Genomic DNA, 57,671 nt, shown 5'->3' with positions numbered 1-57,671 from the left:
AAGGGGGCCTTGGATTTGCTTCGTACCCACTTGAGCTCCTCATCTGAAAAGGAAAATTCACGCTGTAAATCAGCTCTTGAATATGACTTTGACAGAGTGGGGTACGCCGTGCGCTCTACTGAAGCCATAGGACCTCCTTTCTAGGGGAGTCAGAAAAGATAGCCCAAGCACAGGGGTGGAGCTGGAAATATTAAAAGGCAATTAAAAACATAATGTTACGATCGAAGTGAGTGAATTTTCCCTTTATCTCGGCATGACCCCAACACCCAATATGAAAGGTCGCTTCACTGGCGCATGGATCGAATGCCTGGCTGCGACTCAAGGCGACAGCAATGCTATCGAGCGCTGGCGTCAGGTTGGAAAATATTTCTTCGGCACGTGCAGTTGGCTCCATCACGCGCCCCGAGCGTATGAACAACGGGTCATTGAACATCAACCGCAAACGCCCCAGGGCGCCGCTGATGGTGGGTTGGCTAAGGAACAACTTTTCGCCGACACGACCAACATTTCGCTCATGCATCATGGTTTCGAATACAACCAGCAGATTGATGTCAGCACGACGCAGGTCATTTCTGTTCATCATTTTCGCCACCCAGGCACGAGGCCGTTTAGGTCAGTGGATTTGAACGACGCCTCACCCATTCCATCAAGCCGGAGCGGCGGTGCGCGGTATGTGAACAGGTTATGTACGCGGTCGTGGGACTTCACTCCTACCTCGGGACAGCGCATTAATGCCTTGGCTGTGCTCCTTCATACTTCGGTATGGAAATGTAGGAAACACCCGATGCAGGCCATGGCTCGGCCTCAGCCCTGAGCCGTTGGAAAACGCCAATCAGGACTACGGAATTCACTCCGACGTGTTCCCGTCCTTGCTCAAACCGTTTTTTACCATCAAGGAAAATGGCCTGGCACGAGGCCGCGTTTTTGTCAGCAGCGAGTCGGGCTGAATTCATGCGATACCAAAGTATGGAGCAGGCAAACCCACTGACTAGACGGACGTCCGGAGGTAGGAGTGTCACATGCCCAGCGTGCGCTTAATGTGGTCCTCATCGAAAGGAACACATCGTTGCGCTGCTGCGCGCCCATGAGGACGGTTGCCATGAATCCCCGACAAGTACCGCTCGCCGCCAATCATACGTTTCGTGTCAGCCACTATGGCGCCCACACATCACTGTTCATGGCCGATCGGATCGAATTGGTCGATCTGCTGCAGAATCACCTCTCCACCGCGCTCGATATCCTGGCCCAAGTCAAGCTAGGCCAACAGAAGTTGCGCAATGTCAGCTTCATATCGGTCCAGCAACTGTTCCACCGTATCGCCGGCGCCAACCTCGACTATGCCGAGTTCATCACCCGGCGGATTCGCGACCTCGGTGGTTTCAGTGAGCCCGCGGCGCTGATGAGCGCTCTCTACAGCGACAACGATACTCAGAATTCGCAGCGTTTTGGCTCTTGCATTCAGAGCATTCACCAAGGTGCAAGTCAACTGTGCGCACTGGGTGCAAGACTCAGTTTTTACCGCGACCGCGCCATTGGCGGCAAGGACGACGCCAGTACCCGTTTCATTGAAGAATGTTCGCGGCGTACCGCCCGCTTTACCTCACTGATTCAGGACAACCTTCCCTCGGGGAACACCCCATAAAGAAACACCATCCCTTGTATAGAACCTCCGCCTCAGATGGTGAAAGCCTTTATGGTTGGCATGTAGTTCTCCTGATAGGTTAGAGCAGCGCGGACAGTGGGTCGCCATTGATCGACGATTTGCTTAGCTTTAGGGAGACGCTGATTTATTCAAAAGCCCAGATGTTGACCTCTGACAGATCAAGGCTTTCAGAGCGTTGCTGGGACGAAAAACCGAATAAATCAGCGCCTCCTTAGCGTAGTCCCGAACCAAGCGCGCCCAAACTAACTGCAATGGTCACGCGTCAGGGACTATTGTTTCAGTTACCTGGGCGAGCGAATCACCCACGATGAACTGGCCGCATTATGCGGGCTGGGCCGGTTCCTGTTCCTGTTCCTGTTCCTGTTCCTGTTCCTGTTCCTGTTCCTCAAGCAGTTCAAGCGAACCATCGGGCTTGTGCCTACAAAGACACCCAACCCCGTTCCAGTAACGGCTTGTCCCAATCGGGTTCCTCACTGAATTTTTCCACCAAAAACTCAATCAGCGTGCGCACTTTCAATGCGCGACGCTGGGTGGCCGGGAACACAGCAGAGAAGTTGAAGGACGACAGGACGTACTCCGGTAGCACCGGAATCAACCGCCCCTCCAGCAAATCATCGCTGGCCACCAGTGTTGGCAGACAGACAATACAAACGCCTGTCGAAGCGTAATCGCGCAGAAGATGCACCGAGTTAGAGCGTACATGGCCCGGAAGCGTCAACTCCATCTGCTCACCAGCGCGGGTAAAAACCCAGCGGTTGCGCGATGGATACCCCGCGTACAAGGCAATCTTGTGTTGCTGCAATTGCGCAGGATGCTGCGGCACGCCGAATCTGGAGGCGTATTGCGGCGACATGCAGAATATTCGGCGCATAGAAAACAACTTGCGTTCGATCAGGGTTTCAGCCATGGGTGGAAACATCTGGAACGCCACATCGAAACCTTCTTCGATGAGATCGACAATCCGGTCGTTGACGACTACGTCGATCTCAATATCCGGGTAAAGCTGATTGAACTCGGCCAGTATTTTTCCGAAATGACCAATGGCAAACCCGGGCAACATCTGAATGCGCAACTTACCAGTGGGTTTGGCTCGCAATTCACACATGTGATCGGTCAACGAGTTAAAACTCGCGACCATATCCGAACACTCCTTATAGTAAGTCTCACCAACCTCGGATAACCGCACGTGCCGCATACTGCGGTGGAACAGTGGCGCATTGATCAGCTTTTCCAACTGTTGAATGCGATGGGTAATCACTGATCGCGTTACCCCTAACTGCATGGCCGCTTTCGCGAAATTGCAGGTTTCGGCGACCCTCACAAAAGCTTCGATACTGAGTAGACGATCCATGGGGCTATTCTCTGGATTGCTTTTTTGCCACCTGACTATTCGAGTGAAATTTCTCGAAAAGACCGCTTGAGAGAAGACTTGAGCCGCTGTAACGAAGCCCCGGAGAAACGTGATATCGATTTAACCGTGTGGAGTAAACGCTGTTTCAACACGTCCCTTACGAGACTGATCCATGATGTTATTGATCGAGATCGTCGGCCATTGAGCTTTTCGAACTCCAGCAGAAACTGACGCATGACGGAGCGATCCGTGACCGCGTTTTCCAACATTGCAAGGTCACGCGTTCGTTGAATCCGGCCGTTTTCTTTCATCCAGGTAAAATAGGGCGTTGACGCTTTGGAGGTGAACGCCAGAAAGGCGTTTTTACGGCTGAGCGAGTATTTATCAAGAACACTCGGCCCAGCGCTTTCATTGATGATGGCAATCAACGCTTCACCCAGTTGCAAGGCGTCCTGCACACCGCCAGACAAACCCAAACCACCCATGGGATTGGTGACGTGAGCTGCATCGCCAGCCAGCACAACTCGCCCGCGACGCAATTGCGCGACACAACGCTGGCTAACCTGGAACAGCTCCAGGCGTTCGACGCGATACTGGTCGGGCGTGGGTGCACCGGGAAGCAGCCGTTCGAGTCGCTCCGGCAGGCGCTGACGAATCTCGACGTCCGACAACGCCGAATGTTCTTCGTAGCAGACACGCCACAGGCCAGACTGATCAAGTTGAACAATGAACGCCCAATCGACCGGATCGTGAATGAAATTGACCCGCGAGTAACCCTGCAATGCGAAGTCGTAGAACACGTTGACCGCTACCATTCGCTCCGGCCAACGGCTGCCAGCAAGCTTGAGGCCGACTTTTTCGCGCACCGAGCTTTGCGCTCCATCAGCGCCCGCGACCCACCGCGAACGTAGCTGCGTCAGGCCACCAGGACCGCGGGTCTGGAGCGTGGCGTAGGACGCATCCTGAGCAACGTCCTCGACCCGATGATTCCAGCGGATCTCGACATTAGGCAGCGCGCGAAGATGCTGCACGATGATATTGGACAAATGGTTTTGCCCAAGCAGCAGCATGTAGGGGTAATCGGTGTCCTGGGTCAGGACGTCCCAGTCCATCTTCGCGATCAGCGTACCGTCACCGTGACGATAGGCTACGTCCGGACACATGACCGCGCGCTTGCGAACATCGTCGAGCAATCCCATTTCATCAAGAGCGGCGACAGTCGTCGGCATATAGGCTACGGCGTGCGTCGACGATGAGACACCTGACTCGGCTTCGAGCACCACGACCCGAACACCGGCCTTGCCCAGTTTCAATGCCGTGAGGAGCCCAACGCTGCCTCCGCCGACTACAACCACACCCTCTACGGTTTCCATGTGTGCCCTCTGAGTAACGCTTTTATTGTTGTTATGGGTAGTCATGCAGCTCAAATCTGTGGAGGACGGCGCACTCGAATGTAGGAGCGACACTGGGTTGAGGCTTCATGAGTAACCAGGCGACTGATTCCAGCCTAACCAGACTGATTTCGGCAGGCAATGCGTACCCGGTTTGCCAAATGCGAACACACCGATTGCGCGATCATCGCTTGCTTTTCACGAACGCATTGTTCGCGAATCAGCAACCATGAGGGCGTTGTTTTATTGCTAGGAGCTACTCATGCTGGAGAGGGCAGACGGTACGTTCAGTCGCCAAGGCAACCAGACGTGGTATTTTTCAGGTATCTCTCGCTGGCCCGTTGCTCGCGCAGCCTGTAGCTGGAAAGAGCAAACGCTTGATCGCCAAACCGCTAGAACAATAAAAGACAGAGGCGCTGGGATGGATATTTATCTGAGTATTGAAGCATTCGTACGTGCCGCCGAAGCGGGTAACTTTGCCAACGCGGCAAAACAGATTGGCGTCGCCAAATCCGTTATCACCACTCGAGTGCAACAACTGGAAGAGCATCTGGGTGTATCGCTCTTCCATCGTTCCAGCCGGGCGGTAAAACTGTCTGAAGTGGGCACCTCCTACTATTCCGATTGCCACAGTCTTATCGATCAGATGCAAGCACTGTCCCAGCGATCACGGGATACTTCCACGGCCGTCTCGGGCGTCCTGCGCATCGCTGCATTGAATGGCTTCGCGTTACAGCATCTGCCGGGGGTCATCGAGACATTCCGCAAGGGCCATCCCAGTGTCGACTTTGATATTTTCGCCAACGACCAGGTCGTGGACCCTGTGCAGGAAGGCTACGATATCGTGCTGCAGATCTTTCCACCGGCCTCCGATTCATTGATCGAACGCAAACTCTTCCTGATGCGCGGCGTCTTCGTGGCGACGCCAGAATATCTGGCTGGCAGCCCGCCGATCCTGAGCCCGGACGATCTTTGTCTCCACGACTTCGCCTGCTACCGCTACTACCCGTGGCGTCGTTGGTCGTTGAACAATGATTCGCAGCACAATGAGGTGACGCTGGTTCCCGCGCTGCGCTCCAACAGCGTTCATCTGGTCCAGGAGTTTGCACGCCGCGGAATGGGCATCGCCTATTTGCCAACGATGGTCGCTTGCGATGATCTTCTGGATGGGCGACTGGTGCGTATCCTTCCAGGCTACGAAACGGACATTCCCTATTTTTCCGCGGTATACCCGACGTCCCATCGCGGGACAGCCAAAGTGAAGCTATTCCTGGATCTACTGTCAGCCACGTTTTCCAAGGAACCTGAATGGGATCGACGGCTAGGTTTGGCGCAAGCCGATTCAGCCGAGTAAGCAGCTTTTTTTGCACACCCAATCTCGTTCGGCCGGCCCTCGTAGGAGCGGGCTTGCCAGCGAAGATCCCGAGAACAATACGCTTAACCCATCAATACGCGTAATCGTCAGCGACCATCGCTGGCAAGCCCGCTCCTACAATGGCATTAAGGGATGGCTACCCTGCCCGGGCGAAAAAGGAAGTACGCCAACGCCGGAAGCAGGATCAATGCCCCGAGCATGTTCCACACGAACATGAACGCGAGCAGGATGCCCATATCGGCCTGAAACTTGATCGGTGAGAAGTACCAGGTAGCCACTGCGATCCCCAGCGTCGCCCCAGTCAAGACTACGATCTTGCCGGTGAACACCAGCGCCCGGTAATAGGCTTCGGAAAGGCTCACGCCCTCGCGCAGGTAACGCAGCATCACGGTCATGATGTACAACGCATAATCCACGCCGATCCCCACCCCCAGCGCAATGACCGGCAATGTCGCGACCTTGACGCCGATGTTCAGCCATACCATCAGTGCTTCGCATAACACCGACGTCAGCATCAGGGGTAGCACCGCGCAGACGACGGCCCGCCATGAGCGGAATGTCACCACGCTGATGAGGATCACGGCCGCATAGACAAGAAACAGCATCTTGCGGTTGGCTTCCTTGACCACGATGTTGGTGGCGGCTTCGATACCTGCGTTACCCGCTGCATTGAGAAAGCGGTAGCCAGGAGAATTGTTGCGCCGGGCAAAGTCTTCGACGACATTGACCACACCCGTCAAGGTGTCTGCCTTGTGATCACGCAGGTAGACGTAAACACTGAGCAGATCGCAGTTCTGGTTGAACATCTCACGGGGCGCGCGGGTAATGATGGCGTTTAGCATGTCCTGGTTACGCGGGATCTCGTACCACTTCAGGCTGCCTTCGCTCATGCCGGTGGCTGCAACCTTGGCCATACCTGCCAGGGACTTGGTGCCCTCCACGCCTGGTAACTGCGACAACTCGAGCTCCAGATGATCGACCGTTCGCACAGTGTCATAAAGCGCACAGGCAAACTGGGGGGTCTTGACCATCACAACGTACACATCACTGCTCGCCGAATAATGGCGGACCATGAAGGTGTTATCGAGGTTGTAGCGCGAATCGACACGCAGCTCGGGGGCACCGGGGTTGGTATCGCCGATCTTCAATTGAGTGCTGAAGCCCACACCCAATAACGCCAGCGCGACGGCTCCCAACAGCGCAAAACCTGCCCAGCGACGTTGGGTGAAATGGTCGAGAAAGGCCCAGGTTGGATGCTTGATGTGATGAACATCGATGACCTCGGCCGCAGTGCTGGTGGCCGCCCGGCGAGCAGCACTGCGGCTGACACCGATGAAGGACAACAGGACCGGAAGTAACATCAGGTTGGTCACGATCAGGATAGTCACACCGATGCTCGCGCAGATGGCCAGGTCCTTGATGACCGGAATATCGATCACCATCAACACCGCAAAACCCACGACATCACACACCAGCGCCGAGAGCCCGACCAGGAACAAGCGGCGGAATGTCAGGCGGGCAGCCATGAGGCGGTCGACGCCTCGACCGATGTCCTGGGTTATGCCATTCATTTTCTGCGCGCCGTGGCTCAGCCCCACGGCGAATACCAGAAAAGGCACCAGCACCAGATAAGGATCCAGGATGAACCCGAGGCTGGCCAGCAGGCCCAGCAACCACACCACCGCCACCAACGAACAGCTCAGCACCACCAGCGCACTGCGAATGCAGCGGGTGTACCAGAACAGAATCGCCAGGCAGATCACCGCAGCTACCAGGAAAAACACCATGACCTGGCGCATCCCGGCAATCAGGTCGCCAACCAACTTGGCGAAACCGGTGACGTGAATGTCGATCCGCGCCGAACTGTAGGTGCCTCGCAATGCTTCCAAGCGTTGCGACAAGTCTTGGTAGTCAATGGGCGGCGCCCCGCTCGCCCGCTGTTCCTGCAAAGGAACGAGGATAATGCTGGACTTGTAATCATCGGCCACCAGTTGGCCGATTTCACCGGAACGTTCGATGTTTTGTCTGACCTGCGCCACGCTTTGCGCCGAACCGTCATAGTTGTCGGGAATGACCGGGCCGCCGTCAAGCCCATCTTCGGTCACGGCGGTCCAGCGCACGGCGGGAGTCCACAGCGACTTCATGTAGGGCCGGTCCACCGCGGGTAGCAGGAACAACTCGTCGGTGATTTTCTTCACCGTTTCCAGATATTCCGCGTCGAAGATAGTCCCCGTCCTGGCCTCCACAGCAATGCGCAACGTGTTGCCCGCGCCAGCCAGTTGCGAGCGATTTTCCAGGTAGTTGACGATATAGGGATGCCCGCTGGGGAGCATTTTCTCGAATGCCGCATTAAGCTCCAGGCCCGTAGCCTTGTAGCCAAACCAGCAGGTCGCCAACAGGCACAGAAACACGAAAAGCGAGCGTTGGCCGAACAGCAGACGCTCCATCCATGATCCGCGCTGAGCCATCAGCTCGGCGTCATCAGTGACAAATACATGATGTGCGTTCATTGGGCGTTCCTGTCATTGAGGGTCGTCGTATTCAGGCGTTTGATGCCGCGCGCGCCGGTCAACACCAGTGCGCCATCAGCTGCTTGCGTCACATCGGTAATGGCCGAGCCATCCAGTCCGACAACTGTCAGGGTTTGGAAATGCCGTCCCTGATCGTGACTGTGCAGTAACCGCCCTCCCTCGCTGACCATCACCAGACTGTCATCTGCGAGCTTTTTACCTGCGGTAAAACTGGCATGCTCCTCAGTCTCTACAGGCTGCCATTGGTTGGCTTGCTCCAGACGAAAAGCATTGCCCTTGAGCCCGAAGATCAGATCGCGGCCGGGTCCCGCGCGCACGGCGCCAAACCAGGTGCCGTGATAAGGGCTTTGAATCCGTGAAAACGGCTGACCCAGCGCAGAGCCACGCAGAAGCGTTCCTTGCTCACCCGCGATCATCACATCCTGTGAGTCGCCAAGGATCGCGTACAGATGCATGCCGCCAGGGTTATCCAGCTCACTACCTACCGACCGCCAATGGACGCCGGCATCGTCGGTCAACATCGCCAGTCCATAGGCGCCGACGACCAGGCCATGCTGCGGGTCGGCGAAGTACACCCCGAGAAAAGGCTTGTCTGCGCCATCGGCTACCAACTGCTGCGCCGCGTTCAATCGCCTCTGCTCGCCTTGGGGGGCGCTTGCCAACTGCGCTTGTGCAGCTCGGAACTCAAGTTGCGCGGCGAGCGTGCCGTCCAGTTGTTTATGCCAGGTTTCGCCACCATCCTTGCTGTGCAGGACCACGCCGCCATGCCCTACCGCCCATCCATCCTCGACACCTGCAAAGCTGACGGCGGTCAGGGCCACGCTGCTGGGGACCGAGCGCGACTGGCGCCAGCTCACGCCGTTGTCGTCGGACAGCAACACAATGCCGCGCTCGCCCACCGCCACCAGTCGATCACCGGCCCGGGTAATCGCCATCAGGACTGCGTGTTCGGCGCGTTGATCCGCAGCCGCTGGGATATCGAGCAGATCCCGCGAAGCGCTCTGCGCGACAGCGGGAACGGCCCCCCCTAGCACGCCGGACAGCCAAACCACGCACAGCAGCCAGCGCATGCCATGAAAATTCAAATAGCTCATCGCAAGATTCCTTTATTGATCGGCCCGCTCAGCGGGCCGACACCCGCGTTGGTCAGCGCACGCCTTCGGCGGCCACTGCATCACCAGTGAAATAGGACTCAGGCTTGAGCGGCACAACCCGGAAGTTTTCACCGTTGAACGCTTGAACATTACTGACCGTTCCTGCCTGCAGGTTGAACACCGCTACGGGCTTGACCAGTACGGCGGGCACCGATGGCACCACGAACGGCAACACCTGTGAGGTACGCCACAGCTTGCCTTCGGCGTCATAGCCGTCCAGCAAGGTCAGCAGCCAGCTGTCTTCATCAAAATAGAACGTCCGCTTGGGCACGGCATGACGTTTGCCACTGGCCACTGTCGCCTCGACTACCCAGGTGCGATGCAGCTCCCAACGCAGCGTGTCGGGGTTCAAATGGTGGGGAACAAAAGCTTTGTCCAGCGGTGCCGTCACCTGGCCGTTGGTGTTGTAAGGTACGTAGGTCTCTTTCTTGCCGACGATCTTCCAGTCGTATCGATCTGGCATGCCGAAGAAGCCTTGCACTTCATCGAAATAGTTGGCGCCGGAAGCGACAAAGTCCGGGGTGTCATAGGCGACCGTTGGCGCTCGCCTTACGCGCCGCTGACCAACCAGATATTGCCAGGCCTGCCTGGACTGCTGTGGATCGACGCTGTCGCGAATCACTAGGGTCTCGCCGGCCTTGAAAGGCGGCGCCGTGGTACTGAAGCGCTGAAGGAAATACTCCTTGGTCCAGTTCAGCACCGACCCCTTCTGATAGTAATAAGGATACTGCCAGGCATTGTCGTTGCGCGTTGCCAGGGTCTGGCCGCCGTCGCTGGTCAGCACCACGTTCTTGAAGCCGAACTCTTCCGCCTCTGGCTCAACCCGCAGCAGGAAGTTCCAGATCACTTCTTGCCCGTTCTTGGGTACGGGAAATGGAATGCCGCCAAAGCAGCCGTCCACCGATTGGCCGTTTTGCGTTAGTTTGCAATTCACCGCGTTGAGTGCGGTGTTCTTGTAGACATAGTCCGGAGCTGAGGCCGTGCGCCGCGTCGGGTAGACATCCAGGCGGAAACTGTCAGGGTATTTCTGCAACAGCGTTCGGGTGCCTTCCGACAGTTTGTCGGTGTACTTGGCCATGTTTGCCGCTGTGATTTTCAGTACCGGTTTGTCCGCACTGAACAGGTCGCCGGGGATGTGGTTGCCGCTACTGGCAGGCGCCTGTTTGGTGCCACCGGTCCAGGCCGGAATGCTGCCATCGGCGTTTGCGGCTTTGTCACCACCCAACGGGGTCAGCGTCGTGCCAAGGGCCGCAGCCTCTTGCGGGCTGACTGCCGCGCTGACCGGTAGCGCGCCAATCAGGCCGGTGAGGAACGTGAAGCCGAGGAGAGTTTTGCTGATCATTGTTATGTTCCTTTCTGGCTAGAACGTGCGTTGCAGGGAGATGGAAACGAAATCGCGGTCGGCATAGACCTGATCCCCAGAGAGGGCCCCGGTCGAGTCGACGACACCACCGGCACTGCCGTAGTAGTGGGTGAAACTGATGCCGCCACGCCAGGTCTTGCGGTAGTCGAACTGCAGACCCAGGCTCACGTCTCCTCCACCCTCAGGCGAGAAGCCGGTGCCCAACACGGCGGTGTTGCCACTGATGCCGTAACCGATACCCAGGGGCACGGTCATGTCCACGCCAGGAAACACCTGGAAATATTCGGGGGTGAACAGCATGCGCATCGAGCTGGCATTACGGGTGACATTGGGGTCCAGTTGATCGCTGTTTTTGTCGACGCTGGTTATCCGGTTGTAGGCCACCTCACCGAGCAAGGTCGCGCCATCCCACAAACCATCGCCGGCCAGCACCGAGATCGCCGACATCTGGGCATGGAAGGTATTGCCAACCGGATACAGCGGATTGTGGTCACCGTCACCGGTTCCCGTGACATCGACCACGACGTTGCCGGTCGCGGCCAGCGGTGTATTGCGGCGTATCGAGGTCTCGGCGGCAACGTTCGTTTCACCAATCAAAGTGCTGATACTGGCGCCGAAGGTCCGGATTCCTTCGCCGTACACCAGTACGTAATCACCCTCCCCCGGCCGCAGGTAGAACTGTGGAAATTTGTCGTGGTAACGCGCGGCGTACAGGCCGTACTCGAACTCGCCGAACTTCATCTTCATCTGAAAACCGTACTGCCCGGAGTTCGATGGATCGATGTCCTTGCCGCGTCTCAAGGCCCGGCCCGGTCCGATAATGAACGTCTCGCCACCTTCGTCGAGAAAGTCCGCGTAACTGAAGTAGCTGCCCGCTGCAGGCAGCACCGCTTCCTCCCATCGATACTGGTAATACGCACCCAGGGTCACGTTCTGATTGACCAGCAGGCTGCCACCCACCTGACCAATCGGGCGAATGATTTCCTTGAACGTGGAACTGGGAACCGAGAGCAATTTGTTGATGTCGACGGGCGATTGCGCGACAGCGATGCCATTGCCACCGAAGAACAGACTTTCACCGTAGACCTGGCTATAGCGGCCCCCCCTGAGCGACAGCGACATATCCCCCAGATCGAACTTGCCATAACCGAACGCATCCAGAAGCTCGCTATCACGACCTTGCAAACGCCGAGTATCAGCGGTGAATTGGTCGTTGCGCACAGACACGCTGTTGACGGTATCGCTATGGTTGTCGTTGCCACGGTTGTATACATCGTCGTACCAGGCCGCCCCGCTGACGCGCACGCCATAACGCCGCTGATAACTCATGTCGAGTTCCGACAACAGGTCCAGGCGATCGGATATCAAGCCACGATTGAAGTTATTGTCGCCGTCATCGAGGTTGGGGTTGTAGGCAGGGCGAACGGTGTTGTCTTGATTCTCGACCCGCCAAGCGGCGCTGTATTTGACTGTGTTGTCAAAGGCGACCGTGTAATCGGGGTTACCCGTATCGATCTGGAATGCCTCCACGTCAGGAACACCTTGTGAACCCAGCAATGCGGCAGCCATGGCTACCTGCAGGTGGCGCACCGACGGTTTCATCGGTGCAAGGCTGAAGCTCGCTTTCGCTTTCATGTCATGAACCCTGTCTTGTTTTTATTATTTCGGGACACCTGGCACGCATTCATTTAAATGAAAGTCGTGGGCAGACCTATGTCTTTGCTTTCAATTGCGCTGAGTCTTCTAAGAAAATCGGCCACGAGAAAGGCTGCAGCCCAAGAGCTCCAACGCTCTCAGGCCGTTTTCACGCCAATAAATCAGGCGGCTTGCAGTTTTCTTTTTATGACGCGTCGGCCATTGAGTTTTTCGAAGTCGAGAAGGAATTGGCGCATGACCGAACGATCCGTACCGGCGTGTTCGAACATGGCGACATCACGAGCGCGTTGCGCCGGATCGCTTTCCTTCATCCAAGTGAAGTTGGCGGTTGCCGTTGGCGAGGTGAATTCGAGGAACACTTTGCGACGGTCGATTGAGTATTCGTCCAGCGTCTTGGTCGACGCGCCATTCTTGATGACGGCGATCAAGGCTTCTGCCAGGTGTTCCGCATCCAGCACCCCACCGGACAGACCAAGGCCGCCCATCGGGTTGGTGGCATGGGCAGCATCGCCCGCCAGCACTACCCGCCCGCGACGAAATTCCGCGGCGCAGCGTTGGTGAACGCGATACGGGTTAAGGTGATCGACACGATACTGATCAGGCGTCGGCGCACCCGGCAGCAAGCGTTTGAAGCGTTCCGGCAGCCGCTGGCGGACCTCGGCGTCCGACAATGATGCGTCTTCGCCATAACAGACGCGCCACAGGCCGGTCTTGTCGAGTTGCACGACCACGGCCCAGTCGACTGGGTCGTGAACGAAGTTGGCGCGCGAATAGCCATGCAGGGAGAAATCATAGAAGACGTTGGTAGCAACCAGTCGCTCGGCCCAGGTGTTGCCGTCGAAGGTCAGGCCGACTTTCTGCCGTACAGTGCTTCGAGCACCATCGGTCGCGGCGACCCAGCGCGCACGCAAGCGTGAAGTACCACCGGGGCTGCTGGTCTGGACGGTGACGTAGGCATCGTCCTGGTCAACCTCCTCGACCCGATGGTTCCAGCGGATCTCGACGTTGGGCAGCGCACGCAGGTGCTGGGCAATGACATTGGACACATGATTTTGCCCAAGCAGCAGCATGTATGGATATTGGGTGTCCTGGGCCAGGACGCTCCAGTCCATCTTCGCGATCAGTTCGCCGTCGCCGTGGCGATAGGCGAAATCCGGGCACCACACAGCGCGTTTGCGAATATCGTCGAGCAGGCCGAACCGATCCAGGGCCGCGGCGGTCGGTGGCATATAAGCAACGGCCCGTGGTGAAGGCGAAACACCTGATTCCGCTTCGAGCACCACCACTTTAATACCAGCTTTACCGAGTTTCAGTGCGGTAAGAAGTCCAACCGGACCTCCGCCGACTACAATTACACCTTCTAGCGTTTCCATTTTATTTTTCCTATCGAAAACCGCTTGCAGCGAAAGCCCGCCACTTGGAAGCTTATCCAAGAGTGCGCAGGCGACTGAACTCAGCCTAACCATCCGGATTTATCCAGGCAATGCAAAGTAGTTTGCTTTTGGCGAACTAGATGATTGCGATTTTGATCGTTTTATTTTGCCAATCGGAACGTTTGCAATTCCTGAACGTTGAGAGTGTTGTGTTGTTTGCCACACCTACTCATGCTGCAACAAGCAAACGCCATTCTCTGGATGCCATTCACTCATCCAGTCGAAAAAAAAGGTGTTTGGACCAGGCTTAGTGGAGCCATTACATAAGCCGCAAGTGATCATGATAAAAATCAATTCAGGAAACCGACATGCCTACAAAAATTCAGATCGTTTTCTACAGCTCTTATGGCCACATCTACAAAATGGCCGAAGCTATAGCCGCCGGTGCGCGCGAAGTCGGTGATGTAGAAGTTATGTTATTGCAGGTTCCGGAGCTTATGCCCGAAGAAGTTCAGGTCAAGAGCGGTATCAAAGGCTACCGCGCTGCCTTCGGAAGTATTCCGTATGCAACACCAGAGGTTCTGGCCGAAGCAGACGCAATCATTTTCGGCACACCGACACGCTTCGGCAACATGTGCAGCCAAATGCGCAACTTCCTGGACCAGACCGGCGGGCTGTGGATGTCGGGTGGGTTGATCGGCAAAGTGGGTAGCGTTTTCTCCAGCTCGGCCTCGCAACACGGCGGCCAGGAAACCACCATCACCAGCTTCCATACCACGCTCCTGCACCACGGCATGGTGATAGTCGGCGTCCCGTACTCCGAACCAGGCCTTACCAACATGACCGAGATCTCCGGCGGCACGCCGTACGGCGCATCGACGCTGGCCGGTGCCGATGGTTCGCGTCAGCCAAGTGAAAATGAGCTGCAGATTGCCAGGTTCCAGGGCAAGCATGTGGCAACCATCGCCAAGCGTTTGGCGAACAATAAATAAAAGGTTTCAACGCTGCCCTGGTCAGGTAGCGATACGGATAAACCCCTGAAAGTATGAGCTTTCAGGGGTTTATTTGTTTCAGGTCGACTCAGTGCCCTCGAATGTAATGCTCGAGTTGCCGAATCAGTTCAGCCTGCTCCAGAGTGGCTTCTTTCACTAGATCTCCCATCGATAACAGGCCAATCAATTCGCCGTTCTCTACGACTGGAAGATGACGAAGATGGCTGTCGGTCATGATCGCCATACAATGCTCTATACACTGTTGCGCACTGACCGTCACCACCGGAAAACTCATAATGTCTCTGACCGGCGTACCTGCTGAGGAGCGCCCCTGCAAAACAATTTTGCGCGCGTAGTCGCGTTCGCTGATAACACCAACGACCTGACCGTTTTCAATAACCGCAAGTGCACCGACATTTTTTTCCGCCATCACTTTCAAAGCATCAAGCACCATGTTATCTGGATCGATGCTATGAACATGTTGATTTTGTAAAACCTTCAATTTGAGCAAATGTGCAGCTGTTTTCATACCTACCTCCAATACTATTAACGGCTGATGGTAAAAGACAGACAACGAGCGCTTCCAAGGCACGAGCATTACTGGAGCCAAGTTGGCTGTCGGAGGGATAAATGAGAAGTTGTTCGTTCAGTTCAAAAGTTAAACGGAGTAAAATAAATCAAGCCTGGTGGAACCAGGCTTGTCATGCTGAAACCAACTAATGTGCTGTTCGCGAAATAAATTTCTCCATGTTTGCACTACACTTCGGGTGCCATTCCTACCTTGGAGAGTTCCTGGTGAGCGCTCTGGACATTACGCTTAGCCCCGAAGAATTTGCCGAACTGAGCCGTCGCGTACGTTCCGCCACCATCACGATTCGCGCGATGCCGTCGAGCCCGTCATCTTGCTGGCAGCGCAGTGATCAACGCGAGAAGAAATCGTACGATTGACAGGTTCTCTCGCCCTACGGTCACCGACTGGTGCCAGCGTTTTCAGGCGCTCAGATTGGAAGGCCTGCTCGACAAAGCCTGGCCGAGGACGCAAATCCCTCTGCCTGCCGACACGATCCGCCGCGTGCCCGAACAGGTCACTCAACCTCGTATCGGCGAGCCTCGCTGAGCCTGCCGAAGCATGGCCCGTGCCGCCGGCATATCAGCGACCACCGTGCATAAACTGTGGTCGGCCAATGACGAGCCTCATCCTGACGTGACCTTCAAACTGTCGAACGATCCGCAGTTTGAGGAGAGATTCTGGGATGTCATCGGCCTGTATTTGGCCCCCGTCAGACAAGGCGTTGGTGCTCTGCTGCGACGAGAAAAGTCAGGTGCAAGCCTTGGAACGCACTCAGCCTGGAAACTACCTCTGAGGATCGGCCATATCCAACCAAATCCCATGATTACACTCGCCACGGCACGGTCACGTTGTTCGCAAGCGCTGGATTATCCCAGGGCAAACTGATCAGTAGCATCGAGCGCCAGCACCGCCATCAGGAGTGGTTGGCTTTCCTCAAGAAAATCGACAAGGGAAACGCCCAAGCACCTCCAGCTGCATCTGATCGTGGATAACTAGCGACACACAAGCACACAAAAGTGAAGGCTTGGCTGGCGAAACATCCGCGCTTCCATGTGCATTTCACACCGACCTCCAGCTCGTGGATGAACATGGTCGAGCGGTTTTTTAAGGGATATTACCGTGTTCTTGCGTGACGGCAGCTTCGGCTCCGTACGTGAGTTGAAAGCTCGATTACCGCCTTCCTGGCATTGGAACGCACGACCGACCCGGTACGTTTGGAACGCAAAGGGCGAGAAATTTTGAGCAAAATATCGCGAGCACGCGAGGCGATGGAGACATAGTGGAAGGTGTTATTTCGAAAACAGCACACTAGAGTGCTAAGGCGCATGGCTGTGTAGAGAGGGGCTGGGTCAACCGCGCTCTGTTCAATCTTATTGAGGCCGCTAGAAAAAAGGGGGCCACTCAAATGTTCGCGAGCAAAAATCCACATGACTACACCTGCAACCCAGTATCCCATCGAAAAACACAAACACCTCTACGCCAAGTGGTGCGCCGCCGCCGCGTGTAGCCGCGGCCTGGCCGGCGGGGATAACTCCTTGGCTTTCGAGCTGATAGAGGCAAGCGGCCTAGGCCAGGTAACCGGGCCAGAGCACATCGGCCAGAACGTCGATAAATGGCAGATGAGCTTTATGAAGAAGATCGAGGCCGAGGCTGCGCGCTTGGGCGTGACCGATTTCTCCTTCGGCCGTGCCCAGAAGCTAGTCAACATCTACTTGAAAACGGTGCTGGTCTGCGGCGGCCACCACCAACACCCGAGCGTTGCCTTGCTCCTTCCTCCGCTAGACTTCGAACTGTTCAAAGGGTTACGCAGTTTCCTGTCGAAGAACCGCGCCGCGATGGGTAAGGCGCGTTCAGCATTCATCGCCGCGCAAAAACGTAATCCGCGATGGACTAAGTTCTCTGAGGCCGACTACGTGGCGCACATAGATGCCATCAAATTGCTGATGGCCGGCAAGCCGCTCTACCAGGTCGAGGAACACTGGGAGCTCTGAGCAGGTCAGAGGCTGGGGCGATTATAGCCAACTTGGAGCACTCCCGAGAGGCAATGGGTCGTTCTCTGCCGGTCATGGCCACGCAGCGTGATGGTCAAATCCGATGAAAATGATTGGTCAGGTCGAATGCAAATGGGTGGGCAAGTCTGTGCAATTACCCAGCAAACAGGTGAGTTGCGACAGCTTTATTCTCTTCGGGCGCTTTCCATCCTGAAGACGGCCTCTCTGCGAGTACCGCCTACACTTGTGTAGACAACTCAACGCATATCGCTGCGACTAGGGCCAATACTGCGCAAATCCTTTAGATTGAGGTATCCCGATGGTCTTAGAAGTGCTGGCGACCTTAATCCCATTTCTCAATTCGAATTGTCTTAAGCTTAATTTTTGAGATCGCGGGGTCGTACTGTAGATGCTGATCCAAGGAAAATGAGTAGCTGCAGGGGATGTTTTGAACACTGGCTGTCCGAAATCGCTTACGGCTACCGGTGCGCCAGCTTTGTCATAGCCAGTAATCTTGAGCTGCACCCTACTGGCTCTGCACAGCTATTCTCCAGCATGGCGGCTGCCCTGCAAGTAAAAACATGCATCGGGACTGCACCTGTTCACGAATTTGGCATTTATAGTCGTGAGCTTGATATCAGACAGGGAACAGGCTGCATTTGAAACACTCGCGAAGCCCATCAGTGCAACCGCTACCAAAATTTTCATGCTGTCTTCCCTGTCATTCATTCTAAACGAAGAGCCGATTTCAGTTACTAATCTTCATCCTTGCCATGTTGTTTTTCCATCTCTTGCTGTCTAAGCAGGGACTGTGTGACCTGCTCAATGTAATCAGATACCTCAGTCTGAACCGAGTATTATTGCTTACGACGGTTCTTGAGACCGCCCCATTATTTGTCAGGCACATCATCACGAGGTTGGCCAAGTCACTACCACGCACGTCATAGGTCTCATTGACCGTCCGCACGACCTTGTCATAGTTCTCAAGGAAGATCGTCTCCTCTCGAAGCTCAACTTCAAGCGCTCGCTTAGCCATTTCCAAGGTAAACCGGACTCCGGGCGTGGCATCCCAGAATCGATAGATAGCGGGATCACCGGTAAAGTCAAACGAAAACTGACCCTGATCAATCCACCGGACATCCCAAAACTCTCGCGCCGGACGGGAAAATTGCTGCAACGTCTCCAGGTACAGACGTTCCTCTCGCTTCATTGCGACAGAGACTGGTAGGAGCAAACCGTTCTCTAGTGCGCCGGCGCGGCACAATGTTTGGTGGATCAGAAAACGGGAAAGGCGGCCGTTCCCGTCCATGAACGGATGAAGAAAGACGAAGCCGAACGAGATGATTCCCGCAGCTATGAGAGGATCGATGCGTCCTGGCGCCTGATTCCCCAGAGCCATTAGTTGCACCATTAGCTCAGAGCAGAGATCCGGTTCAGGCGGGACGTACGTCACCCCCGCGGCTCCTTGCAGGCCACTCGCTAAATGGTTCTGCTCATGACGAAACGCCACGGCCATGTCAAAGGGGTTCGAAATCGTCGCATTCTGGAGGTGGACCAAGTAGTCCTCACTCAGTGGGATCCGCTCGTGGGCCTGCCGAAGCAATTGGATGAATTTGCGCGCTTTGTCCTCGCTTGGCGACTCTTTCTCTATCGCAAACGAATCCTGAGTTTCGTGGAGGTATGCCCAGTTGATGGCGCGATCCATCATTCCCGAGGGAAGGCTTTGAATGAAGTCCTGAGCGCGGCCAAGGATATCGTGCGCAAGGAGAGCGACGATCTCAGGTGTGCGTTCAACGGTGGCGCAATATGCGATCGTCCCAATACCGTTGAACTCCACTCGCCAGCGAGAATTACGCTCTCCAGGCATCGTCACGTAGAGTTCCGGGTCGAACAGAGGAACGAAAGCACCTCGCACAGGGGAATGCTGGCGTAGCTCCTCTCGAGTGAAGGCTTCGCGTAGAAAGCAGGCTTTTCGGATGTAGATACCGTTGGGGGCTCTTTCTAACTCCGCTTCCAGACTAGCTGCAGGGATTTGCGGCAAAGCCTGGGCTAAAATGGCGAGGTTGATACCCTCGTGCTTAAGCGCGAATAATAGATGCCCTAGTAGGTCATCTGACGCCGGTGCAATGTTTGGCGGTACGGCCAAGGTTTCCCCGATCCGCTCGATCCGAGTAACCGATTGAACCTTAGCCGGCCGGCGCAAAGGGAAAGCGGAAAACCGCAGAGACTCTTGGAGCCAGGCATATCCAGCTAAGGTCATGGCACAAATCCTTAATTTCTTGTTCTTGCCTCAGATTTTTTCTTTAGCACATCAAGGAAATATTAACTCCTTGCAATTATCCATATTTTTTCTTAACTGGCTAGCGATACTGCTGATGTGATTCCATTCTGCTTTTAGGCTTTCAGGGAGCTTGGTGCTCGGTGACCGGGTGTTAAGCGTACCAGCATAGGCATGTCCCTGATGTTGACTGCCTACTTCAAATGACGGATCGTGTTTTTTTGCTCAATGGACCCTACTATGGCAGCGCTTCGGGATACCGCCTTTCGGGAGCAACAGATGCTCAAGCTCGCAAAGAAAGCCATCCTCGATAGTGGTGACTTTCTCACTCTGGACCAAATTGCTCAGCGACTTGGCCTACCCCCTATGACGCTAATAGCGGCGATGTATGAGTGGGAAACTGAAGGGCACATTTTTTCAATTCAGCATGCAGGCTGCTCATTGTTTCCAGCGTATGTCTTCCAGGACGACACTGAGCACGGGCTCATACCTGATCTGAAGGCAATACTCGATGTGTTGAGAGCGAAAAAAGACGGATGGGGAATCGCATTTTGGTTCGCCTCTAGCAATGGATACATCGGAAACCGGCGACCGCAGGATGTGCTTTTTTCCGAAGCCGATAAGCTACTGCTCGCCGCAATGGATGAAGTGTCTGGCATTACCCACGGATAGATCATAAGGGTTTGATGCCATACCCGATAACCGTCAGTCCTAGTGTGCTGTTCGCGAAATAAATTTCTCCATGTTTGCACTACACTTCAGGTGCCATTCCTACCTTGGAGAGTTCCTGGTGAGCGCTCTGGACATTACGCTTAGCCCCGAAGAATTTGCCGAACTGAGCCGTCGCGTACGTTCCGCCACCATCAGTCAGCGCGATGGCCGTCGAGCCCGTGTCATCTTGCTGGCAGCGCAAGGATCAACGCGAGAAGAAATCGTACGATTGACAGGTTTCTCTCGCCCTACGGTCACCGACTGGTGCCAGCGTTTTCAGGCGCTCAGATTGGAAGGCCTGCTCGACAAGCCTGGCCGAGGACGCAAATCCCCTCTGCCTGCCGACACGATCCGCCGCGTGCTCGAACAGGTCACTCAACCTCGTATCGGCGAGCCTCGCTGGAGCTGCCGAAGCATGGCCCGTGCCGCCGGCATATCAGCGACCACCGTGCATAAACTGTGGTTGGCCAATGACTTGAAGCCTCATCTGACACGTACCTTCAAACTGTCGAACGATCCGCAGTTTGAGGAGAAATTCTGGGATGTCATCGGCCTGTATTTGGCCCCGCCAGACAAGGCGTTGGTGCTCTGCTGCGACGAGAAAAGTCAGGTGCAAGCCTTGGAACGCACTCAGCCTGGGCTACCTCTGGGGATCGGCCATATCCAACCAAATCCCATGATTACACTCGCCACGGCACGGTCACGTTGTTCGCAGCGCTGGATTATCTCCAGGGCAAACTGATCAGTAGCATCGAGCGCCAGCACCGCCATCAGGAGTGGTTGGCTTTCCTCAAGAAAATCGACAAGGAAACGCCCAAGCACCTCCAGCTGCATCTGATCGTGGATAACTATGCGACACACAAGCACACAAAAGTGAAGGCTTGGCTGGCGAAACATCCGCGCTTCCATGTGCATTTCACACCGACCTCCAGCTCGTGGATGAACATGGTCGAGCGGTTTTTTAGGGATATTACCGTGTTCTTGCGTGACGGCAGCTTCGGCTCCGTACGTGAGTTGGAAAGCTCGATTACCGCCTTCCTGGCATTACGGAACGCACGACCGACCCGGTACGTTTGGAACGCAAAGGGCGAGGAAATTTTGAGCAAAATATCGCGAGCACGCGAGGCGATGGAGACGCAGATGGAAGGGCAAGTTATTTCGAAAACAGCACACTAGGGCGCAACAGGGAAACTGTGCTCGCAGCGCACAATAATTATACAACTCAAAAACACTCCGCCTTGGCATTCGCTCACCTGTATAACTGTCGTATCTGGTAGTAGAGCGATGCCCTTTTGCGGACTCTGTCAGGCGTTAGTAGCGATCATAATCAGAAACGACAGTCTGTAGCATAAACTGACCTCATCAGCCCAAGCCATCGCAAACTATCGGCTGTTGCCCTGTACAAAGTTTTTATCTTCAATTGACTGTAGTCGTACCAATTTTAAGATCAAATGCGGTTTTTTTTTATTTTCATATGACTCACTCGCCGTAAGCTATTGATTGGCAGCGAGGTCGTTTTACGTTCTGTTGACTGATGAAAGTAGTCCGACGAAATAAAATCTGTCGCAACGCATTTGAAACTGGCGTCGAAATCCGCCGCGAGGCGTCTAGGCCGCCAGTGTTGTCGGTGCACCAGCCTTCGTCATGTGGCGTCCTGGGCGCTTGGGTGCCGGTTTGCGACAGTTTTTATTTGGTAAGCCATATGCCGAACACTCCAAAAACCGGTGTCGCGACAGTTTTTATTTCACCTTTCTCGCCGGCCAGCGCCTGTAATCGCTGGGTACGGTGCGACAGCTTTTATTTCGTAGGAACAAGCTGTTTGTGATTAAAAATGTTTTGAGACCATCAGCTCAACGTGGTTGACGGGGCGGCAAGATCGCCCCGTCACAGCTCAGTCTGTTGACATCCGATAGTTGAACTATCCTGACGTGGATTTCGATGTCGTGGGTGTGAGAAATACACTGAGTGATAATCGCGCCAGGGCCCGTCGAAAACCTTCCAATTTAGATAAATCCCCTCTTGTCCCATGGATAATGACGCTATAGGCATAGGGGAGTAGTCCTTCCAGCCACTCTCTGGGGTGGATAACTACGCTGTTCTCTAATGTTGATACAACCCAATCTGGTAGCCACGACACATCACGGTCCGAGAAGTTAACTTCGCCGGCGATCAACAACGCGAGCGTAATACGCAGCGACGACTTTTCTTTCACTAATCGCTCTTGCAGCGCTTGGCAAGCTTCGGGGTTATCCAGTATCGAGCGAAGATCGTCGGGTTTGCTTAGCTTCAACGGGGCTGGAAGCAGCGCAGACAACGCTGGTAACGTGTCCGCCCAGCGTTTTCTCACCTCTTGATCAATCCCTGCGAAATCCAGTGCCGGGAGGATTGGCGGCGTGTGTTGGATAACAGTGGGCACCAAATAGCGCAGGCGAAGGCTCATGATGTCCATAAAAAGTCGATCACTGGCGCATAACGACTCCAGGGCAGGCACGGTGTCCAGTTTGGTTGATGGCGGCGGTCCAATAATGAACGTTGCATTGCGTCGGTGGGGCAGGTAATGAACGTCGCCCCAGCTATTGTTTAGGCAGTGGGCGAGCCAAGCTTGGGGCGTAGGACCGTTAAGTGGCGCCAGGTTCATTGGGACGCCAAAACCATTAAACACCACGTGACCAAGGGGATTGAGGCGGCTCTTCAATAGTTGGTGGAAGTCGTGTTCAAACACGATCGGGGTATAACCGTTCTGAGTGTAAAGGTCGACAATAATGACGTCGTAACGGTCGGTGTTGACGACTAGGAAGTGCTCGGCATCGGCGATCTCGCTGTCAAAGTCGATATGCGCTGCCATTCGGTTCCGATTTTCGAGGCTGCGCACCAGTGCTGTCTCGTCCAGATCAATAGCCATTAGACTGGCCACCCTGGTGCTGGCTGCGATCGGTGCCAGTCCTACACCGTCTGAAAGTCCTAGCATCAGAACCGAGATGTGATTCTTAGCTGGATCCCCCAGAAAACCGATACAGCCCATGTCATCATAATATTGGCCGCAGAAGATCTGTTCGTGTCGCGCAGATCCAAGACGATCCTTGAGCTCCGGCATCATGTAAGGCCACTCCGTTTGAAAGGGCAGGAGTACGGCGACGCACGTTAGTGCGCAAACGCGTTTGGGTATTTGTCCTGATATGCATTATTGAGCTGCGTATCTTGGGAGCGCATGAAAAGTTTAAAGTCCGGTACTAGAAGGACCAGCAGTGATAACACCAATACCATGACGCCTAGCAGCGTAATTGTCAGGGCGACTCCCAAGTAGGTGATCAGGGCGTTCATCGCGAAACTGCCCAAGGGGCTAGCCGCTGCAGACAGAAATGAAACAGTGGCAAAAATCCGGTTGCGATGGAGCTTGGGCGTCGCCAGCAATCTCACCGCAGAGGTAGGAATATTGATTAACATCAGGCCGATGCCGCCGCAGAAAAAGGCCGCTGGTACGATGAACGACGATGAAATAGTGCCAACCACCACTAGGTTGCCTCCCAGTAGTGCAAAACCTGCGGAGACGCACATGTCACGAGGGACCCGTTCGGATAACCACCCGATGATTTTGTAACTTCCTGCCAAAATACCCAGCCCGAAGCACGAATCCAGAAGACCAATGTAAGTGACCGGGTATTGGATGACGTCCTTTACGTACAGTGGGATCAAGATAGTGAAAAATGGAAACAGGGCGAAATTGATCAGCATCGCAATAATGGCTAGGTAAAATTCGACTTTCACGCCATAAACCACTTTGAAGCCTGAATAGATCATGCTGAAGCCACTGGCGTGTGGTGTTTTTTCGCATGGGTCAACTGCACCGATGTGGCTGGGGATGGTTGCAATCAATGCCCCGGCGATGAGAATTGCAAAAAAATCGGTGACAAAGGCGATAGTGATACCGAACCCGTAAATCAACCCACTGGCCAGAACCGGCCCCAGAAGAATAGAAAAGGACGACATCACACTTTTGGTCCGAAAGGCCAAGGAGACTTTATCGTCATCTGAAAACAACGGAATAATCGACGCCTGGAGAGGGTCGCGCACGCCGACGATCGCACTGCTGAGCATCATCAGGGCGCCAACCGTCCAAGGGTTGAATGTTCCCGTGGCAGACAATAGAACCATTAATAAAGATGTGAGAAAGCTGATCCATGAGGTCAGTTTGATGATGAGTATTTTGTTGTACTTATCGCCTAGCCATCCCAGCAGAGGTTTGGCTAACACCTCCGCCGCAATGGAACAGGCAATCATGTTGGCAAAATAGAGCGCAGAGCCAGTTTCTTGCAGAGCCCACCAAGCCACCGCCAGTTGATTGCAACGTCCACCCAAAACCATCAGAAAAAAACTGAATTGCACTTTCAGAAGACGTCGGTCGATGTCGGGCAAACTCCACTTAACACCTGCAAACATTGCGCTCATTGACGTACCTTTGATCCGGATAAGGCGACTACGCCAGTAGGTCGTTCAAGAAACGACGGGAAGATTTTCATCCGGGTAGATAGTCAGATAGCGCTCGACGCCACCCTCAAGGCAATAGAGTTCAGCATCTTGGCTGATGCTGCGAACTGCCAGTAAGGCTGCCTTGCTCCTAACACCGGATTTGCAATAAAAAACGATACGGCAGGCAGGGTCGAGTTCTCCCTGGCGCTTGATGATGTCTTTAAGCGGAATTAGTTTGCCGCCCAGCGAGCGCTGCTGATGCTCACTAACGTCGCGTACATCGACCAATTGAAATGGCGTATATGTCGCTATCCAGTCATGCAATGTGTCGGGTGATAGCCAGTCGTTCTCGCGCCATGCGGGGATAGTTGTGGCACCAAGCGCATTCCCAGGGATCCCGGCACGTATTTTTTTGTCGATGTTCAATAGATGGAAAGTGTTGTCTAGGCAGTCGATAGACAACAATTGCCCGCTCAAGGGCTCACCGGCATCGAGAATGAGCTTTAGTACTTCATTGGCCTGAAGGCAACCAAGCAAGCCAGGCACGACACCAAGAACGCCCGCTTCCGAGCAGCTTTGTGTCAGGTGCGGTGGTGGCGGTGTTTCGAACAGATCTCGGAAGCAAGGCCCCCTTTGGTTAGTGTGCCGGTTGTAATAGTTAAATACCGACACCTGTCCTTCGAATTGACTGATCGCTGCATAGACCATAGGTTTTTCGCACTCGATACAGGCGTCACTTATGAGGTATTTAGCCTCGAAGTTATCAGTGGCATCGACGATGATGTCGTAATCCGCCAGCAGTGACAGGACATTGTCCGTATTCAGCGTCGTGACAACGGTGTGGATGACGATATCCGAGTTCAACTGATTGATGCGACGCTTGGCCGCCAATACTTTCAGGTCGCCTACATCGGCAATCGTATAGAGTATTTGTCGGTGTAAGTTACTCACGTCGACGATGTCGTCATCAACGATACCGATCGTCCCGACGCCGGCACCTGCCAGGTACAAAAGTACCGGGCAGCCTAGTCCCCCTGCGCCGACTACCAACACTTTACTGTCTATGAGGCATTGTTGCCCCTGAACGCCGATCTCACTAAGGATGACCTGGCGGGCATAACGGGTGGTATCTGCCTTCAGATTGCATTGCATTTCAGCCACCTGCCACTGCGTTAACCAGAATTAAGTGCGAATTACCGTTCAATGGACAATGGCGGTGATGCTCACTGGCCACGGACATGCCGTCGACAAACAACCCTACGAATGGCAACGGGCACAAATTCTCAGAGAAGACCGGGCCAATAAGACCGGGAAAACGTGCGGTTAAATTTCTCAGTACATCGTTAATACACAAGCCTTCAGTGATGTATGTTTTATGTTGATCGGTATATGGCATGAACTGCCGGGGAAAGTGTATGACTACCATGGGTCATCCTTGAATGGTGTCGATTGTCAGATCATTGGAGAACGAATCAAGTCTGGAGGTGATCAGTTTTCCAATTTCGGACAGTTCGGTCGAAGTCTTGAGAGTAGCCAAACTTTTGAGGAAATACTGGTGCAAATAGTCGAGTCGTTCAGGACGAGCTCGCTCGGAACCGCTGGCCAGCAACCGCCGATGGTAGTTCACGGCGCTGACCGCAAACAGGCAAGCCAGCAAGACACCTCTAGGATTCTTGTCGCCGGTTCCGGATGGCAGTATGTAGTTGTTCGAACTACCCTTAAGCTGGAAGTCATAAATTTCGGCGATCAGGCTGGACCAGATATGGGAGAGCTCATGCACAAGCAATTCTTCAAGGTCGGTGATAGTTGTAAACGCAGCTTCGCCAAAAAATATTTGTTGCGGTAGCACAGGATTGGTCAGGCTAACCTGTTGGTTAGTCAACTTGTGTATTCTGATCGGTAGGTCCAACAAACTTGTCCATTCCGGCAGCAGGACTTTGAGGTTACTTTTTGCCTCGGTCAGCATATACAGTTCGGCTTTACCAAGCGGTTGATGTGGCGGAAACGTGGGTGCGCCTTCGACGTGTCGGTTATACAAATTTGTGGCGAAGTCTGGCTGCAAATAGTCTATTAAAGGTAATTCGTTTCCTTCGATATTTTTACGTACAACGGCGACGAGCGTTAGAAGTTTCATGCTATTGAACATAGGGTTTACAAAAGGTAAACCGCCTATTTCAAATAGTATCTCTGAAGGCGACATTTTTTATACCTCCCTAGTCCATGGTTGCAGTTTGAGAAAGTTTGCCAAGTCTAGGCTCTTTATTCTGTAGGCGGAAAAGTTGGCTATGGCGCTGTCTATTTGTTTCTCTGAGATAGCGAGAGCTAACAAAGCCTCCCTCAAACGATTTAGTGTTCTATTTCCGTACCACATATTTTTCAGATACGTAAGTAGATCGTGTTCCTGTTCTTGCGTAATTATCTGTTCAGTCGTCCATTGTCTTAAAAATTGCCTGATATGTATAAGTGGTTCGCTCAGTGGAAGAAAAGGCTCTTGTGCTTGATGTATCAGGGTTACCTCATCGTCGGACATGTCCTGGTTGCTGGCGAATAGTCGATACACTTCACCAAAGCCTGTCATTCCAAGCGTATCCATTTCACAGGCGCGAATGGCCCCCATGGACGATAATCCCCAAATTCGCCAACCAGCGTTCACGGCGTCCAGTATCTCGGCATGACCGACTGCCGGGTGCACATGGAACACGCCATCGACAATTGCAAGGTTTGAGGGGGGGGAATGCATCATTAGCCGTTCGATGTCACCGCGCTTGATTGGCGGACGCAATACCAGTCCACCACTGCACAGTAGTTGACTATCTATCCCTTGCAAGGAGGGACCAGCAAACAGCGTGCATACCTCAAGCGCTTTGTTTGACATATGTAAGTAACCTCGGACCAACCCTTTTCAAACCGGGTTCAAAGACTTCAAGCCCCGGAATAATTATTCTGACCACAGAGATGTCTTCTGCCGCTTCACTGAGCAAGACCCTTAGAACGGTGCTGAGTCCGACACGCTGCAATCGCTCAATTAGCAACTCCCAAGCTGATTCGATCGTAGGTACTGCGGCTTCCTGGCAATCGATGGAGGAATAATCGATCATCTGATCTCGGGATGTGGCCACAGTACGCAAGCGTGAGATGGCCTGAAGTTCAACCGAACGCCCCCTCTTCTCGAAGTATTTGACGCGTTCGATAATGTCGTCTCGGCCTCCGTGGATGTGGCTTAAACGACTTTGGGCCGCCTCGCAGATGGCCCTGATCAATGCGATTTTCTTAATGGGATGCAAACCTGAACCCGTGGCCACAGAGATAGGAGAATGGGAGGACTCTTCCATGATAAAAGCCTGAAAGTAGGCCAAGCCAAAACAGTTCTCGGTATAACGAATCGATAGATTTAATCCCGCATCGTTGATTTTAATAATAAGAGCATCAATTTCTGTGCAGTAGCTATCCAGATTGACGAGACGTGAACGGTCATGTACGTGGTTAAAGGCTTGAATATCGCGCTCCATGAGTTCACAAACAGCGTGTACCGAGGCTTCCTCTAAGTCATTACCAGACGCCAAGCCACTTGAGCTTTCCCCGAAGAGTCGTTGTCCTGGGTTTTCGGGGTAGGGGATGAATACCAGTTCGGCTGGTGCAAGCACTTTTTGTTTGCGTAATACATCTTCTACTTCGATAGCCATGATTAACGAATCGGGTTCGACGGAGAAGCCATACAGCATGCAGAATTGATTGAATGCTATTCGTCCTTCGTGGCTTTTAATGAGTTGTCTCGGTGTGCTCCTTAACAGTTTCAGTTGCGCGGTGTTGTATTGCGCAAGGCTGAACTCGATGGCCTCCATGTACGCGCCTATCTTAGCTTCTACTGGTCTTAGACCCTTGCCAGCGTTTACACAAAGAGATCCCTTAAGTGCATCGGGTCGTATGCTGGCGAATACCGGAATGCCGATGCGGTCTAGCCAGGTTGTGTCTGTTACTCGCGTAATTCCCAAGCGAGGGGCTAAATTATTAACGATAATTTTTAAAGTTTCTTCCGCACTACGACGACGAAGGCTAGAACTTAACCTGTGCATAAATTATTACATCGCTATTAATGAGAGGTATAAGAAAGTTCCATGTTCGGTTTTCAAGTAAACGGGAGGGAATAGCTTCCCTCCCGTTTTTTCAGGCTGCGATTTTAATGTCTTCATGCAGACTCAACACATTGTTGTTCGACTGATGCGCCACAAAGCCGGCGTGCATCAGGCTTTCATCGTTGAGAAGATCGGAGAACTTTTCTGCAGTTTCTACATCGAGTTTAAGATCGAATGTTTCATTGTTTAATGTGGAATCCATTTTCTTTGTCCTATCCATAATATTACGTTTTAGAAAAAATCGTTGTGCAGCGGCTATGATTTTTCGCAGGTAATACAAAAGGCGTCAAACGATTCGCATGACGATTAGGTTGAATTTTTATTTTTACGGATGCAACTTACACAGCCTAGTAAATTTTCTTACAGTAACTGGCTAAGTTAGTGGCCATTCCGCAGAACGAAGCACAGAGGTGAGCAGCGAGCCACCGAGGGACAGGTTACCTACTCCAGGCCGGCTTAAGTCCTAAAGGATTGACACCAGACAACATGATTTGAAGCAATAGTTAACCCCCCCCCCGATTCAAGGGAGGCTTTTTCAGCTGTCGCATCAGACCCGTGCCGTGTTCTTTCGACGTTACAGCAATCTCTTGAGCGCTAATGTGTGGTGTTGCTTGACTATCTCCATCATGACAGCCGTCATTACTGCGGTGGATACTCCGAATATTAGGATACAGTTGGCCGCCTCAAAGTGGACTGAGTAGACGGCACTGCTGGCTCATGACTACGTCGCCCAAATGGTCATTTGCAAATAATTGCCAATCAGCATCACCACTATGACCATCGACAACAAACGAATTTGTTCGAGCCACGATGGAGGCGCACAGAGGTCACGTCGCAGAGCTACATAGCACCGCAGACAAAAGACCAAGTATATCGCCTGCAAAAAACAGGCATAGCATGATCACTGGTAACCTATTAACAGATTTCGGAACTTGGCTGTGTTCCTTACGGGCTGGATTGGGTGACATGACGCCGTTGCCGCCGCGTGTCGAGCAAATACACCATCACACAGGCGTACAAGGTCACCAGAATGAACAGCCCCATGCGGATGGCGAAGGCGGTGTAGACATCCTTGCCCGCTGCACTGTCCTGGACCGACTGGCCGAGCAGAATGATCAGGGTTGCCAGGCTGTTGAGCCAGAAACTCGGTGGTTGTCGAGTCCTGGCCAAGCCATAGAGTTTTCTGGCCACCAGCAAGCCGAACAGCAACATCCACAGAAAGAACATCCACAGGTTGACGAACAGGCTCAGCGCGCACCAGAAAACAATCGCCATCAGGCCACCGAGCAGGGTCGAGCCGAGCAATTCCTGGCCGGCGGTGCGGGCGCTGGTGGCGCAGCTTTGTTGGCCGAGACTGACGGCTTTCATGATGATCGGCAGGTAGCTGGCCGGGTCGACCATGGCCAGCAGGAAAGTCGGCAGCACCACCAGCGTGGCACGCAGCGCCAGCCAACCGCTTTCGGCAGGAGAAAGGCTCGGGCCGGGTTTAGCCACGGGGGCGCTGGCGGGGTCGGGAAACAGCCAATGGCTGATAGTCAGCGTCAAGACTGCCAGGAACAGGCCCTTGACGAGGGCCACGATCACCTCAAGCGCCAGGGCGAATTCAGCGGTTCCGGCCGAACTGATCAAGGTCAGGCCCACTACCAGGAAAGTCGCTACCAGCGGGTTGCCGCCGCGCAGGCCATAACCGAAGGCCAGGAACAGGCATAGCCCAACCAGCAGCACGCCACTGAGCGGGTAGTAACGCAGCAGGGGAATGAGCAGCAGGCCGCTCCCGGTGGTCAGCAACAGGATCAGGATCAGGCCCAGGCTGGCCTTGAACGGCAACGGTCGGTTCATCGCCGCCAGCATCATCAGCGCCAGCATCGGCGCGAGGAACGGGATAGGCAAGGCCAGGCCGAAGCTCGCCGCCAGGCACAACGCCGTGCCGAAGCCAAGGCGCAGGGCGCGCTGAACGCGGGCCGGGCGCTCAATACGCATAGGACATCCAGCTCATCAGGCGCAGGAACAGGCGACCCAGGATATTCAGCGGGTTCCCTTCACTCGGGAACGCCATGACTTCGGCCTGGCCGCCGGCGCGGATGCCCTGTGGACTGGTCAGCTCACCTGGTTCGAACTCGATGATGACCGGAAAGCGCTGGGCAGGACGTAGCCAATCGCGGCTGTTCTCCACTTTCGGCAGGCTGCCCGGCTGGGTGCTCTGACCGACATCGACGCCATAGCCGACGCTGCGCACATGGCCTTTGAAAATTCTCCCCGGCAGGGCATCGAGGACGATGGACACCGGCGTCCCGGGCTGGACACTTCCCAGGTTGTTTTCGGTCATGTCGGCGCTGATCCAGACATCGTGGATGGCGATCAGGGTCATCACCGGCGCACCGGCGGAGGCGAACTGGCCGACATCGGTGCGCAAATCGGTGATCAGGCCGGCCGAACGCGCGTGGATCTTCGTATTGCTCAAGTCCAGCTCGGCCTTTTCAAGGTTGCTGGCGGCGCTGAGCAACTGGGCGTTCTCTGCTTCATTGCCACCCTGTTGTTCGCGTGCACGTTGCACTTCGGCCTTGGCCGCCGCGACCTGGCTGATGGACTCTTCCAGGGTGGCGCGGGAGATCTCCAGGCGTCGCAGCGAGATGGTGCCCGGGTCTTCGCGGTACAGGCGTTCGAGCCGCTGGATGTCCTGGCGTGCCTTGAGCTCATTGGCCTGGGACGCGCGCAGCGACGCTTGCTTCGATTCGACACCGGCAGTGTTGGCGCCCACCTGGCGACGGGTCGACTCAAGGTCGGCGCGGGCGCGATCGACGGCAATCTGGTACTGCTCCGGATTGACTTCAAACAGCAATTCGCCTGCCTTGACGTCCTGGTTGTTGCGCACGTGCACCTGGGTCACCCGACCGGCAACCTCAGCCGCCACCGGCACGATGAAGGCCTGTACCCGTGCCTGTTGCGTATAGGGCGTGTAACGGTCGGCCATCAGGTACCAGACCAGACTCAGGATGATCAGCAGCACCACCCAGTTGATCGCTTTTCTGGCCGGGTCGGCGGCGGGTCCCGAGGCGTTCTCGACCGGTTGTTGGCTGTCACTCATGGGCATTTTCCTTCGGTTCGTCGAGCAGATCGCCCCAATCGGTCCGTTGTTGCATCTGTTTGCGGGTGGCCGGGTCGAGCATCGGCTGGTCGCTGTACCAGCCGCCGCCCAGGGCCTTGTACAGGGCGATCAGGCTGTTGACGGCGGTGCCACGGTTGACCAGGTAGATATCCTGTTGGGCAAACAGGGCGCGCTGGGCATCCAGCACGCGCTGGAAGTCCGAATAGCCTTCGCGGTATTGGGCATTGGCCAGGGTCACCGAACGTTCGGCGGCCACCGATGCATCGCTGAGGATCCGGTCGCGCTCCAGTGCCTTGATCAAGCCGGTCGCGGCGTCGTCCGCCTCGCGTGCCGCCTGGCGCACGCTGTCCTGGTAGATAACGATCAACTGCTGCAAGCGCGCATCCTGCACGCGGACGTTGTTGGTGATCCGGCCATGGTCGAAGATGTCCCAGCGCAGGCTGGGGCCAGCCACCAGGTCGAGGGTATTGGACGCACCGTTGAGCGAGCTGGCGGACCAGACGATGCTGCCCAGCAGGCTGATGGATGGGTACAGGTCAGTCTCGGCCACACCGATCAACGCCGATTGCGCCGCCACTTGCAGCTCGGCAGCACGAACATCGGGGCGCCGCACCAGCAGGTTGGCCGGCACATCCTGCAAGACCGCGGTATCGAGCAGAGGCACCACGCCGGTGTTGCGATCCAGGTCAGGGATCGAGCCGGGTGGCTGGCCGATCAGGGTGGACAACGCGTTGCGCAAGCTCGCCACCTGACTCTCGAAATCCGGGATGGTACTCAGGGTGCCCAGGTACTGGGTCTTGGCCTGTTGCAGATCGAGTTCGGCTTCGGCCCCGCTTTTGAACAGGCGCTCGGTGATCTCGTAGCTGCGTTTTTGCAAGCTGGCGTTACTGCGGGCGATGGCCAGGCGCGCCTCGGCGGTACGCAGGGCGTAATAGGTTTGCGCCAGTTGCGCGTGCAACAGCACCAGGACATTTTCATAGTTGGCCTGAGCGGCAAACCAGGACGCATCGGCTGACTCGATGGCACGGCTGAAACGCCCCCAGAAATCCAGCTCCCAACCGATATCGAAACCGGCGCTGTATTGCCAGAAATGCGTGTCCTGAGGGTTGGCGCCACCCGATTGCCGGCGGTTCAGGTACAGGCTGTCGGCGCTGGCCTGCTGCAATTGCGGGTAGCGTCCACTCAGGGCAATGCCCAATTGTGCGCGGGATTCCATGACCCGCAGGCCAGCGACCTGCAGGTCGGCGTTATGCACATCGGCTTGGGCAATCAAGTGGTCCAGGACCGGGTCGTCGAACACATGCCACCATTGGCGGCTATCCGGTTGTGCGCGTTTTTGCCCGGCGATTTCCAGGGCCGGGCTGTTCCAGTGTTCGACCCAGGGCTGGGCCGGTGACTGGAAATCCGGACCCAGTTGCACACAGCCCCCCAGGACAGCAGTCCCACAGATCAGCAGCCAGCTGATGCGAGCAGGGCATGGCATCAGGCGCAGACTCTTCAGAGGGGACGCTGATCGTCGATTGCCTCGATTTGCGGTGTCTCGTTCTGTACCTCGGCAGACGGCTGGTCCTGGACCCATTGCCAGAACAGTTGGTAGCCCACCGCCAGCGCAACCGGCCCGATGAACAAACCAATGAAGCCGCCGCTCACCATGCCGCCCAGGGCGCCAATCAGAATCACCGGCATCGGGACATCAACGCCACGACCCAGCATCAATGGCTTGAGGACGTTGTCGGCCATCCCGGCAATCAGGCTGTAGATGCAAAACACGATGGTGGCCAGGCTGGTCCCTTCGGTGGCGAAGACATAGGCGATCACCGGTAGGGTCACCAGCAGTACTGGCAATTGCATGATCCCCATCAACAGCGCAACCATCGCCAGCAGGCCGGCACCGGGGACGCCCATGAGCACGAAGCCAACGCCCACCAGCAGCATCTGGATAAACGCGATGCCCACCACGCCCTGGGCGACTGCGCGGATGGTTGCCGTGCACAGCTCGGTGATGCGTGGGCCGCGCTCAGGTCCGGAAAGACGCGAGGTGATGGCCAGTGCGCTTCTTTCGCCGTTTCCGCCATAGGCCATGAGCACACCGGCAATGATCAGTGCACCGATGAACAACAGGAAGCCCACACCAACGTCGGCCATTTTGCCCAACAAGGTCAGGCCGACGGACTTGAGATACGGCATCAGCTTCATCAGCACGCTGCTCATATCGGTGGCGGCTTGCATCCAGTAGCCATAGAGCGGCTTGCCAATGAGCGGCAGGGAAGCGATTTTTTCGCTGGGGAGCGGAATCTGTAGCGTATCGGACTTGAGGATCGCCAGAGCGCCCTGTACCGACTCACTGATCGAGGTGCCCAGCAGATAGATCGGCACCATCAGCAAGGCCAGGGCGACCACCACGATCAGGGTGGCGGCATGACCGTCCTTGTTGACCAGCTTACGCTTGATGAGCGCATGCAGCGGATACAGGGTGATGGCCAGGATCACCGCCCAGAGCATGAGGTTGAGGAATGGGTGGAAGATCTGGAAGCAAAACAGCACCAGCACGGTAATCAGTCCGGCACGTATCAGTACATCGAGCAAACCACCGGACAGTGCTCTTGCGGAAATGTTTGTGCGCAACATTTTCGAACTCCTTTCGGTGTCACCAGGTTAGCCAGCTAGTTGAAGTTCACTCTTCCCTGCTAAATGAATCTCGGAAGCAGGATCGATGGACACCGTCCAAGCGTTAACAACTAACGCCTTATTTCATCCAGGTAAAATCAACGAGCTACCTACTAACACTCAATAGGTAACAGGGTGGTATGTAGTATAGGAGCAGTCGTATATTCCGCCTGTTTACGCAGGCTGGAATTCTGCTGCAGTGGATGGAATCCGCTGACGAGTCCATGCCTGCAAACGGGTACAGGGCCAAGCCAATGGCGCTTTTCCCTGTCAGGCATTAGCCCTTGCAGCGGACTGGTCCGGATAATTGCGAACTGTCGTACCCGTCGCAAGAAAATAATCCTCAATAATTATCAATAATCCCCAGGCCGCTCTTTGAGGTTTGTGACACGCTTCGTTTTTACAGTGGAAGCGCTAGAGTGCAGTAGCCCATTGATTTACTTGATGGTCGGGCGCCCAACTAGATTGTTGAACGCCTGCGCTTAACCTTCCGGCCTTCGGTTGCGATTTATCTATCTGAAATGAGGACATGCCCATGGACCGCTTCCAGGAAATGCAGGTCTTCGCTGCCGTCGCCCAGGAACAGGGTTTTTCGGCGGCGGCGCGGCGTTTGGGTCTGTCGGCGGCCAGTGTCACCCGAGCGGTGGCGGCGCTGGAGAAGCGCATCGGTACGCAACTGCTTACGCGCACGACGCGCAGCGTGTATTTGAGTGAGGCCGGTCAGCGATATCTGGAGGATTGTCGGAGAATTCTCGCCGAGGTGCAGGAAGCCGAGGACTCGGCGGCAGGCAGCCACATCCATCCTCGTGGGCAACTGACCATCACCGCTCCGGTTTTGTTTGGCGAGCTGTTTGTCACGCCGCTGATGGTGAGCTACCTGACGCAATTCCCCGAAGTCTGCATCAACGCGCTGCTGGTGGACCGGGTGGTGAGCGTAGTCGAGGAGGGCGTCGATGTGGCCATCCGCATTGGCGAACTGCCTGACAGCAATCAGCATGCGATCCGTGTGGGGGACGTGCGGCGGGTGATCTGCGCCTCGCCACAGTTTCTCGTCAGTCATGGTCGGCCCAGGCACCCACAGGAACTGGCCCAGGCGCCGATCATTGGGACATCGGCCATAGGCCAATTGCGGAGTTGGCCATTCATTGAAGACGGTGAAACCTTGAGTGTCCGGGCTGAGCCGCGACTGGTGGTGACGGCAAATCAGGCGGCCATCACGGCGGCCAGTTTGGGGTTGGGCTTCACGCGGGTGCTGTCTTATCAAGTTGCGAGCAAGGTGGCTGCCGGAGAGCTGGAAATCATTCTGGCGGACTTCGAACTGCCGCCGTTGCCCATCCATGTGATCTATCAGGGCGGACGTAAAGCACCGGCCCGGGTGCGCAGTTTTGTTGATTTCGCGGTGAAGACGCTGCGCGAACATCCGGCGCTCAAGTGTTGAGTTATTTCACCAGGTGAAATAATTGATTGCGTTTTCTGGTGATTCTGTTGTTTTGGTTGAAGGTAGAGTATTCACCTCATTGGCGCTGATCTCTCCTGAACAGCACCACTCACCCGAGGTGTCGACCATGCAAGCGATCAAACTCTACAACTTTCCACGTTCCGGCCACGCTCATCGTGTCGAGTTGATGCTGTCCCTGCTGAAATTGCCGATTGAGTTGATCTTCGTTGATCTCGCAAAGGGCGAACACAAGCAACCGGCGTTCCTGGCGCTCAATGCCTTCGGCCAGGTGCCGGTGATTGATGACCAGGGTGTGGTGCTGGCTGACTCGAACGCGATTCTGGTTTATCTGGCGCAAAAGTACGGCAACGGTCGCTGGCTGCCGGCTGATCCGGTGGGTGCCGCCAAGGTCCAGCGCTGGTTGTCGGTGGCTGCCGGTCCGATTGCCTTCGGTCCTGCCCGGGCAAGGTTGATCACTGTGTTTGGCGCGCCTTACAACGCTGAAGAAGTGATTGCCTACGCCCATACCGTGCTCAAAGTGATCGATCACGAACTGGCCAATACGCCGTATCTGGCTGGCAGCGAGCCGACGGTGGCCGATGTCGCGGCCTACAGCTACATCGCCCATGCGCCGGAAGGCAATGTGTCGCTGGACGAGTACGCTAACATCCGCGCCTGGCTGGCCCGCATCGAAGCCTTGCCGGGTTTTGTCGGCATGCCGCGCACCGTCGCCGGTTTGCAAAAAACTGCCTGACGCCCGCGGCCCGGAGTTGCCGGGCCGCCCCGTTCTGCGCCACTGGCGCAGGGGAGAAGCCGTATGGACCGTTCACCCTGGCATGCCGGCGAGAAACAATTGCAGGCGCATGTGGGCGTTGCCGAACGAATGGAGGTGTTCGGTCGCAAGGTGATTCGCAGCGAGATGCCGGACCAGCACCGCACGTTCTATCAGCAATTGCCGTTCATGCTGTATGGAGCGGTGGATGCCAATGGACATCCATGGGCCAGTATCCTTGAAGGCCAGCCCGGCTTCGCACACTCGCCAGAGCCGGGCCTGCTGCAATTTCGCAGCTTGCCTGCCCTTGATGATCCTGCGCAGTTGAGCGACGGTTCGGCGATCGGCCTGTTGGGCATCGAGCTGCATACCCGCCGTCGCAACCGCATCAATGGGCATGTCCGCGGCATGACAACCGGCGGTTTCGCGGTGACGGTGGATCAGTCCTTCGGCAATTGCCCGCAGTACATTCAGTTGCGCCAGTTTCACTCGGTGCCACTGGCCGACCCTTCGACGCGTGTCGCCCAGCATTTCAGCGAACTGGATGACGCGGCCAAGGCCATGATCGCCGAGGCGGACACATTCTTCGTTGCCAGTTATGTGGAGGTCGATGGCGAGCGCTCGGTGGATGTGTCGCACCGTGGCGGCCAGACCGGTTTCGTACAGGTGGAAGGCAATCGCCTGACCATTCCGGATTTCGCCGGCAACCTGCATTTCAACACCTTGGGCAACCTGCTGCTCAATCCCCGGGCCGGGTTGTTGTTCATCGATTTCAATACCGGTGATTTGCTGCAGCTCAGCGGGCGCACCGAAATTATCCTGGAGGGCCCGCAGGTCGAGGCGTTCCAGGGCGCCGAGCGTCTGTGGACAATCGATGTCGAGCAAGTCGTACGGCGCCCGGCCGCCCTGGCGTTGCGCTGGCGCTTCGACGGTGTTTCACCCACCAGTTTGCTCACCGGCACATGGGAGCAGGCCACCGCGCGTTTGCAGGCCAAAGCGCTGGGTGATCAATGGCGGCCGTTGCGGGTGGCGCGGATTGAAGCGCAAAGCCACAACATTCGCTCGATTTACCTGGAGCCCGCCGATGGGGCCGGGTTGCCACTGTTTCAGGCCGGGCAGCATTTGCCCCTGCGCTTCAACATTGACGGTGATGTGCACATTCGCACGTACAGTTTATCGAGCGCGCCGTCCGATGATTTTTTCCGCATCAGTGTGAAGCGTGACGGGCGAGTGTCTACGCATTTGCATGAGCAGATTCGGGTCGGCGACCTGCTGGAGGCGCGGGCACCGCAAGGGCATTTCACCGTGGCGCCCCATGAACGTCGGCCACTGGTGTTGCTGGCGGCCGGGGTGGGCATCACGCCGCTGTTGTCGATGCTGCGAGAGGTGGTCTACCAGGGATTGCGCACCCGCCGTATCCGCCCGACATGGTTTATCCAGAGTTCGCGCACGCTGGCCGACCAGCCGTTTCGCCGGGAGCTGGATCGCTTGCTCGAAGACGCCGGTGACGCGGTGCGGGTAGTGCGTTTGCTTAGCCAACCGGAAGCCGGGGCGATACAAGGCGAGGACTTCGACCTCTGTGGGCGGATCGACGTCGCGCTGCTCAAGGATCTGCTGACAGTCGAGGACTACGATCAGCTGGACTTTGTTGTCTGTGGCCCGGGAAGTTTTACCCAGGCGCTGTACGACGGCCTGCGCGAGTTGGACATTCGCGATTCGCGGATTTACGCCGAAACCTTCGGCCCGTCCACCTTGCGCCGGCACCCGGACCCCGATGCCGTGGTCATCGAGCAACCGCCAGCCGCCACCACCTCCGTGCCCGTGGTGTTCCAGCGTTCAGCCAAGGAAGCGCGCTGGCAGCCGGAGGGCGGCAGCTTGCTGGAGTTGGCGGAAAGCCGTGGCCTGCGCCCGGAATTCAGTTGTCGCGGTGGCTCCTGCGGCACCTGCAAGACGCGCTTGATCAGTGGTCAGGTGCATTACCCACTGCCGCCAGCGGAGGTGCCGGATGACGGACAAGTGCTGATTTGCTGTGCGATTCCGGCGCAGGGAGCGCAGCCGTTGGTGCTCGATATATGAAGGAGGATTGCAGGCGAACATTGCCCGTCGGTCAACGGCTGAGTAGGGTAGGGGCAGAACGAACAAGGGCCGCACAGGCCCTTTCTGCCTTTCAGGAACAGGCGTTTCAATGTTTTTTTTCACTCGCTCGATCGCCTTGCTGATGGCGCTGACGCTGACCACCGGTTGCGAAAGACAGGACCCACCGCCGCTGGATCAGCAACTCTACGTCTGGCAGCGGCAGTGGACGCCGGCCCACGACGCAGCCCTCAGGGACAGCCGCACAGATTTTTCGACGTTGCGGGTGCTGGCCTTGCAGGCCTTCCCCAAGGCGGGCTGGAGCCGAGCCCGAGTGGATTGGCAGTTGCTCAAGCGCGACGGGCGACCGGTGATTGCGGTGGTTCGTCTGGATGGGCAGCTCAAGGCGCTGGATCAGGAAGAGATCACAGCGCAAATCCACCAGATGATCAGCGATTGGCAGGGGCAAGGGTTGAACCTCGCCGGCGTGGAAATCGACCACGATGCGGGTAATGCCCGGCTACCGGCGTACCGCGAATTTCTCGCGCATTTGCGTGAAGCGTTGCCGACTTCGCTGCCGCTGAGCATCACCGCATTGCCGTCCTGGCTCGACAGTCGCGAACTGCCGGCGCTGTTATCCACAGTCGACAGTAGCGTGTTGCAGGTGCATGCGGTGAGCGATCCGCTTCGCGGTTTGTTTGATGCCGATCAGGCCCGGCAATGGGCGAAGGCTTGGAGCCGCACCACGACAAAACCTTTCTATCTGGCGCTGCCGGCCTATGGCGTGGCGTTGCTGCCGTCGGCGGGCGGCGCGCCTGTTGTGGAAAGCGAAGTGACCGTGGAACGTGAAGGCCTGCGCCGGGAATTACTGGCCGATCCGCAGTCATTGCGCACCCTCGGCAGCGAACTGCGGGTCGATCCACCGAAGCATCTGGCGGGCCTGATCTGGTTCCGCCTGCCATTGGCCAACGACCGTCGGGCCTGGAGTCTGACCACCTTGCGCGCCGTGGCTCGCGGTGATGTCCTCGACAGTCGATTGACGCTGAAACTCTCGGCCGACAATGGCCTCTATGACATCGGCATCAGCAACCAGGGCAATCTCGACAGCGCCTGGCCCGAACGCCTGACCCTGGCGGTCAGTGGTTGTGAGGGGGCCGATGCCCTGGCCGGTTACGCGTTGCAACAGCGTCCGGATCTGCTTACCTTCACCCGCCTGCGCGACGGTCGAATACCGGCCGGCGGACAGCGTGCCATTGGTTGGGCTCGCTGCGCACCTTGATCAAGGAGGTTCGAATGTTCACCCGTAACTGGCTGCGTCATTTGCTTTGCCTGAGCCTCAGTCTGCCGCTGGGTTCGGCGCTGGCCTGCGGCCCGGACTTTCCCGTGCGCCTGTTGGATAACCGTGGCCAGTCGCTGGCGGAACTGCCGGAAGGCAACTTCGGCTTCGAAATCAACCGCCTTGGCCACGCCATCAAAGGGTTGAAGAACGTCCCTGTTGGCGCCCACTACAGCGATGAACCTGACCTTGTAGTGCAGCGGGATCAGGCCGAGCAGGCGGACTTTCCGCTGAGCAACAAGTGTTGGTGAAACACCTGCGCAGCCTGACCGATGCCCGTCAGGTTGAAACCGAAGGGACGCAACTGCCGCCCGAGCTCAGGTTGTACCTGGCAGGCGCCGTGGCATTTGGCGCGGGTGATACGGCCCTGGCCGCCGGGTATTTCAAGCAAGTGCTGGCCTTGCCCGCAGAACAACGGGCTTCGCGCAGCACCTGGGCGGCTTACTCGCTGGGGCGCGCGCTGTTCGCCATGAGCGCCGAAGCCAATGCGGGTCCGGATCTGCTCGAACAATCCCGCAAGGCCTTTGAGCTAACCCGACAACTGAGCATCGACGGCTTCAGCGATCCACTGGAACTGGGTGTCGCCAGCCTTGGCGAAGAAGCCCGGGTGGTACGCACCACCGGGGACTGGAACCGTGCCATCGAGCTGTACGCCACGCAAAATCTGCACGGCTCCACGGTGGGCTATGACTCGCTGAAGCTATTGATGACTGACTTGATGACGCTGCCGGATGATCAAGTGGCCGAGCTGCTCAAGGGCCAGCCCGTGCAGCAATTGGTGACCGCATCGCTGATCAGCCGGTTGGGCTGGTCGTTCGGCGATCAACCCGCCAATGAACAAAAATGATCAAGCTGCTGCAAAACAGCACCCGCGGCAGTCTCGAAAACGCCGACCGCCTGGCGGCGATGAATTATCAACAGGGCGATTACGCCAGTGCCAAAGTTTTCCTCGAACATGCTGGCGATGGCGGGTTGGCCTGGTGGCTGCAGGCAAAACTGGCGGTGCGCGAGGGCGATAAAACCGCGGCCGCCGCAGCCTATGCCAGCTGGCCCAGGCCTTCCCGCAGAATGAATCCTGGGGCGAGCGACGGACCCGGACTTCGAGTACGAAACGCTGCAGCCTAAATGCCGTGTCGAGGGTGAAAGTGCGATCCTGGCCCTGCAACGCGGGGATTACCTGCAAGCCTTCGATCAGTTGTATCGCAGCCAAAGCATTTACTGGTTCGACGCCGCCACAGTGGCCGAGCGCGTGTTGACCCTCGAAGAACTCAAGCACTACGTCGACACACAAGTGCCGGCCCCGCCGCCGCTCAGCCAGCAGGACCGCGACAACTACGTGCCCCTGCCGGTGGCGGCGAGCCTGCGCAATCTGTTGGGGCGGCGTTTGTTGCGCGAAGGGCATTACGAGCAAGCGCTGGCTTACTTCGACAATGACGACTTGCGGCACAAGGCCAAGCTGTATGGCGAGCAACGTCTGGCGGCTGATTCGGCCTGGTGGCCGACTCGTCGCGCCGCAGCGCTGTTCAATGCGGCCTGGACGGCACGCGAGTGGGGCATGGACATTCTGGGCTATGAAATGGCGCCGGATTACGCCACGTTCGGCGGTAACTACGTTCTCGAAAACGCCGAACTCAAGGTCGATCCATTAGTGGCCGAAGACGAAGTGAAGCGTCAGCAGGCCAGCGCTGCCCAGCCTGATCAGCGTTACCACTATCGCTTCGTGGCCACGGCGCTGGCGAGCAAGGCGGCGGATAACTTGCCTCACACCAGCCAGGCGTTTGCGGCGGTGTTGTGCGAGGCGTCGGGGTGGAACAGCAGTCTCGAGGAGCAAAGTGCGATTTATCAGCGCTATGTCAAAGAAGGGCCTTACGTGGAATGGGCCGCCGATTTCGGCCACCAATGCCCGTACCCCGACTTCGAGAACGCCGACAAGCGCTACGTGACCCAAGTCACCGACGCTGCGCGTTCGGCCTTGCGCCCGTACAAGACGCCATTGCAGGTCGGTGGCGTACTGGCGGTCGCGGCAGCCGCGCTGTTGTTGTTCAATCGCCGCCGCAAGGCGCAGTGAGATTCAGGCCTGTTGCACAAAGGTCAGCCGTACGGCGAAACCGATCAACAGGCTACCGAACAACCATTGTTGCAGGCGCTGGGCTGAGGGGCTGCGTTGCAGCCAGCGGCCGAGCGCTGCGCCGACCAGGGCGTAGGCGCTGTCGAACAGCAAACCGACACTGACCAGCACTACGCCCAACGTCGCGAATTGTCCGAGCACCGGCCCAGACTGTGGGTCGATGAATTGTGGCAGCAGCACCGAGCAGAACAGCAGTGCCTTGGGGTTGAGCAGGTTGGTCAGCAGTCCGCGTCGGATGGCGGCGCCCCAGCGCGGTTTTTCGCCGGTTGTGTCGGCGCCGGTGAGGCTCGGCAGCATCGTGGTTCGCAGGCACTGAATGCCGATCCACAGCAAGTACGCGGCGCCTGCCAGGCGCACCACATCGAAGGTCCAGGGCGCGGCCTTGAACAGTGCCGCCAACCCCAGTGCCGCCAATGCCACATGGCAACCCCGGGCGATGCCCAACCCCACGGCCGTGGCCAATGCGGCGCCTTTGCCCTGGCGGGCACCGGTCTGCAACAGCAGGATCATGTCAGGCCCCGGCAACAGATAGACCACCGCCAGCGCCATGAAAAACAGCCAGAGCCCCTGCATGTTGCACCCCATTCGTTGTCGATTCGGTCGTACCAGTCTAGGGCTGGAGGGCGGGGCAGGTGCTTGCGTTTTTCGCTTCTATCGGTGGCTGTATTGGCATAATCTGCCACTTATTCGCACTTTAACCATCAGGATCTGCCAAGCCATGAAACTCGATGCCTACGACCGCAAGATTCTCGCCGCGCTGCAACGGGATGGCCGCCTGAGCAATGTGCAACTGGCAGACGAGATCGGCCTGTCTGCATCGCCTTGCTTGCGCCGGGTGCGGATGCTTGAAGAAGCGGGGGTCATTCGCGGCTACCAGGCCAATCTGGATCGCGATGAAGTGGGGTTGGGGCTGACGGTGTTTGTCGGGGTCAAGGTCGAGCGTCACAATGACGAACAAGCCGAAGCCTTTCGCCTGGCGGTGACGGCATTGCCCGAGGTCATTTCGGCGTTTCTGGTGTCAGGGGAGTCGGATTTTCTGCTGCAGGTGGTGGTACCGGACTTGCGTGCCTATGACCGGTTTCTCACCGGGCGTTTGTTGAAGTTGCCGGGTGTGAGCGACATCCGCAGCAACTTTGCGATTCACACGGTGAAGGCGCCGGGGGCGTTGCCGCTGGAGCATTTGCCTCTTTAAACCGAGTTGCCTGCCTTCGCGAGCAAGCCCGCTCTCACATTGGTTTTGTGAACGCCGCAGATCAACTGTGGGAGCGGGCTTGCTCGCGAAGGCGGTGGCTCAGTCACCGCCAGTCTTTTGTCTTACATCTGCGTCGCCATCCCCTCCACATTCATCGCCGCCTGACGCAAGGCCTCGGAGCGTGTCGGGTGGGGGTGGCAGGTCAGGGCGATGTCCTCGGCCGAGGCGCTGAATTCCATGGCCACGCAATACTCGCCAATCATTTCACTGACGCTCGGGCCAACCAGATGCACGCCGAGGATTTCGTCCGTGCGCTCGTCGGCCAGCACTTTGGCGAAGCCTTCGGTTTCGTGGTTGATCTTCGCCCGACTGTTGGCGGTAAAGGGAAATTTGCCGACCTTGTACGCCCGGCCTTCCGCCTTGAGCTGCTCTTCGGTCTTGCCCACGCTGGCCAGCTCCGGTTTGGTGTAGACCACACTGGGGATCAGGTTGTAATTGACCTCGCCAGCCTTGCCGACGATCTGCTCGACACAGGCCATGGCTTCGTCCTCGGCCTTGTGGGCGAGCATGGGGCCCGAGGTCACGTCACCAATCACCCAGACCCCGGCGGCTTCGGTGCGATGTCCCTTGTTGGCGAGCATGCCGCGCTTGTCCGTGGCGAGGCCGACGTTCTCCAGGCCCAGGCCCTTTGTATAAGGTCGGCGCCCGATGGCCACCAGCACGTAATCGGCTTCCAGCAACTCAGCGGCACCGCCTGCGGCAGGCTCGATGCTGAGCTGCACCCCGGTGGCGGAGCTGGTGGCGCTGGTCACTTTTGAACTCAGCTTGAAACTCAAGCCTTGCTTGCTCAGGGAGCGCTGCAGGGTTTTGCCGGCTTCGAGGTCCACGCCGGGGCAGATTCGGTCGAGAAACTCGACCACCGTCACCTGCGCCCCAAGGCGCCGCCATACCGAACCCAGCTCCAGGCCGATCACGCCGGCGCCGATCACCACCAGATGTTTGGGCACTTCGGTCAGCGCCAGGGCGCCGGTGGAGTCGAGGATGCGTTTGTTATCGATGTCCACGCCGGGCAGGGGCGTGGGCTCGGAACCGGTGGCGATGATGATGTCCCTGGCGCTCAGTGCGGTCTTGCCGCCGGCACTATCGGTCACCGTGACTTTGCCCGGTCCGTCGATGTGGCCCCAGCCTTTGATCCAGTTGACTTTGTTTTTGCGGAAAAGAAACTCGATGCCCTTGGTCAACCCGGTAACGCTTTCATCCTTTTGCTTCATCATCTGGGCGAGGTGGAGCACCGGTTTGACTTCGATCCCCAGATTGGCGAATTCCGCGCCCATGGCCGCGTCGTACAGTTCGGAGGCATGCAGCAACGCCTTGGAGGGCATGCAGCCGACGTTCAGGCAGGTGCCGCCGAGCGTGGCGCGTCCTTCCACGCAGGCGGCTTTCAGACCCAGTTGTCCGGCGCGGATCGCCGCGTTGTAACCGCCGGGGCCACCGCCGAGTATCACGACGTCATAAGTGCTCATGGATGTACTCCTGGATCGAAAGGGAAAGAGATCGGTAAAAGTAGTTCCTGCATAAAATTACGAACGTAATATGTGCGTACTCCAGCATTTCGGTCAAGGCTTCAGGTAAGCGACAGGCTGGGCATCTTTAGATGGCGCGCTTGTGTACGGAAATTTCACCATTTTCGTTATATCGTAACGAATAGCCATGTAAGCGAAGACACTCTGGGGTGGTATGCAAGTCGATCTCGATGTTGATGAAACGCCGTTAGCCGGGTTGCCGCGCTTTCAGCAGGCGTTCATTCAAGGGCGGCGTTTACGCCAGTTCGCCATCGGTGCGGGCGTTCTCGCGACGGTGGGCGTGTTGCTGGCGTTGTTTGCCGGGCTGTTTACGTCGCAAACATTGTGGCCAGCGTTGTTGCTGAACCTGAGCATGGCGTTTGTGGTGTTGATGGCGGGGTTGCAATCGGCCAGATGGGTAGCGCAGTGGCGTGCCAGCGCAATGAATCCCGTGGTGGCGGAGGTCGTTGTCGACGAGCCTGTCGCGCCTTCGGGGTGGTATGAACGCGTGCTGGACCGCATCAGCCGGCAATCGCAGCATCTGCTCGGGCAAATCGGGGCGCCGACGCTGTGGCTTGGCGGCTGGGCAATGTTGGCGGTATTGGGCGTCGAACAGGCCTGGAACCTTGCGTTGCCCCCGGCAGCACTGGGCCTGGCGGCCACTGTCGGGGCGGCGTGTTCATTGCTGTTGGCGTTCGGCCTGTTGGTGATGGAGCGCCATCTGGCGCAGGAAAACACCGCGCAATGGCCTGAAGCCGCTGCGCTGGCGCAATTGACGCGTGTGGTGATCATCAGCCTGGTACTCGGTGCGTTTTGTCTGTTGTTTGCCGATGAAACCTCGGTATGGCCCGTACGTCTGGCGGTGTTGATCGGACTGCTGCCGGGGCTGGTGGCGGCCGAACTGTTGCTGCGCGCGGTGTTGTCATTGTTCAGCCCGCGTCGCGAACGCCTGGAGCCGGAGCTGCTGGCGCGCAGCTTTGTCGCTGACATGCTGCGCTGGCCACCCCAGCCATTGCTGGCGTTGCAGCACGAATTGCATAACCGTTTCGGTATCGATCTGCGGCAGATCTGGGCCTTCACTTACATGCGTCGGGCGTTCCTGCCGGTGCTGGCGGTGGTTGCGCTTGTGGGCTGGTCACTGACCGGCATTCACGAAATTGCGCTGCAGGGGCGTGGCATCTACGAGCGATTCGGCAAACCAGTGGAAGTGTTTGGTCCCGGTTTGCATGTCGGCTTGCCTTGGCCATTGGGCCGGGTGTTGAGCGTCGAGAATGGCGTGGTTCACGAACTGGCCACCAGTGTTGGCGAAACCTCGGCCCCCGTTCAGGCCGACCCTGCTGAAGGCCCGGCCCCGGCGGTTGCCAATCGCCTGTGGGACGCCAGCCATGTGAACGATAAATCCCAGGTGATCGCCAGCAGCCGAGCCGACAAGCAGAGCTTTCAGATCGTCAACATGGACGTGCGTTTCGTCTATCGCATCGGTCTGAGCGATGAGGCGGCGTTGGCCGCGACCTATAACAGTGCCGATGTGCCGATGTTGATTCGCAGCACCGCCAGCCGGATCCTGGTTCACGATTTCGCCTCGCGCACCCTCGACGGTTTGCTGGGCGAGGACAGGGTAGGGCTGGCTGAAGAAATCGGCCGAGCCGTTCAGTCTGACCTGCAAAAACTCGACAGCGGCGTGGAAATCCTTGCCACGGTGGTCGAGGCGATTCACCCGCCGGCCGGCGCCGCCAACGCCTATCACGGTGTGCAAGCAGCGCAGATTGGCGCACAAGCCTTGATCGCCCGGGAGCGCGGCGCCGCTGCCGAGGCCACCAATCAGGCGCAGTTGCAGGCCAGCATCGCCCGGGATCAGGCGACGGCCAGCGCCCGTGAAATCAATGCTGGCGCCGAGGCTGCGGACCTGAAATTCAACGCCGAGCAAAAAGCCTATGCCAGCGCTGGCCAGGCCTTCGTGCTGGAGCAGTATTTCAGTCAGTTGTCCCAAGGTTTGGCTAACGCCAAATTGTTGATTCTCGATCATCGACTGGGCGGCAGCAGCAATGCGCCGACCATTGACCTCCGTACGTTCACGCTGCCGGTTGACCCTGCGCCGTCGCGTAAAACCGTTCAGCCAGGAGCTGCCAATTGAGCCAGTCCCATACGCATAATCACGATGACCATGCCGGCCACGATCACGGCCATGGCGGGCACCACCACCACGGCCATCACCATCATCACGGCGATCCCCAAGAGGCCGGCCCATTCCCATGGCGTCGCATGGGCTGGGCTGCATTGCTGGTGGCGTTTGCGGTCGCTGCTGCAAGCCTGGTGCAGGTTCGCTCGGGGGAGGCCACGGTGATCACACGCTTCGGCAATCCATCGCGGGTATTGCTGGAACCGGGGCTAGGCTGGCGCTGGCCGGCACCGTTCGAGGCGGCGATCCCGGTGGATCTGCGGCTGCGCACCACGTCCAGCGGTTTGCAGGATGTCGGTACCCGGGACGGTTTGCGCATCATCGTCCAGGCCTACGTGGCGTGGCAGGTACAGGGCGATCCAGACAACGTGCAACGTTTCATGCGCGCGGTGCAGAACCAGCCCGATGAAGCCGCGCGGCAGATTCGCACCTTTGTCGGCTCTGCACTGGAAACCACCGCCAGCAGTTTTGATCTGGCGAATTTGGTGAACACCGATGCCAGCCAAGTGCGCATTGCTGATTTCGAAGCGCAACTGCGCAAGCAGATCGACCAGCAACTGCTCACCACTTATGGCGTGCGCGTGTTGCAGGTCGGTATCGAACGATTGACGCTGCCATCGGTGACGCTCACCGCGACCGTCGACCGGATGCGCGCCGAGCGTGAAACCATTGCCACTGAACGCACGGCCATCGGCAAACGTGAAGCCGCGCAAATTCGTTCCGCCGCCGAACGGGATGCACGAATTGTGCAGGCCGATGCCACCGTGAAAGCAGCGGATATCGAAGCGCAATCGCGGGTCGAAGCGGCGCAGATTTATGGTCGTGCCTATGCGGGATCGCCGCAGCTCTACAACCTGCTGCGCTCGCTCGACACCCTGGGCACGGTGGTGACGCCGGGAACCAAGCTGATTCTGCGCACCGACGCCGCACCGTTCCGGGTGTTGGTTGACGGTCCGCCGAGCCTCGACAACAAGTCCGGATCGCAGCCATGAGTTTGGTTCCACGTGGAACAAATGAGTTGAGCAGCCCCTGGATTCAGGCCGGGCGCTTGGCGTTTCTGGCCTTGTATGCGGTGACAGTATTGGCGGCATTGGCCTGGGCGTTTTCCAATGTGCGGCAGATCGATCCGCAAAATCGCGCAGTGGTTTTGCATTTTGGTGCGCTGGATCGCATTCAGAATGCCGGGCTGTTATTGGCCTGGCCGCAACCGTTCGAGCAGGTGATTTTGTTGCCGGCGGCGGATCGGGTGATCGAACGTCGAGTGGAAAGTCTGTTGCGCAGTGGTGCCGCGATGCAGGCAGATCGTGTGGCCAGTTTTGCCACGCCCATCAGCGATACCCTCGCCGGTTCCGGCTATCTGTTAACGGGGGATGCCGGTGTGGTGCAACTCGATGTGCGGGTTTTCTACAAAGTCACCGAGCCCTACGCGTTCGTGCTTCAGGGCGAGCATGTGTTGCCGGCTCTGGATCGTCTGGTGACCCGCAGCGCGGTCGCGCTCACGGCCGCCCAGGATCTGGACACCATCCTGGTCGCCCGTCCGGAATTGATCGGTGCCGATAACCAGGCGGCGGAACGACGCGAGCGTTTGCGAGGAGATCTGGTGCAGGGCATCAATCAACGGCTGGCCGAACTCACTGCAACCGGGCAAGGCCTGGGGATCGAAGTGGCGCGGGTGGATGTGCAATCGAGCTTGCCCGGTCCAGCGGTGAACGCTTTCAACGCGGTACTGACGGCCAGCCAGCAAGCCGATAAGGCCGTCGCCAATGCACGCACCGAAGCCGAGAAACTGACGCAGGCCGCCAACGAACAAGCCGACCGTACGCTGCAAGTGGCCCATGCCCAGGCGAGCGAACGACTGTCCAAAGCCTCGACTGATACCGCCACAGTGCTGAGCCTGGCCAAGGCACAGCAGCAGGGGACTGACCCGCAAATGTTGCTGCGCATCTATCGCGAGCGGATGCCGAAAATTCTCGGCCAGGCCGGCTCGGTCACGACGGTCGATCCCAAAGACGATTCCCGTCTGATCATTCAGGGAGCTGCACAATGACCGCTCAAACCGCTGCCGTACCGAGCCTGCTGTCTTCGGCCGAACAGCGCCGCGCCGCACGCCAGTTGACCCTGGCCATGCTCGCGTTGGGCCTGCTTGCGCTGGGCCTGATCTGGCGATGGCTGGCGCCGGAGCAGACCGGTGTCAGTCAGCTACTGCTGGGTTTTGCCTCATTGCTGGTCGCCGTGCCGGTCATGCGCTCAGCCTGGTACAGCCTGCGTTATCCAAGCCTGCACGGCATCACCGATCAATTGATTGCCCTGGCCATGCTGGGTGCCTGGGCCACCGGCGATCTGCTGACGGCGGCGCTGTTGCCGATCATCATGATTTTCGGCCACGTGCTGGAAGAGCGTAGCGTGATCGGCTCCCAGGAAGCGATTCACGCACTGGGCAAACTGACCCGCAGTCACGCACGCAAGATTCAGGCGGACGGCTCCATCATCGAAGTCGACAATGGCACGCTCAAGGCCGGCGACCTGGTCGAGGTGCGCGCCGGGGACCGGGTGCCGGCGGATGGCCGGGTGTTGTCCGGTCAGGCCAGTCTGGACACCGCCTCCATTACCGGCGAGTCGGTACCGATGGAGGCAGGCGTCGGCATGTCGGTGTTCGGTGGTGCGATCAACCTCGATGGACTGCTGCGAATCGAAGTGACCCGCACCGGCCAGGAATCGACCCTCGGCAAAGTCATCGCCCTGATGCAAAACGCCGAGCGTTCGAAGCCGCCGATCACTCGTCTGCTGGAGCGTTACGCTGGTAGCTATATGGTGCTGGTGTTGTTGCTGGCCGCCGTGACCTGGTTTATCACCAACAACGCTCAGGCGATGCTCGCGGTGTTGGTCGCAGCCTGTCCTTGCGCACTGGTGTTGTCGGCACCGGCCACGGCGATTGCCGGGGTGGCCGTAGCGGCGCGCCATGGGATTTTGATTCGCAGTTCCGCGTTCCTTGAAGAGTTGGCGGACCTTACTTCTCTGGTGGTCGATAAAACCGGGACGCTGACTTTCGGCACCTTGCGCCTGCAATCGATGGACAGTCCGCTTGAGGATCGCAGCCATGTCCTGAAACTGGCGGCCAGCCTCGGTTCGGCCAGCAGTCACCCGGTCAGCCGTGCGCTGGCGGGGTTGGTGACCCAGGAGCATTTCCTCCTGCTTTCTGACATTCACGAACGCCAGGGCCTGGGCGTGGTAGCGATGACCGGGCAGGGCGAGGCAGCGCTCGGCCGGCCGGAGTTGTTTGCGCAACTGGGCGTCAGCACAACGACGGTTCCCGATCACGACGGTCCGATTGCAGGGTTGGCGCTCAACGGTGAGTTCCTCGCGTGGCTGTTGCTGGCTGACAGCGTCAAACCCGAGGCACAGTTCGCCTTGAGCGAGTTGCGTGACCTTGGACTGGGGCGCCAGTTGTTGCTCACCGGTGACCGGCACAGCGTGGCGCAAACGCTCGCCCGGGATGTCGGGATCAGTGACGTTGAAGCGCAGGCGCTGCCCGAAGACAAACTCAACCGCGTGCTCAAGGAGATCGATAGCGGCTTCCGGCCAATGGTGGTCGGCGATGGCATCAACGACTCATTGGCCCTCAAGGCCGGTGTGGTCGGTGTGGCCATGGGCGCCGGCGGTGCAGACATCGCCCTGGCATCGGCGGACATCGTGCTGATCGGCAGTGACTTGCGCCGCCTCGGCACCTGCGTGCGCTTGAGTCGTCAGTGCCGCCAGACGCTGCAGGTCAATGTGATCATCGGACTGGGCTGGACCCTGGCGATCGTGGCCTTCGCCGCGTTCGGCTGGCTTGGCGCTGCCGGGGCGATGATTGCCGCGTTGCTGCATAACCTCAGCACCTTGTTGGTGTTGGGCAATGCCGGTCGTTTGCTGCGGTTCCAGGAGCCACTGCTCAAACTCAAGGACGAAGCCTGAAGGCAAATGCTCTAAACCGGGTAATCGCGGGGACTTCAACTTTTTAGAACTGTGCGCCCGGTTCGTAGTCATTGAAGATGAGGGCACATCATTTTGTGCGTTCGCGGTGGCAGGTTCTGGCGTCGCGAATCATTGAAAACGGCTATTAATTCGATAGCCAGCTATTTTTCAAAGATGGTCTACCCTCTGTTTAGACGTCTGAAACAAGGGGGATTCTCCATGCTCGTGCATCTTCCACCGGCCTTACAGAATCTGCAGTTACCGCTTCGCCTGAGACTCTGGGATGGCCATGAATTCAATCTGGGGCCGACGCCCAGTGTCACGATTGTGGTCAAGGACCCACAAATGGTCACCCAGTTTAACCATCCAAGCCTGGATGCTCTTGGCGCTGCATTTGTCGAAGGCAAACTTGAGCTTGAAGGCTCCATCAGCGATGTGATCCGCGTCTGCGATGAATGGAGCCAGGCGTTGCTGGATGAAGGCGACGACAATCAGCCGGTTCGTAGCGCCCACGACAAAGAGATGGACGCCAAGGCGATTTCCTACCACTACGACCTTTCCAATGCGTTCTATCAGCTGTGGCTCGACAGCGACATGGCATATTCCTGCGCCTATTTCGAGACCGGCAGCGAATCCCTGGAACAAGCCCAGCAAGCCAAGTTCCGTCATTTGTGCCGCAAGCTGCGCCTGCAGCCCGGCGAATATCTGCTGGATGTGGGTTGCGGTTGGGGCGGATTGGCGCGTTACGCGGCTCGAGAATTTGGCGCGAAAGTGTTCGGTATCACCCTCAGCAAGGAGCAGTTGGCCCTGGCCCGGGAACGCGTAAAAGCGGAAGGCCTGGAGGACCTGGTCGAACTGCAACTGCTCGACTATCGCGATCTGCCGCAGGATGGCCGTTTCGATAAAGTGGTCAGCGTCGGCATGTTCGAACACGTCGGCCACGCCAATCTTGCCGAGTACTGCAAGACCCTGTTCGGTGCAGTGAAAGAGGGCGGCCTGGTGATGAATCACGGGATCACCGCCAAATACACCGATGGCCGTCCGGTAGGACGCGGTGCCGGTGACTTTATTGGAAAATATGTGTTCCCCAATGGCGAGCTGCCGCACCTGTCGATGATCTCTGCCGAGATCAGTGAGGCCGGGCTGGAGATCGTCGACGTCGAGAGCTTGCGCCTGCACTACGCACGTACGCTCGATCACTGGAGCGAACGCCTGGAAGACAACCTCGAAGCGGCCTCCAGACTCGTACCGGAACAAGTCCTGCGCATCTGGCGGCTGTACCTGGCTGGTTGCGCTTACGCGTTCGCCCGCGGCTGGATCAACCTGCATCAGATTCTTGCCGTGAAGGCCCACGCTGATGGCAGTCATGAACTGCCATGGACCCGGGACGATATCTACCTCTAGAGAATCGGTGAAATCAGCCGGGCGACTCGCATGCCGAGCTGCTGGACGCGGCGGGTCTCCCGGCTTTCTTCTTTGGCGATTTCGTGGGCGTTGGCAAAGTCATCGTTGAGCATCTGTTCCACCTTGGCGGCGAACGCGCTGTCGACGGTCAGCAACATCACTTCGAAATTCAGCCGGAACGAACGGTTGTCCAGGTTGGCGCTGCCGATGGCGCTGATTTCGCTGTCGATCAACACCACTTTCTGGTGCAGGAACCCGGGTTCGTAACGGAATACCCGTACTCCGACGCGCACCGCTTCGAAGGCGTAGAGGCTGGAGGCGGCGTAGACGATTCGGTGGTCGGGCCGGGACGGCAACAGCAGGCGAACATCCACTCCGCGCAGTACCGCCAGGCGCAACGCCGCGAACACGGCTTCGTCGGGGATGAAGTACGGGCTGGTAATCCAGACCCGCTCTGTCGCTGCGTGGATGGCCTCGACAAAGAACAGTGAACAGGTTTCGCAGGCATCGGCCGGGCCGCTGGCGAGTAACTGGCACAGCACGCCGCCTTCCGGATAAACCTCGGGCAGGATCAGCGGCGGCAGTGCACGAGCCGCCCAGAACCAGTCTTCGGCGAAAGACTCCTGCATGCACGCCACCACTGGCCCGCGCACTTGCACGTGGGTATCGCGCCAAGGGGCCAGGGGCGGTTTTTCGCCCATGTATTCGTCACCGACGTTGTGCCCGCCGACGAAACCGAGAATGCCGTCCACCACCACGATCTTGCGGTGGTTGCGAAAGTTCACCTGAAAGCGATTGAGCCAGCCACTTCGGGTGGCGAAGGCTTTGACCTCGACCCCGCCATCACGCAAGGCCTGCACGTAGCCGTGGGGCAGGGAGTGGCTGCCGATTCGGTCATACAGCAGGTAAATCGCCACGCCTTCGGCGGCTTTCTTCAACAGCAGAGATTGCAGGCGTTGGCCGAGGCGGTCGTCGTGAACGATGAAAAACTGAATCAGCACGGCTTCTTTCGCCTGGCTGATGGCCTCGAAAATGGCCTCGAATGTCGACTGACCGTTGATCAACAGCCGCATCTCGTTATTGGCCAGGCAAGGCATGTGTCCGAGCTTGGGCATTGCTCTGAGTGAGGCGTAGGCGGCAGAAGCGCGGGCGGTGAGTGCTTCTTCCACCCAGGGTCGCCAGTTGAGTTCGGAGACGGCCTTGCGCATTTCCTCGTTGGCCTGCCGCCGGGCCTTGATATAGCCATCAAAGGTGCTGCGGCCGAACACCAGGTAGGGGATCAGCGTGAGGTAAGGGATGAAAAGCAGCGACAGGGCCCAGGCGATCGAGCCTTGGGCGGTACGGACGGTCAACACGGCGTGTATGGCCGCGATCATGCCCAGCGAGTGCAGCAGGGCGATGGTATAACCGAAAATATGCGGTCCGAAATAATCCATGGGGGCTGTCTTGCTCCTGGAGATTCAGTGCTTAACAGACCATGTTCCGTGCAGAATGTCGCTAATTAATTGGCCCATGAACCGAACCGCGTGGCCGACGTCTAACGGCCACTACTGATCAGGAGTTACTCGATGAACGTTCGTCTGCTGGGTTTGGCCATGGCATTTGGGTTGGCACTTCCTGTTGCGGCTCACGCGCAAATGCTGCAGCCAGGATTGTGGGAGTTGACCACGAGCAACATGAAGGTCGATGAGCAGAATATGCCGGACCTGCAATTGATCCTCGGTCAGCTTCAGAGCCAGATGACCCCTGAGCAGCGCGCACAGCTGGAAAAGCAGGGCATCACCATGGGGGGCAAAGGGATCCGGGCGTGCCTGACCCCGGAGCAGGTCAAGACCGATAACATTCCGCTGACCGATCCGCAGTCGGGCTGCAAGCAGGAAATCACCGACCGTTCCGGCAATCAGTGGAAATTCCGCTTCAGCTGCCCGAGAGCCCAGGGTGCGGGCGTGGCGACATTCGTCAGTGATCGCGAATTCACCACCAAGGTCAACGGGACTTTCAACGCCACCGGCATTCAGCAGAAAGGCAGTCTCGAATCCCGCGCCGTCTGGTTGGGGCAGGATTGCGGCACAGTGAAGCCAAGAGCTTAAAAGCTTCGCGAGCAGGCTGCTCCCACAGGGGATTGGTGATCGACACACAATCACTGTGGGAGCGAGCCTGCTTGCGAAAGCGTCCCCACAGCCTGCCTAAATCCCGGGCCGACTCAACCATTCACACGCCGCCTCGACGGCCATCCGGCCAAAATCCTCCCCCGTGCGACTGCGCACACTGACAAACCCCCCTGCCTGCTCTTTTTCGCCAACCACCACCAGGTACGGCACGGTCTGGCTGTGCTGGCGAATCTTGTAGCCGACCTTTTCGTTACGCAGGTCGGCCTTGGCACGCACGCCCCGTTGGCGCAAGGATTCGGTCACTGCTTGTGCATAACTCGCCTGACGGTCATCCATGCTCACGACGACCACGGAGGGTGGAACGCGCCAGTGTTGCAGTTCCTGGTGACTGGACCAGCAGGTGCCGTAGATCCGTTGTTGCAACGTGCCGCTGATGTGATCGAGGGCAAAGGCCTGCAAGACTTTGGTGGTGGGGACATGCGGTCCATGGCTCTGGTATTCGGTGTCTCCCAGGCGGTACAGCGACATTGCTTCTCGCGGTAGCCGACGACGGATCGAGTGATTGGTCGCGGCCAGCGATTGCATGCGCGCTTCGATGAGGGGCAGGTCTGCCGGGGTCAGCGGTCGCTCGACTGTAAACTCGTAAAAGAAACCGTCACCCAATTCCTTGCCCGCGCGCATTTGCGCATGGGGGTGCAGTTGCTTGACCGCCATGGCCAGCATCAATGCACAGGAGCGGCGCAGGATCTCCAGGCCGTCCGGTTCCCGAGGGGTGACAATGCTGACCCGGGCATCCGCCTCGATCATGTATTCGCAGTCCACCAGTACACCATTGACTCGGCCCGCTACGGCCGCGCTGGCCAGTTCGGGGCCGATGCTGGCGGCCACCTCGTGTACCGACAGCGGCTGGTCGTACTCACGCAATGAACCATCGGGCAGGGTGATCTGGATCATGGTCGGCGTACTCAGGTGCTTCTAGCGAGCGTTATCGCATAAACCGTAGGGGCAAACCCTGGCAGCTGTCATTAAGACGTTTGTCGTGCCAGGCCAGTTGCCCCGACACGATCGTGGTGCTGACGCTGTGCCGAAAGCTCCGGCGGGCGAAGGGTGTCCAGCCGCATTGCGACAGGACAGGTTGCGTGGAAACGGCAACGCCGCCCGGTTCGGGCTTGATCAGCACCAGATCTGCAATAGCCTTCTCGAAGATAACCGCGATCGGGAATGGCGAATAGATCGGCGACACGGTGGCTGGTTTTAGCCACGAGCGTGGTGATCGGCAAAATCTGCTCCGCGACCAGCTCCAGCAACGCGGGCAACGCATGTTGCACCAGCGGCAGACCGGACGGTGCCCGCCAGTAAGGCTGCTGCTTTTCCGACCAGGTGTGCGGCGCGTGGTCGCTGCCAATGATGTCCAGCCGGTTGCTCGACAGTGCCTGGCGCAAGGCATCGCGGTCAGCTTGTGTCTTGATCGCCGGGTTGCATTTGATCAGGTTGCCCAGGTCAGGATAGTCGCGGTCATCGAACAGCAGATGATGCAGGCAGACTTCAGCGGTGATGCGTTTGTGGGGCAGTGGTTTGTCTTCGAACAAGGCCAGTTCCCGAGCCGTTGTCAGGTGCAGGACGTGCAGGCGGGTGCCATGCTTTCTCGCCAGGTCGATCGCCATTGATGATGAGCGAAAGCACGCCTCGGCATCGCGGATCAGTGGATGAACGGCGGGTGGAGCAGACTCGCCAAGGTGTTCCCTGAGTTTGGCGGCATTGGATTCAATGCTGGGCGTGTGTTCGCAGTGGGCCAGTAACAGGGTCGGCACGTCGGCGAATAGCCGTTCGAGAATGCGCGGATCGTCCACCAGCATATTGCCGGTGGAGGCGCCCATGAACACTTTCACCCCGGCCACTTCGCAGGGCTTGAGCGCGGCGACGATGTCGAGATTGTCGTTGCTCACGCCGAAATGAAAGCCGTAGTTGGCCACGGAGTTGATCGCCGCGTGGCGCTTCTTGTCGGCCAGTGCCTCTAGGGTCAGGGTCGGTGGGCAGGTGTTCGGCATGTCCATGAAGCTGGTGATGCCTCCCGCCACCGCAGCCCGGGACTCGGTGAAGATGCTGCCCTTGTCGGGCGCGCCGGGATCACGAAAATGCACCTGATCATCGATCATGCCGGGTAGCAGCCATTGGCCCTTGGCATCGATTTCCACGTTGGCGTTTTCATCGTGGATGCTACCGGCGATTTTCACGATACGGCCGTTGCTCACCAGCAGATCGCCCTCGAACTCATGGCCTTCGTTCACCAGCCGGGCATTGCGAATCAACACGCTGCTCATGGTCAGAACTCGTTTTGCAGGGCTTTGTAGCCACGTACCAGATCGACGTTGGTGCGCGCCACGTCTTCGGAAAACTCCGAAGCACTGACGCTCACCGGCGGATACTGCGAGAGGTCGGTGTTGGGACCGATCCGGGTGGTGGAAGGCACGTAAAAGGCTGCAGGCAGGTCACGCCCATCAACCACCGAGTTGTGCCGTACCACGCAACCGTCACCGACCACGCAGTTGAACAGCACGCTGTTGAAGCCGATGAACACTCGATTGCCGACGGTGCAGGGGCCATGCACGATCGAGCGGTGGGCGATGGAACTGAATTCGCCGATGGTCACCGCCGCACCGGATTTGGAGTGGATCACCACGCCGTCCTGGATGTTCGAGTTGGCGCCGATGGTGATCGGCAGCATGTCACCTGAGTCATCGACTTCATC

At 57.5% G+C, this 57,671-nt stretch carries 40 protein-coding genes and 7 pseudogenes (2 of these 47 cut by a window edge); 19 read left to right on the top strand and 28 right to left on the bottom strand.

The genetic code is table 11. The features are described 5' to 3' along the window. A protein-coding gene (locus RS887_RS25715; protein WP_322617582.1) for a DUF4158 domain-containing protein crosses the window boundary here: on the bottom strand, positions 1 to 128 show its beginning. The gene continues 397 nt to the left of window position 1, outside the view; only the first 128 of its 525 coding nucleotides appear in the window; the start codon lies at positions 126 to 128; its stop codon lies off the left edge, out of view. A gap of 137 nt (positions 129 to 265) precedes the next feature. Then, positions 266 to 583, bottom strand: a pseudogene (locus tag RS887_RS25710) (LysR family transcriptional regulator); the annotation flags it as partial. A 516-nt stretch (positions 584 to 1,099) separates the two neighbouring features. Here RS887_RS25710 and RS887_RS25705 point away from each other — a divergent pair. Continuing rightward, positions 1,100 to 1,642 carry a hypothetical protein gene (locus tag RS887_RS25705; protein WP_322617581.1) on the top strand — a complete coding sequence of 181 codons (543 nt, stop codon included), beginning with the start codon at positions 1,100 to 1,102 and terminating at the stop codon, positions 1,640 to 1,642. A gap of 439 nt (positions 1,643 to 2,081) precedes the next feature. Here RS887_RS25705 and RS887_RS25700 read toward each other — a convergent pair whose 3' ends face one another. Together RS887_RS25700 and RS887_RS25695 are read right to left on the bottom strand one after the other, a co-directional pair. Further along, entirely contained in the window at positions 2,082 to 3,014 is a 933-nt protein-coding gene (locus tag RS887_RS25700) for a LysR family transcriptional regulator (RefSeq protein WP_322617580.1), read from the bottom strand. 35 nt (positions 3,015 to 3,049) lie between these two features. Continuing rightward, the gene (locus RS887_RS25695) at positions 3,050 to 4,387 is read right to left on the bottom strand and encodes an NAD(P)/FAD-dependent oxidoreductase (RefSeq protein ID WP_322617579.1); all 1,338 of its coding nucleotides are present in this window, start codon (positions 4,385 to 4,387) and stop codon (positions 3,050 to 3,052) included. Between the two features lie 439 nt (positions 4,388 to 4,826). On the opposite strand from RS887_RS25695, the gene RS887_RS25690 reads away from it, so the two are divergent. Then, positions 4,827 to 5,759: a LysR family transcriptional regulator gene (locus tag RS887_RS25690; protein ID WP_322617578.1), complete on the top strand. Its 933-nt coding sequence runs from the start codon at positions 4,827 to 4,829 to the stop codon at positions 5,757 to 5,759. A 146-nt stretch (positions 5,760 to 5,905) separates the two neighbouring features. On the opposite strand, the gene RS887_RS25685 is transcribed toward RS887_RS25690, so the two are convergent. From RS887_RS25685 to RS887_RS25665, 5 genes are all read right to left on the bottom strand, one after another. Next, complete coding sequence (locus RS887_RS25685; protein ID WP_322617577.1) at positions 5,906 to 8,290, bottom strand: efflux RND transporter permease subunit; 2,385 nt, start codon at positions 8,288 to 8,290, stop codon at positions 5,906 to 5,908. Continuing rightward, the gene (locus tag RS887_RS25680) at positions 8,287 to 9,405 is read right to left on the bottom strand and encodes a WD40/YVTN/BNR-like repeat-containing protein (protein ID WP_322617576.1); all 1,119 of its coding nucleotides are present in this window, start codon (positions 9,403 to 9,405) and stop codon (positions 8,287 to 8,289) included. Before RS887_RS25680 ends, RS887_RS25685 begins: the two co-directional genes overlap by 4 nt. Positions 9,406 to 9,457: 52 nt before the next feature. Continuing rightward, the gene (locus RS887_RS25675; RefSeq protein ID WP_322617575.1) at positions 9,458 to 10,807 is read right to left on the bottom strand and encodes a DUF1329 domain-containing protein; all 1,350 of its coding nucleotides are present in this window, start codon (positions 10,805 to 10,807) and stop codon (positions 9,458 to 9,460) included. A gap of 18 nt (positions 10,808 to 10,825) precedes the next feature. Further along, on the bottom strand, positions 10,826 to 12,463 hold the full coding sequence (locus RS887_RS25670) for a DUF1302 domain-containing protein (protein ID WP_322617574.1): 1,638 nt from the start codon (positions 12,461 to 12,463) through the stop codon (positions 10,826 to 10,828). Positions 12,464 to 12,645: 182 nt separating this feature from the next. After that, positions 12,646 to 13,857, bottom strand: a complete 1,212-nt coding sequence (locus tag RS887_RS25665) for an NAD(P)/FAD-dependent oxidoreductase (protein WP_322617573.1) — start codon at positions 13,855 to 13,857, stop codon at positions 12,646 to 12,648. Between the two features lie 368 nt (positions 13,858 to 14,225). Between RS887_RS25665 and wrbA the strand changes: the two genes are divergently transcribed. Beyond that, complete coding sequence (wrbA, locus tag RS887_RS25660) at positions 14,226 to 14,849, top strand: NAD(P)H:quinone oxidoreductase (protein WP_322617572.1); 624 nt, start codon at positions 14,226 to 14,228, stop codon at positions 14,847 to 14,849. A gap of 88 nt (positions 14,850 to 14,937) precedes the next feature. Here the strand turns inward: wrbA and RS887_RS25655 are convergent, their stop codons facing one another. After that, positions 14,938 to 15,378 (bottom strand): CBS domain-containing protein, encoded by a 441-nt coding sequence (locus tag RS887_RS25655; RefSeq protein ID WP_322617571.1) that lies wholly within the window; start codon positions 15,376 to 15,378, stop codon positions 14,938 to 14,940. Positions 15,379 to 15,644: 266 nt separating this feature from the next. Here RS887_RS25655 and RS887_RS25650 point away from each other — a divergent pair. Continuing rightward, positions 15,645 to 16,700: pseudogene (locus RS887_RS25650) on the top strand (IS630 family transposase). A 147-nt stretch (positions 16,701 to 16,847) separates the two neighbouring features. Beyond that, positions 16,848 to 17,411: a hypothetical protein gene (locus RS887_RS25645; RefSeq protein ID WP_322617570.1), complete on the top strand. Its 564-nt coding sequence runs from the start codon at positions 16,848 to 16,850 to the stop codon at positions 17,409 to 17,411. Positions 17,412 to 18,166: 755 nt separating this feature from the next. On the opposite strand, the pseudogene RS887_RS25640 reads toward RS887_RS25645, so the two are convergent. Further along, positions 18,167 to 19,671 (bottom strand): annotated as a pseudogene (locus RS887_RS25640) (Fic family protein). A 297-nt stretch (positions 19,672 to 19,968) separates the two neighbouring features. Here RS887_RS25640 and RS887_RS25635 point away from each other — a divergent pair. Both RS887_RS25635 and RS887_RS25630 read left to right on the top strand, forming a co-directional pair. Continuing rightward, the gene (locus RS887_RS25635; protein WP_322617569.1) at positions 19,969 to 20,361 is read left to right on the top strand and encodes a hypothetical protein; all 393 of its coding nucleotides are present in this window, start codon (positions 19,969 to 19,971) and stop codon (positions 20,359 to 20,361) included. Positions 20,362 to 20,479: 118 nt separating this feature from the next. Next, a pseudogene (locus tag RS887_RS25630) lies at positions 20,480 to 21,576 on the top strand (IS630 family transposase). 742 nt (positions 21,577 to 22,318) lie between these two features. On the opposite strand, the gene RS887_RS25625 reads toward RS887_RS25630, so the two are convergent. The 11 genes from RS887_RS25625 to RS887_RS25575 all read right to left on the bottom strand — a co-directional run bounded on the left by RS887_RS25625 (position 22,319) and on the right by RS887_RS25575 (position 34,734). Beyond that, the gene (locus tag RS887_RS25625; protein ID WP_322617568.1) at positions 22,319 to 23,497 is read right to left on the bottom strand and encodes a hypothetical protein; all 1,179 of its coding nucleotides are present in this window, start codon (positions 23,495 to 23,497) and stop codon (positions 22,319 to 22,321) included. 44 nt (positions 23,498 to 23,541) lie between these two features. Continuing rightward, entirely contained in the window at positions 23,542 to 24,846 is a 1,305-nt protein-coding gene (locus RS887_RS25620) for an MFS transporter (protein WP_322617567.1), read from the bottom strand. A gap of 45 nt (positions 24,847 to 24,891) precedes the next feature. Further along, positions 24,892 to 26,019: a HesA/MoeB/ThiF family protein gene (locus RS887_RS25615; RefSeq protein ID WP_322617566.1), complete on the bottom strand. Its 1,128-nt coding sequence runs from the start codon at positions 26,017 to 26,019 to the stop codon at positions 24,892 to 24,894. Positions 26,020 to 26,296: 277 nt separating this feature from the next. Beyond that, positions 26,297 to 27,067, bottom strand: a complete 771-nt coding sequence (locus RS887_RS25610; RefSeq protein ID WP_322617565.1) for a hypothetical protein — start codon at positions 27,065 to 27,067, stop codon at positions 26,297 to 26,299. 3 nt (positions 27,068 to 27,070) lie between these two features. Beyond that, positions 27,071 to 27,742, bottom strand: a complete 672-nt coding sequence (locus tag RS887_RS25605; RefSeq protein WP_322617564.1) for a TfuA-like protein — start codon at positions 27,740 to 27,742, stop codon at positions 27,071 to 27,073. After that, a complete protein-coding gene (locus RS887_RS25600) occupies positions 27,723 to 28,940 on the bottom strand; it encodes a YcaO-like family protein (RefSeq protein ID WP_322617563.1) in 1,218 nt (405 codons plus the stop codon). The genes RS887_RS25605 and RS887_RS25600 overlap by 20 nt, the downstream gene beginning before the upstream one ends. A 91-nt stretch (positions 28,941 to 29,031) precedes the next feature. Further along, complete coding sequence (locus RS887_RS25595; protein ID WP_322617562.1) at positions 29,032 to 29,202, bottom strand: hypothetical protein; 171 nt, start codon at positions 29,200 to 29,202, stop codon at positions 29,032 to 29,034. 743 nt (positions 29,203 to 29,945) lie between these two features. After that, on the bottom strand, positions 29,946 to 30,980 hold the full coding sequence (locus RS887_RS25590) for a DUF2955 domain-containing protein (RefSeq protein ID WP_322617561.1): 1,035 nt from the start codon (positions 30,978 to 30,980) through the stop codon (positions 29,946 to 29,948). Further along, a complete protein-coding gene (locus RS887_RS25585; RefSeq protein ID WP_322617560.1) occupies positions 30,970 to 32,085 on the bottom strand; it encodes an HlyD family secretion protein in 1,116 nt (371 codons plus the stop codon). Before RS887_RS25585 ends, RS887_RS25590 begins: the two co-directional genes overlap by 11 nt. Next, positions 32,078 to 33,589, bottom strand: a complete 1,512-nt coding sequence (locus tag RS887_RS25580; RefSeq protein ID WP_322617559.1) for a TolC family protein — start codon at positions 33,587 to 33,589, stop codon at positions 32,078 to 32,080. The genes RS887_RS25585 and RS887_RS25580 overlap by 8 nt, the downstream gene beginning before the upstream one ends. 14 nt (positions 33,590 to 33,603) lie before the next feature. Further along, positions 33,604 to 34,734 carry an AI-2E family transporter gene (locus tag RS887_RS25575; RefSeq protein WP_322617558.1) on the bottom strand — a complete coding sequence of 377 codons (1,131 nt, stop codon included), beginning with the start codon at positions 34,732 to 34,734 and terminating at the stop codon, positions 33,604 to 33,606. 574 nt (positions 34,735 to 35,308) lie between these two features. Here RS887_RS25575 and RS887_RS25570 point away from each other — a divergent pair. The 5 genes and pseudogenes from RS887_RS25570 (at position 35,309) to RS887_RS25550 (ending at position 42,460) form a co-directional block, all read left to right on the top strand. Further along, positions 35,309 to 36,211, top strand: a complete 903-nt coding sequence (locus tag RS887_RS25570; protein ID WP_322617557.1) for a LysR family transcriptional regulator — start codon at positions 35,309 to 35,311, stop codon at positions 36,209 to 36,211. A gap of 127 nt (positions 36,212 to 36,338) precedes the next feature. Then, positions 36,339 to 36,965 (top strand): glutathione S-transferase, encoded by a 627-nt coding sequence (locus tag RS887_RS25565; protein ID WP_322617556.1) that lies wholly within the window; start codon positions 36,339 to 36,341, stop codon positions 36,963 to 36,965. 63 nt (positions 36,966 to 37,028) lie between these two features. Further along, entirely contained in the window at positions 37,029 to 39,059 is a 2,031-nt protein-coding gene (locus RS887_RS25560) for a pyridoxamine 5'-phosphate oxidase family protein (RefSeq protein ID WP_322617555.1), read from the top strand. A gap of 109 nt (positions 39,060 to 39,168) precedes the next feature. Further along, positions 39,169 to 40,363 (top strand): annotated as a pseudogene (locus RS887_RS25555) (DUF3142 domain-containing protein). Continuing rightward, a pseudogene (locus RS887_RS25550) lies at positions 40,350 to 42,460 on the top strand (hypothetical protein). Before RS887_RS25555 ends, RS887_RS25550 begins: the two co-directional pseudogenes overlap by 14 nt. A gap of 3 nt (positions 42,461 to 42,463) precedes the next feature. Here RS887_RS25550 and RS887_RS25545 read toward each other — a convergent pair. Then, positions 42,464 to 43,093: a LysE family translocator gene (locus tag RS887_RS25545; RefSeq protein WP_322617554.1), complete on the bottom strand. Its 630-nt coding sequence runs from the start codon at positions 43,091 to 43,093 to the stop codon at positions 42,464 to 42,466. Positions 43,094 to 43,238: 145 nt separating this feature from the next. Between RS887_RS25545 and RS887_RS25540 the strand changes: the two genes are divergently transcribed. Next, positions 43,239 to 43,712, top strand: a complete 474-nt coding sequence (locus RS887_RS25540) for an Lrp/AsnC family transcriptional regulator (protein ID WP_007969928.1) — start codon at positions 43,239 to 43,241, stop codon at positions 43,710 to 43,712. A 122-nt stretch (positions 43,713 to 43,834) separates the two neighbouring features. Here the strand turns inward: RS887_RS25540 and lpdA are convergent, their stop codons facing one another. Beyond that, a complete protein-coding gene (gene lpdA / locus RS887_RS25535; RefSeq protein ID WP_322617553.1) occupies positions 43,835 to 45,235 on the bottom strand; it encodes a dihydrolipoyl dehydrogenase in 1,401 nt (466 codons plus the stop codon). A gap of 214 nt (positions 45,236 to 45,449) precedes the next feature. Between lpdA and RS887_RS25530 the strand changes: the two genes are divergently transcribed. The 5 genes from RS887_RS25530 to cfaB all read left to right on the top strand — a co-directional run bounded on the left by RS887_RS25530 (position 45,450) and on the right by cfaB (position 52,811). Then, positions 45,450 to 47,408: a protease modulator HflK gene (locus RS887_RS25530; protein WP_322617552.1), complete on the top strand. Its 1,959-nt coding sequence runs from the start codon at positions 45,450 to 45,452 to the stop codon at positions 47,406 to 47,408. After that, complete coding sequence (locus RS887_RS25525; RefSeq protein ID WP_322617551.1) at positions 47,405 to 48,445, top strand: protease modulator HflC; 1,041 nt, start codon at positions 47,405 to 47,407, stop codon at positions 48,443 to 48,445. Before RS887_RS25530 ends, RS887_RS25525 begins: the two co-directional genes overlap by 4 nt. Next, positions 48,442 to 49,500, top strand: coding sequence for a protease modulator HflK (locus tag RS887_RS25520; protein WP_322617550.1), 1,059 nt, complete (start codon positions 48,442 to 48,444; stop codon positions 49,498 to 49,500). Before RS887_RS25525 ends, RS887_RS25520 begins: the two co-directional genes overlap by 4 nt. Next, on the top strand, positions 49,497 to 51,407 hold the full coding sequence (locus RS887_RS25515) for a heavy metal translocating P-type ATPase (protein WP_322617549.1): 1,911 nt from the start codon (positions 49,497 to 49,499) through the stop codon (positions 51,405 to 51,407). The genes RS887_RS25520 and RS887_RS25515 overlap by 4 nt, the downstream gene beginning before the upstream one ends. Before the next feature lie 219 nt (positions 51,408 to 51,626). Continuing rightward, positions 51,627 to 52,811 carry a C17 cyclopropane fatty acid synthase CfaB gene (gene cfaB / locus RS887_RS25510; protein ID WP_322617548.1) on the top strand — a complete coding sequence of 395 codons (1,185 nt, stop codon included), beginning with the start codon at positions 51,627 to 51,629 and terminating at the stop codon, positions 52,809 to 52,811. Here the strand turns inward: cfaB and cls are convergent. Continuing rightward, positions 52,808 to 54,247, bottom strand: a complete 1,440-nt coding sequence (gene cls / locus RS887_RS25505) for a cardiolipin synthase (protein WP_322617547.1) — start codon at positions 54,245 to 54,247, stop codon at positions 52,808 to 52,810. The two genes, cfaB and cls, sit on opposite strands and share 4 nt — an antisense overlap. Before the next feature lie 132 nt (positions 54,248 to 54,379). On the opposite strand from cls, the gene RS887_RS25500 reads away from it, so the two are divergent. Beyond that, the gene (locus tag RS887_RS25500; RefSeq protein ID WP_085716144.1) at positions 54,380 to 54,901 is read left to right on the top strand and encodes a DUF3617 domain-containing protein; all 522 of its coding nucleotides are present in this window, start codon (positions 54,380 to 54,382) and stop codon (positions 54,899 to 54,901) included. A 96-nt stretch (positions 54,902 to 54,997) separates the two neighbouring features. Here RS887_RS25500 and RS887_RS25495 read toward each other — a convergent pair whose 3' ends face one another. From RS887_RS25495 to RS887_RS25485, 3 genes and pseudogenes are all read right to left on the bottom strand, one after another. Beyond that, a complete protein-coding gene (locus RS887_RS25495; RefSeq protein ID WP_322617546.1) occupies positions 54,998 to 55,876 on the bottom strand; it encodes a His/Gly/Thr/Pro-type tRNA ligase C-terminal domain-containing protein in 879 nt (292 codons plus the stop codon). A 31-nt stretch (positions 55,877 to 55,907) separates the two neighbouring features. Continuing rightward, positions 55,908 to 57,243, bottom strand: a pseudogene (locus tag RS887_RS25490) (dihydroorotase). 2 nt (positions 57,244 to 57,245) lie between these two features. Further along, a protein-coding gene (locus tag RS887_RS25485) for a carbonate dehydratase (protein WP_322617545.1) crosses the window boundary here: on the bottom strand, positions 57,246 to 57,671 show its 3' portion. 135 nt of this gene lie beyond the right edge of the window; the window shows 426 of its 561 coding nt (coding positions 136–561); its start codon lies beyond the right edge, outside the window — the gene reads right to left on this strand; it ends in the stop codon at positions 57,246 to 57,248.

This window comes from Pseudomonas sp. BIC9C (assembly GCF_034541995.1).
GTDB lineage: Bacteria > Pseudomonadota > Gammaproteobacteria > Pseudomonadales > Pseudomonadaceae > Aquipseudomonas > Aquipseudomonas fluorescens_CC.
This window is presented reverse-complemented; position numbering and strand designations above follow the sequence as displayed.

Coding starts and splice junctions, on each gene's coding strand:
- RS887_RS25705 (WP_322617581.1), top strand. CDS start 1,100: ATGAATCCCCGACAAGTACCGCTCGCCGCCAATCATACGTTTCGTGTC.
- RS887_RS25700 (WP_322617580.1), bottom strand. CDS start 3,014: ATGGATCGTCTACTCAGTATCGAAGCTTTTGTGAGGGTCGCCGAAACC.
- RS887_RS25695 (WP_322617579.1), bottom strand. CDS start 4,387: ATGGAAACCGTAGAGGGTGTGGTTGTAGTCGGCGGAGGCAGCGTTGGG.
- RS887_RS25690 (WP_322617578.1), top strand. CDS start 4,827: ATGGATATTTATCTGAGTATTGAAGCATTCGTACGTGCCGCCGAAGCG.
- RS887_RS25685 (WP_322617577.1), bottom strand. CDS start 8,290: ATGAACGCACATCATGTATTTGTCACTGATGACGCCGAGCTGATGGCT.
- RS887_RS25680 (WP_322617576.1), bottom strand. CDS start 9,405: ATGAGCTATTTGAATTTTCATGGCATGCGCTGGCTGCTGTGCGTGGTT.
- RS887_RS25675 (WP_322617575.1), bottom strand. CDS start 10,807: ATGATCAGCAAAACTCTCCTCGGCTTCACGTTCCTCACCGGCCTGATT.
- RS887_RS25670 (WP_322617574.1), bottom strand. CDS start 12,463: ATGAAAGCGAAAGCGAGCTTCAGCCTTGCACCGATGAAACCGTCGGTG.
- RS887_RS25665 (WP_322617573.1), bottom strand. CDS start 13,857: ATGGAAACGCTAGAAGGTGTAATTGTAGTCGGCGGAGGTCCGGTTGGA.
- wrbA (WP_322617572.1), top strand. CDS start 14,226: ATGCCTACAAAAATTCAGATCGTTTTCTACAGCTCTTATGGCCACATC.
- RS887_RS25655 (WP_322617571.1), bottom strand. CDS start 15,378: ATGAAAACAGCTGCACATTTGCTCAAATTGAAGGTTTTACAAAATCAA.
- RS887_RS25645 (WP_322617570.1), top strand. CDS start 16,848: ATGACTACACCTGCAACCCAGTATCCCATCGAAAAACACAAACACCTC.
- RS887_RS25635 (WP_322617569.1), top strand. CDS start 19,969: ATGCTCAAGCTCGCAAAGAAAGCCATCCTCGATAGTGGTGACTTTCTC.
- RS887_RS25625 (WP_322617568.1), bottom strand. CDS start 23,497: ATGATGCCGGAGCTCAAGGATCGTCTTGGATCTGCGCGACACGAACAG.
- RS887_RS25620 (WP_322617567.1), bottom strand. CDS start 24,846: ATGAGCGCAATGTTTGCAGGTGTTAAGTGGAGTTTGCCCGACATCGAC.
- RS887_RS25615 (WP_322617566.1), bottom strand. CDS start 26,019: ATGCAATGCAATCTGAAGGCAGATACCACCCGTTATGCCCGCCAGGTC.
- RS887_RS25610 (WP_322617565.1), bottom strand. CDS start 27,067: ATGTCGCCTTCAGAGATACTATTTGAAATAGGCGGTTTACCTTTTGTA.
- RS887_RS25605 (WP_322617564.1), bottom strand. CDS start 27,742: ATGTCAAACAAAGCGCTTGAGGTATGCACGCTGTTTGCTGGTCCCTCC.
- RS887_RS25600 (WP_322617563.1), bottom strand. CDS start 28,940: ATGCACAGGTTAAGTTCTAGCCTTCGTCGTCGTAGTGCGGAAGAAACT.
- RS887_RS25595 (WP_322617562.1), bottom strand. CDS start 29,202: ATGGATTCCACATTAAACAATGAAACATTCGATCTTAAACTCGATGTA.
- RS887_RS25590 (WP_322617561.1), bottom strand. CDS start 30,980: ATGCGTATTGAGCGCCCGGCCCGCGTTCAGCGCGCCCTGCGCCTTGGC.
- RS887_RS25585 (WP_322617560.1), bottom strand. CDS start 32,085: ATGAGTGACAGCCAACAACCGGTCGAGAACGCCTCGGGACCCGCCGCC.
- RS887_RS25580 (WP_322617559.1), bottom strand. CDS start 33,589: ATGCCATGCCCTGCTCGCATCAGCTGGCTGCTGATCTGTGGGACTGCT.
- RS887_RS25575 (WP_322617558.1), bottom strand. CDS start 34,734: ATGTTGCGCACAAACATTTCCGCAAGAGCACTGTCCGGTGGTTTGCTC.
- RS887_RS25570 (WP_322617557.1), top strand. CDS start 35,309: ATGGACCGCTTCCAGGAAATGCAGGTCTTCGCTGCCGTCGCCCAGGAA.
- RS887_RS25565 (WP_322617556.1), top strand. CDS start 36,339: ATGCAAGCGATCAAACTCTACAACTTTCCACGTTCCGGCCACGCTCAT.
- RS887_RS25560 (WP_322617555.1), top strand. CDS start 37,029: ATGGACCGTTCACCCTGGCATGCCGGCGAGAAACAATTGCAGGCGCAT.
- RS887_RS25545 (WP_322617554.1), bottom strand. CDS start 43,093: ATGCAGGGGCTCTGGCTGTTTTTCATGGCGCTGGCGGTGGTCTATCTG.
- RS887_RS25540 (WP_007969928.1), top strand. CDS start 43,239: ATGAAACTCGATGCCTACGACCGCAAGATTCTCGCCGCGCTGCAACGG.
- lpdA (WP_322617553.1), bottom strand. CDS start 45,235: ATGAGCACTTATGACGTCGTGATACTCGGCGGTGGCCCCGGCGGTTAC.
- RS887_RS25530 (WP_322617552.1), top strand. CDS start 45,450: ATGCAAGTCGATCTCGATGTTGATGAAACGCCGTTAGCCGGGTTGCCG.
- RS887_RS25520 (WP_322617550.1), top strand. CDS start 48,442: ATGAGTTTGGTTCCACGTGGAACAAATGAGTTGAGCAGCCCCTGGATT.
- RS887_RS25515 (WP_322617549.1), top strand. CDS start 49,497: ATGACCGCTCAAACCGCTGCCGTACCGAGCCTGCTGTCTTCGGCCGAA.
- cfaB (WP_322617548.1), top strand. CDS start 51,627: ATGCTCGTGCATCTTCCACCGGCCTTACAGAATCTGCAGTTACCGCTT.
- cls (WP_322617547.1), bottom strand. CDS start 54,247: ATGGATTATTTCGGACCGCATATTTTCGGTTATACCATCGCCCTGCTG.
- RS887_RS25500 (WP_085716144.1), top strand. CDS start 54,380: ATGAACGTTCGTCTGCTGGGTTTGGCCATGGCATTTGGGTTGGCACTT.
- RS887_RS25495 (WP_322617546.1), bottom strand. CDS start 55,876: ATGATCCAGATCACCCTGCCCGATGGTTCATTGCGTGAGTACGACCAG.